Origin of the sequence: Streptomyces sp. CB01373, from assembly GCF_002803075.1 — a bacterium.
Classification (GTDB): domain Bacteria; phylum Actinomycetota; class Actinomycetes; order Streptomycetales; family Streptomycetaceae; genus Streptomyces.
In genome coordinates, this window is record NZ_NNBK01000001.1 from 57672 (window position 1) to 113808 (window position 56137).

51 protein-coding genes and 6 pseudogenes (2 of these 57 only partly in view) are annotated in these 56137 nt (G+C 72.3%); 27 read left to right on the top strand and 30 right to left on the bottom strand.

Annotated features, from left to right (window positions below):
* From cyc2 to CG719_RS00285, 4 genes are all read left to right on the top strand, one after another.
* Positions 1-122, top strand: the end of a protein-coding gene (cyc2, locus tag CG719_RS00270; protein WP_100566391.1) for a germacradienol/geosmin synthase Cyc2. Its footprint begins 2041 nt before the window's first position; only the last 122 of its 2163 coding nucleotides appear in the window; its start codon lies off the left edge, out of view; it ends in the stop codon at positions 120-122.
* A 13-nt stretch (positions 123-135) separates the two neighbouring features.
* Positions 136-690 (top strand): PDZ domain-containing protein, encoded by a 555-nt coding sequence (locus CG719_RS00275; RefSeq protein ID WP_234375356.1) that lies wholly within the window; start codon positions 136-138, stop codon positions 688-690.
* A 160-nt stretch (positions 691-850) separates the two neighbouring features.
* Positions 851-1987: an aminopeptidase P family protein gene (locus CG719_RS00280; RefSeq protein ID WP_100566393.1), complete on the top strand. Its 1137-nt coding sequence runs from the start codon at positions 851-853 to the stop codon at positions 1985-1987.
* A gap of 45 nt (positions 1988-2032) precedes the next feature.
* Positions 2033-3022 (top strand): aminoglycoside phosphotransferase family protein, encoded by a 990-nt coding sequence (locus CG719_RS00285; RefSeq protein WP_100566394.1) that lies wholly within the window; start codon positions 2033-2035, stop codon positions 3020-3022.
* A gap of 34 nt (positions 3023-3056) precedes the next feature.
* On the opposite strand, the gene treZ is transcribed toward CG719_RS00285, so the two are convergent.
* Positions 3057-4811, bottom strand: a complete 1755-nt coding sequence (treZ, locus tag CG719_RS00290; RefSeq protein WP_100566395.1) for a malto-oligosyltrehalose trehalohydrolase — start codon at positions 4809-4811, stop codon at positions 3057-3059.
* 171 nt (positions 4812-4982) lie between these two features.
* Between treZ and CG719_RS00295 the strand changes: the two genes are divergently transcribed.
* Together CG719_RS00295 and CG719_RS00300 are read left to right on the top strand one after the other, a co-directional pair.
* Positions 4983-5534 (top strand): DUF1707 and FHA domain-containing protein, encoded by a 552-nt coding sequence (locus tag CG719_RS00295; protein ID WP_100566396.1) that lies wholly within the window; start codon positions 4983-4985, stop codon positions 5532-5534.
* A 95-nt stretch (positions 5535-5629) separates the two neighbouring features.
* Positions 5630-6055 carry an SSI family serine proteinase inhibitor gene (locus CG719_RS00300; protein WP_100566397.1) on the top strand — a complete coding sequence of 142 codons (426 nt, stop codon included), beginning with the start codon at positions 5630-5632 and terminating at the stop codon, positions 6053-6055.
* A gap of 33 nt (positions 6056-6088) precedes the next feature.
* On the opposite strand, the gene CG719_RS00305 is transcribed toward CG719_RS00300, so the two are convergent.
* From CG719_RS00305 to glgX, 3 genes are all read right to left on the bottom strand, one after another.
* Positions 6089-7339, bottom strand: a complete 1251-nt coding sequence (locus CG719_RS00305; RefSeq protein WP_100566398.1) for a M14 family zinc carboxypeptidase — start codon at positions 7337-7339, stop codon at positions 6089-6091.
* A gap of 57 nt (positions 7340-7396) precedes the next feature.
* Positions 7397-9751 (bottom strand): malto-oligosyltrehalose synthase, encoded by a 2355-nt coding sequence (gene treY, locus CG719_RS00310; RefSeq protein ID WP_100566399.1) that lies wholly within the window; start codon positions 9749-9751, stop codon positions 7397-7399.
* A 401-nt stretch (positions 9752-10152) separates the two neighbouring features.
* Positions 10153-12270, bottom strand: coding sequence for a glycogen debranching protein GlgX (gene glgX / locus CG719_RS00315; protein WP_100566400.1), 2118 nt, complete (start codon positions 12268-12270; stop codon positions 10153-10155).
* A 454-nt stretch (positions 12271-12724) separates the two neighbouring features.
* Here glgX and CG719_RS00320 point away from each other — a divergent pair, with 454 nt between their 5' ends.
* The 3 genes from CG719_RS00320 to CG719_RS00335 all read left to right on the top strand — a co-directional run bounded on the left by CG719_RS00320 (position 12725) and on the right by CG719_RS00335 (position 15434).
* The gene (locus CG719_RS00320) at positions 12725-13963 is read left to right on the top strand and encodes an SAV2148 family HEPN domain-containing protein (RefSeq protein ID WP_100566401.1); all 1239 of its coding nucleotides are present in this window, start codon (positions 12725-12727) and stop codon (positions 13961-13963) included.
* A 201-nt stretch (positions 13964-14164) separates the two neighbouring features.
* Entirely contained in the window at positions 14165-14875 is a 711-nt protein-coding gene (locus CG719_RS00330; protein WP_100566402.1) for a 3'-5' exonuclease, read from the top strand.
* A 37-nt stretch (positions 14876-14912) separates the two neighbouring features.
* Entirely contained in the window at positions 14913-15434 is a 522-nt protein-coding gene (locus CG719_RS00335) for a hypothetical protein (RefSeq protein WP_159024795.1), read from the top strand.
* Positions 15435-15522: 88 nt separating this feature from the next.
* Here the strand turns inward: CG719_RS00335 and CG719_RS00340 are convergent, their stop codons facing one another.
* A complete protein-coding gene (locus tag CG719_RS00340) occupies positions 15523-16386 on the bottom strand; it encodes a phosphotransferase enzyme family protein (RefSeq protein ID WP_100566404.1) in 864 nt (287 codons plus the stop codon).
* Positions 16387-16530: 144 nt separating this feature from the next.
* Here CG719_RS00340 and mgt point away from each other — a divergent pair.
* Positions 16531-17764: pseudogene (gene mgt, locus CG719_RS00345) on the top strand (macrolide-inactivating glycosyltransferase).
* Between the two features lie 27 nt (positions 17765-17791).
* On the opposite strand, the gene CG719_RS00350 reads toward mgt, so the two are convergent.
* A complete protein-coding gene (locus CG719_RS00350; protein WP_100566406.1) occupies positions 17792-20044 on the bottom strand; it encodes an MMPL family transporter in 2253 nt (750 codons plus the stop codon).
* Between the two features lie 260 nt (positions 20045-20304).
* On the opposite strand from CG719_RS00350, the gene CG719_RS00355 reads away from it, so the two are divergent.
* Entirely contained in the window at positions 20305-20853 is a 549-nt protein-coding gene (locus CG719_RS00355) for a DUF1697 domain-containing protein (protein ID WP_100566407.1), read from the top strand.
* Positions 20854-20882: 29 nt separating this feature from the next.
* Here the strand turns inward: CG719_RS00355 and CG719_RS00360 are convergent, their stop codons facing one another.
* Complete coding sequence (locus tag CG719_RS00360; protein WP_100566747.1) at positions 20883-21710, bottom strand: aldo/keto reductase; 828 nt, start codon at positions 21708-21710, stop codon at positions 20883-20885.
* A 67-nt stretch (positions 21711-21777) separates the two neighbouring features.
* Between CG719_RS00360 and CG719_RS00365 the strand changes: the two genes are divergently transcribed.
* Both CG719_RS00365 and CG719_RS00370 read left to right on the top strand, forming a co-directional pair.
* Positions 21778-22800 carry a ketopantoate reductase family protein gene (locus tag CG719_RS00365; protein WP_100566408.1) on the top strand — a complete coding sequence of 341 codons (1023 nt, stop codon included), beginning with the start codon at positions 21778-21780 and terminating at the stop codon, positions 22798-22800.
* A gap of 96 nt (positions 22801-22896) precedes the next feature.
* The gene (locus CG719_RS00370; protein ID WP_100566409.1) at positions 22897-23529 is read left to right on the top strand and encodes a mycothiol-dependent nitroreductase Rv2466c family protein; all 633 of its coding nucleotides are present in this window, start codon (positions 22897-22899) and stop codon (positions 23527-23529) included.
* A 211-nt stretch (positions 23530-23740) separates the two neighbouring features.
* Here the strand turns inward: CG719_RS00370 and CG719_RS00375 are convergent, their stop codons facing one another.
* The 14 genes and pseudogenes from CG719_RS00375 to CG719_RS00445 all read right to left on the bottom strand — a co-directional run bounded on the left by CG719_RS00375 (position 23741) and on the right by CG719_RS00445 (position 38934).
* Positions 23741-24487, bottom strand: a complete 747-nt coding sequence (locus tag CG719_RS00375; protein WP_100566410.1) for a sirohydrochlorin chelatase — start codon at positions 24485-24487, stop codon at positions 23741-23743.
* A 6-nt stretch (positions 24488-24493) separates the two neighbouring features.
* Positions 24494-25384: an ABC transporter permease gene (locus CG719_RS00380; protein WP_100566411.1), complete on the bottom strand. Its 891-nt coding sequence runs from the start codon at positions 25382-25384 to the stop codon at positions 24494-24496.
* Entirely contained in the window at positions 25371-26150 is a 780-nt protein-coding gene (locus CG719_RS00385; RefSeq protein ID WP_100566412.1) for an ABC transporter ATP-binding protein, read from the bottom strand. Before CG719_RS00385 ends, CG719_RS00380 begins: the two co-directional genes overlap by 14 nt.
* A 35-nt stretch (positions 26151-26185) precedes the next feature.
* On the bottom strand, positions 26186-27334 hold the full coding sequence (locus tag CG719_RS00390) for an aliphatic sulfonate ABC transporter substrate-binding protein (RefSeq protein WP_100566413.1): 1149 nt from the start codon (positions 27332-27334) through the stop codon (positions 26186-26188).
* 223 nt (positions 27335-27557) lie between these two features.
* Positions 27558-28886, bottom strand: coding sequence for a sulfate adenylyltransferase subunit 1 (locus CG719_RS00400; protein WP_100566415.1), 1329 nt, complete (start codon positions 28884-28886; stop codon positions 27558-27560).
* A 2-nt stretch (positions 28887-28888) separates the two neighbouring features.
* Positions 28889-29833 carry a sulfate adenylyltransferase subunit CysD gene (cysD, locus tag CG719_RS00405; RefSeq protein ID WP_100566416.1) on the bottom strand — a complete coding sequence of 315 codons (945 nt, stop codon included), beginning with the start codon at positions 29831-29833 and terminating at the stop codon, positions 28889-28891.
* Complete coding sequence (gene cysC / locus CG719_RS00410) at positions 29830-30429, bottom strand: adenylyl-sulfate kinase (RefSeq protein WP_100566417.1); 600 nt, start codon at positions 30427-30429, stop codon at positions 29830-29832. The genes cysD and cysC overlap by 4 nt, the downstream gene beginning before the upstream one ends.
* A 2-nt stretch (positions 30430-30431) precedes the next feature.
* Positions 30432-31142 carry a phosphoadenylyl-sulfate reductase gene (locus CG719_RS00415; RefSeq protein ID WP_100566418.1) on the bottom strand — a complete coding sequence of 237 codons (711 nt, stop codon included), beginning with the start codon at positions 31140-31142 and terminating at the stop codon, positions 30432-30434.
* Positions 31139-31360 (bottom strand): hypothetical protein, encoded by a 222-nt coding sequence (locus CG719_RS00420; RefSeq protein WP_100566419.1) that lies wholly within the window; start codon positions 31358-31360, stop codon positions 31139-31141. Before CG719_RS00420 ends, CG719_RS00415 begins: the two co-directional genes overlap by 4 nt.
* A complete protein-coding gene (locus CG719_RS00425) occupies positions 31357-33048 on the bottom strand; it encodes a nitrite/sulfite reductase (RefSeq protein ID WP_100566420.1) in 1692 nt (563 codons plus the stop codon). The genes CG719_RS00420 and CG719_RS00425 overlap by 4 nt, the downstream gene beginning before the upstream one ends.
* Positions 33049-33445: 397 nt before the next feature.
* Positions 33446-34018, bottom strand: a complete 573-nt coding sequence (locus CG719_RS00430) for a GNAT family N-acetyltransferase (RefSeq protein WP_100566421.1) — start codon at positions 34016-34018, stop codon at positions 33446-33448.
* A gap of 142 nt (positions 34019-34160) precedes the next feature.
* Complete coding sequence (locus tag CG719_RS00435) at positions 34161-35498, bottom strand: hypothetical protein (RefSeq protein WP_100566422.1); 1338 nt, start codon at positions 35496-35498, stop codon at positions 34161-34163.
* 232 nt (positions 35499-35730) lie between these two features.
* A pseudogene (locus CG719_RS00440) lies at positions 35731-37034 on the bottom strand (GAF domain-containing protein).
* Positions 37035-37299: 265 nt separating this feature from the next.
* Complete coding sequence (locus tag CG719_RS00445; RefSeq protein WP_100566423.1) at positions 37300-38934, bottom strand: acyl-CoA dehydrogenase family protein; 1635 nt, start codon at positions 38932-38934, stop codon at positions 37300-37302.
* A 128-nt stretch (positions 38935-39062) separates the two neighbouring features.
* On the opposite strand from CG719_RS00445, the gene CG719_RS00450 reads away from it, so the two are divergent.
* The 4 genes from CG719_RS00450 to CG719_RS00465 all read left to right on the top strand — a co-directional run bounded on the left by CG719_RS00450 (position 39063) and on the right by CG719_RS00465 (position 43016).
* A complete protein-coding gene (locus CG719_RS00450; protein ID WP_234375357.1) occupies positions 39063-40232 on the top strand; it encodes a YihY/virulence factor BrkB family protein in 1170 nt (389 codons plus the stop codon).
* 79 nt (positions 40233-40311) lie between these two features.
* A complete protein-coding gene (locus CG719_RS00455) occupies positions 40312-40965 on the top strand; it encodes a ThuA domain-containing protein (protein WP_100566425.1) in 654 nt (217 codons plus the stop codon).
* 55 nt (positions 40966-41020) lie between these two features.
* Positions 41021-41320, top strand: a complete 300-nt coding sequence (locus CG719_RS35255; protein ID WP_159024796.1) for a PLD nuclease N-terminal domain-containing protein — start codon at positions 41021-41023, stop codon at positions 41318-41320.
* A 124-nt stretch (positions 41321-41444) separates the two neighbouring features.
* The gene (locus tag CG719_RS00465) at positions 41445-43016 is read left to right on the top strand and encodes a carboxylesterase/lipase family protein (protein ID WP_199836452.1); all 1572 of its coding nucleotides are present in this window, start codon (positions 41445-41447) and stop codon (positions 43014-43016) included.
* Between the two features lie 171 nt (positions 43017-43187).
* Here the strand turns inward: CG719_RS00465 and mmuM are convergent, their stop codons facing one another.
* Positions 43188-44114 carry a homocysteine S-methyltransferase gene (gene mmuM / locus CG719_RS00470; RefSeq protein ID WP_100566427.1) on the bottom strand — a complete coding sequence of 309 codons (927 nt, stop codon included), beginning with the start codon at positions 44112-44114 and terminating at the stop codon, positions 43188-43190.
* 141 nt (positions 44115-44255) lie between these two features.
* On the opposite strand from mmuM, the gene CG719_RS00475 reads away from it, so the two are divergent.
* From CG719_RS00475 to CG719_RS36055, 3 genes and pseudogenes are all read left to right on the top strand, one after another.
* Positions 44256-44645, top strand: a complete 390-nt coding sequence (locus CG719_RS00475; RefSeq protein ID WP_100566428.1) for a type II toxin-antitoxin system RelE/ParE family toxin — start codon at positions 44256-44258, stop codon at positions 44643-44645.
* Positions 44642-44971 (top strand): helix-turn-helix domain-containing protein, encoded by a 330-nt coding sequence (locus tag CG719_RS00480; RefSeq protein WP_100566429.1) that lies wholly within the window; start codon positions 44642-44644, stop codon positions 44969-44971. Before CG719_RS00475 ends, CG719_RS00480 begins: the two co-directional genes overlap by 4 nt.
* A 220-nt stretch (positions 44972-45191) precedes the next feature.
* Positions 45192-45328: pseudogene (locus tag CG719_RS36055) on the top strand (IS5/IS1182 family transposase); the annotation flags it as partial.
* A 113-nt stretch (positions 45329-45441) separates the two neighbouring features.
* On the opposite strand, the gene CG719_RS00490 reads toward CG719_RS36055, so the two are convergent.
* The 4 genes and pseudogenes from CG719_RS00490 to CG719_RS00500 form a co-directional block, all read right to left on the bottom strand.
* On the bottom strand, positions 45442-45975 hold the full coding sequence (locus CG719_RS00490; RefSeq protein WP_100566430.1) for an AAA family ATPase: 534 nt from the start codon (positions 45973-45975) through the stop codon (positions 45442-45444).
* Entirely contained in the window at positions 45939-46328 is a 390-nt protein-coding gene (locus CG719_RS37480; protein ID WP_442802694.1) for a hypothetical protein, read from the bottom strand. Before CG719_RS37480 ends, CG719_RS00490 begins: the two co-directional genes overlap by 37 nt.
* A gap of 47 nt (positions 46329-46375) precedes the next feature.
* Positions 46376-46561: pseudogene (locus tag CG719_RS37485) on the bottom strand (transposase); the annotation flags it as partial.
* A 328-nt stretch (positions 46562-46889) separates the two neighbouring features.
* Positions 46890-47867: a quinone oxidoreductase family protein gene (locus CG719_RS00500; RefSeq protein ID WP_100566431.1), complete on the bottom strand. Its 978-nt coding sequence runs from the start codon at positions 47865-47867 to the stop codon at positions 46890-46892.
* 92 nt (positions 47868-47959) lie between these two features.
* On the opposite strand from CG719_RS00500, the gene CG719_RS00505 reads away from it, so the two are divergent.
* The 4 genes and pseudogenes from CG719_RS00505 to CG719_RS36065 all read left to right on the top strand — a co-directional run.
* Positions 47960-48304 (top strand): ArsR/SmtB family transcription factor, encoded by a 345-nt coding sequence (locus tag CG719_RS00505; protein WP_100566749.1) that lies wholly within the window; start codon positions 47960-47962, stop codon positions 48302-48304.
* 252 nt (positions 48305-48556) lie between these two features.
* A complete protein-coding gene (locus CG719_RS36060) occupies positions 48557-48835 on the top strand; it encodes a recombinase family protein (protein WP_234375358.1) in 279 nt (92 codons plus the stop codon).
* A complete protein-coding gene (locus tag CG719_RS37490; RefSeq protein ID WP_100566432.1) occupies positions 48778-49143 on the top strand; it encodes a hypothetical protein in 366 nt (121 codons plus the stop codon). The genes CG719_RS36060 and CG719_RS37490 overlap by 58 nt, the downstream gene beginning before the upstream one ends.
* A 73-nt stretch (positions 49144-49216) precedes the next feature.
* Positions 49217-49706 (top strand): annotated as a pseudogene (locus CG719_RS36065) (IS481 family transposase); the annotation flags it as partial.
* Here CG719_RS36065 and CG719_RS00520 read toward each other — a convergent pair.
* On the bottom strand, positions 49703-50905 hold the full coding sequence (locus CG719_RS00520; protein WP_100566433.1) for an erythromycin esterase family protein: 1203 nt from the start codon (positions 50903-50905) through the stop codon (positions 49703-49705). The pseudogene CG719_RS36065 and the gene CG719_RS00520 sit on opposite strands and share 4 nt — an antisense overlap.
* Before the next feature lie 58 nt (positions 50906-50963).
* Here CG719_RS00520 and CG719_RS00525 point away from each other — a divergent pair, with 58 nt between their 5' ends.
* From CG719_RS00525 to CG719_RS00535, 3 genes and pseudogenes are all read left to right on the top strand, one after another.
* Positions 50964-51713 (top strand): TioE family transcriptional regulator, encoded by a 750-nt coding sequence (locus CG719_RS00525; protein WP_100566434.1) that lies wholly within the window; start codon positions 50964-50966, stop codon positions 51711-51713.
* Positions 51714-51787: 74 nt separating this feature from the next.
* Positions 51788-51973: pseudogene (locus CG719_RS36070) on the top strand (MFS transporter); the annotation flags it as partial.
* Positions 51974-52051: 78 nt separating this feature from the next.
* Positions 52052-52345 (top strand): hypothetical protein, encoded by a 294-nt coding sequence (locus CG719_RS00535; RefSeq protein WP_100566750.1) that lies wholly within the window; start codon positions 52052-52054, stop codon positions 52343-52345.
* 81 nt (positions 52346-52426) lie between these two features.
* Here CG719_RS00535 and CG719_RS00540 read toward each other — a convergent pair whose 3' ends face one another.
* The 3 genes from CG719_RS00540 to CG719_RS00555 form a co-directional block, all read right to left on the bottom strand.
* Complete coding sequence (locus CG719_RS00540; protein ID WP_100566435.1) at positions 52427-52864, bottom strand: hypothetical protein; 438 nt, start codon at positions 52862-52864, stop codon at positions 52427-52429.
* A gap of 1102 nt (positions 52865-53966) precedes the next feature.
* Positions 53967-55100 (bottom strand): lytic polysaccharide monooxygenase auxiliary activity family 9 protein, encoded by a 1134-nt coding sequence (locus CG719_RS00550; protein ID WP_100566436.1) that lies wholly within the window; start codon positions 55098-55100, stop codon positions 53967-53969.
* Positions 55101-55138: 38 nt separating this feature from the next.
* On the bottom strand, positions 55139-56137 hold the 3' portion of the coding sequence (locus CG719_RS00555; RefSeq protein WP_100566437.1) for a GH12 family glycosyl hydrolase domain-containing protein. The gene runs 162 nt beyond the window's last position; only the last 999 of its 1161 coding nucleotides appear in the window; its start codon lies beyond the right edge, outside the window; the stop codon is at positions 55139-55141.

A 56137-nucleotide genomic window follows, 5' to 3' on the forward strand; every position in this document is an offset into this window, starting at 1 on the left:
GGATGTCGGGCATCCTCAACTGGCACCGGAACGTCGACCGCTACAAGGCCGAGTGGCTGGGCAGCCGGGCCCACGCCTTCCTGCCGGACCGCGCGCCGGCCTCCGCCCTCCCCGTGGGCTGACCGGAGGCGGTCGATGGAGTCCAGGGAACAGACGGCGTTGCGTCCCAAGCCGATGCCCGGACAGGAGCCCGGCGGCGAGCACGGGCCGGTACGGCGGCCGCCCGCCCCGCGCCGCCGCCGTGGCCGCCGCCTGGCGGCCCTGGTGTGCGGGGGGCTCGCCGGGATCGTCCTGATCCTGTCGGGCGTCGGCCTCGCCACGGTGGCCGGCATGACCCGGCAGGCCCCCGCCGAGCCGCGGCCGCAGCCGGGTGCGCAGGCGCGCGCGGCTCCGACGTCCGCCGCCGCACCCGCGCCCGTGCCGGTGCGCCCGACCCTCGGCCTGGAGGTGGTGGACGACGACAGAGCCGGAGCCCGGGTGGTCGGCGTCCACGTCCCGGGCCCCGGCTACACGGCGGGCCTGGTCCGCGGCGACGTACTGCTCACCTTCGCCGGAACCCGCCTGGCCACGGCGACGGATCTGGCCCGCGCCGTCGCCGCCTCCGACCCGGGCCGGGCAGTCCCCCTCACGGTCCGCCACGCCACCGGCACGTACCAACAGCTGACGGTCACCCCGGGCATCGTCACCTGAAGCCGGTCACGCGGACCTGCCCCCTGCCCCGACCCGCGCCCCGCCGGCAGGAGGGCGCGACCGGGGGCGGGATTCGCAACCGGCTCGCGTCGGGGGGCGGGGGCGGGCAGGATGCTGCCCGTAGTGGTTCTCACCGTTTCAGCCGTGTACGGAGGCCCGGATGACCGGCATCGCGCTCGCGCCCTTCAGCGCCGACGACTACAGGGTCCGGCTGGAACGCGCCGCCCGGGCGGCGGCCGAGGCCGGGCTGGCCGGACTGCTGGTGGCGCCCGGGCCGGACCTGGTGTGGCTGACCGGGTACGCGCCCACCGCCGTCACCGAACGGCTCACCCTGCTCGTCCTGGCCGCCGGACGCGAAGGCGTCGAGCCTGTTCTCGTAGTGCCCACCCTGGAGGCCCCGGACGCCGCCAAGGCGTCCGGCGCGTCCGCCCTGGCCCTGCGGGACTGGACCGACGGCACCGACCCCTACGCCGTCACCGCGGCCCTCCTCGACGAGAGCGGCCGGTTCGGCATCAGCGACAACACCTGGGCCATGCACCTGCTCGCCCTGCAACAGGCGCTGCCGGGAACCTCGTACGCCTCCCTCACCGAGGCCCTGCCCATGCTGCGCGCGGTGAAGGACGCCGCCGAGGTGGAACTGCTCGCGGCAGCGGGGGCGGCCGCCGACGCCGCGTTCGAGGAGATCCGCGCGGTGCGCTTCTCCGGCCGCCGCGAATCCGAGGTCGCCGCCGACCTCGCCGGCCTGCTGCGGCGCTTCGGACACTCCCAGGTCGACTTCACCATCGTCGGCTCAGGACCCAACGGCGCCAACCCGCACCACGAGGTGGGCGACCGCGTCATCGAACGCGGTGACATGGTCGTCCTCGACTTCGGCGGCCTCAAGGACGGCTACGGCTCCGACACCACCCGCACCGTGCACGTCGGCGAGCCGACCGACGAGGAGCGGCGGGTGCACGACATCGTCCGCGAGGCCCAGGAGGCCGGCTTCCGGGCCGTCCGTCCCGGCGTCTCCTGCCAGGAGGTCGACCGCGCCGCCCGCGCGGTCATCACCCGGGCCGGATACGGCGAGTACTTCATCCACCGCACCGGCCACGGCATCGGCGTCACCACGCACGAGCCGCCGTACATGATCGAGGGTGAGGAGCAGCCCCTCGTGCCCGGCATGTGCTTCTCCGTGGAGCCCGGCATCTACCTGCCCGGCCGCTTCGGGGTGCGCATCGAGGACATCGTCACCGTGACCGAGGACGGGGGCCGCCGCCTCAACGACACGACCCGGGAGATGGTCATAGTGGACTGACCACCGGCAGTCCCCACCCCGCAACCGCAACGACACGGCGCGACGATGACCCAGGCACCGACACCCACCGCGGACACCGTCCGCAGACTGGTCCGCACCCTGCTCAAGGACGGCCAGGACACCGCCCCCGGACCCGAGATCCGGCCCGTCGCCGAGGGCGGCGAGCACTCCACCTGGTGGGTCGGCGCCCGCCATGTGCTGCGCCTGGCCCCCGACCGTGAGGCCGCTGCCCGCCAGCGCCGCGAACTGCGCCTGCGCGAAGTGGTCCGCCCGCACCTTCCGGTCGCCGTCCCCGTCAGCGTCGCGCACGGCGAGTGGGCACCCGGGCTGACGTACACGCTGGACACCCGGATCACCGGCGGCACGGCCGGCGAGCACGACGTCTCCGCCGTCGGCGAGGACGACCTGGCCGGGCTGTTCAGCGGGCTGCGCGAGGTCCCCGCCCGGCAGGCCCGGAACCTCGGCGTACCGCGCACCGCGCCGCGCTCCCTGGAGGCGCTGCGACGCATGGCCGTGCGCGCCGCCGAACGCCTCGGCGCCGCCGACGAGTTCGACCCCGCGCGGATGGCCCAGCTCGCCGCGCCCGCCGCGGCCCAGCTCGCCGCCCAGCCCGGTACCGCCGTGCTCGTCCACCACGATCTCAAGGGCGAGCACCTGGTGGTGAGCGCCGACGGCCGGGTGCGCGGGGTCCTCGACTGGACCGGTGCCGTGGTCGGCGACCCCGCCGAGGACATCGCCGGCGTCGCCGTCGCCGTCGGTTCCCCCGCCGCGGTGCGCGCCGCCACCCTCGCCGGCTACAGCGCCCGGCCCTGCCTGCGCGGCCTGTGGCTGGCCCGCTGCGACACCGTGATCCGCCTCGCCGCACGCCTCGAAGGGCGCGGCGACGCCCCGCTGCCGCTCCTCAGGGCCCAGCTGCGCCACGCCTGGGAGGCGATCCTGCTGGAGCGGGTGACGGAGTTCCGGGAGGACACCGGGGACACCGGGGACCCGGGTGACATCGGCGACACGGGGGCCACCGGGGCCACCGGGGAATAGCGGCCGTCCGGCGCGGCGTGTCGCTGTGCCGTGCTCAGTGCTGCACCAGCACCGCGCACGACTCCGCGGGCACGTGCAGGAGCCCGTCCGCTCCGGGGGCCGTGACCGGCTCCCAGGCGGCCAGCACCTCGACGGGGCGGTTGCCGAGGGGGATCTCCGCCGGCGTCCCGGCGAGGTTGAGCGCCACCAGCACGTCCCCGCGCCGGAAGGCGAACCAGCGGGCCTCCTCGTCGTAGGCCACCTTGGTGTCGGCGAGATCGGGGTCGGTGAGGTCGGGCTGCTCCTGCCGCAGGGCGGTCAGCCGGCGGTACCAGGCCAGCACGCGCGCGTGCGGCTCGCGTCCCGGCTCGGACCAGTCCAGGCAGGAGCGGTCGCGGGTCGCCGGGTCCTGCGGGTCGGGCACGTCCGCCTCCGCCCAGCCGTGCTCGGCGAACTCCCGGCGCCGGCCACGGCGCACCGCCTCCGCGAGTTCCGGGTCGGTGTGGTCGGTGAAGTACTGCCACGGCGTGCCGGCCGCCCACTCCTCGCCCATGAACAGCATCGGCGTGAACGGCGCGGTCAGCGTCAGCGTGGCCGCGCAGGCCAGCAGCCCGGGGGAGCCGGCGAGCAGCATGGACAGGCGGTCGCCCCGGGCGCGGTTGCCGATCTGGTCGTGGGTCTGGCTGTAGCCGAGCAGCCGGTGCCCGGCCACCCGGGTGCGGTCCAGCGGGCGGCCGTGGTGGCGCCCCCGGAAGCCGGAGTACGTACCGTCGTGGAAGTAGCCGCCGGTGAGCGTCTTGGCGACCGCCGCGAGCGGGGCCCGCCCGAAGTCGGCGTAGTAGCCCTGGGCCTCGCCGGTGAGCGCCGAGTGCAGCGCGTGGTGGAAGTCGTCGTTCCACTGGGCGTCGAGGCCGAGGCCGCCCTCCGCGCGCGGGGTGATGAGCCGCGGGTCGTTCAGGTCCGACTCCGCGATCAGGAACGGACGGCGGCCCAGGTCGGCGGAGAGCGCGTGCACGGCCGTCGACAGCTCCTCCAGGAAGTGGCACGCGCGCGTGTCCACGAGCGCGTGCACCGCGTCCAGGCGCAGACCGTCGATCCGGTAGTCGCGCAGCCAGGCGAGCGCGCTGCCGACCAGGAACCGGCGCACCTCGTCCGAGCCGGGCGCGTCCAGGTTGACGGCGGCGCCCCAGGGGGTGTGGTGGGTGTCGGTGAAGTAGGGCCCGAACCGCGGCAGATGGTTGCCCGACGGGCCCAGGTGGTTGTGCACCACGTCCAGGACCACGCCGAGGCCCAGCTCGTGGGCCCGGTCGACGAAGCGCTTCAGGCCCTCGGGGCCGCCGTACGGCTCGTGCACCGCCCACAGCGACACCCCGTCGTAGCCCCAGCCGTGCCGGCCGGGGAAGGGGCACACCGGCATCAACTCCACGTGGGTGACGCCCAGTTCCACCAGGTGCGGCAACCGCTCGGCGGCCGCGTCGAAGGTGCCCTCGGGCGTGTACGTGCCGATGTGCAGCTCGTACATGACCGCGCCGGGCAGCGGGCGCCCGGCCCGGTCGGCGGAGCGCCACGTGTACCGCGTGTGCTCGACGACCGCGCTCAGCCCGTCCGGTCCGTCCGGCTGCCGGAGCGAGCGCGGGTCGGGCAGCACCGGGCCGTCGTCCAGCGCGAATCCGTACCGCGAGCCGTCGCGCGCGTCGGCCTCACCCGTCCACCACCCCTCCCGCTCCGGATCGCGCTCCAACGCGCGCGTGGCGCCGTCGCACTGGAGCGTCACACGGCCGGCCTGTGGTGCCCACACCTCGAACTGCACGGACGGTTCCCCTTCGTTCGCTCACCGTGACGTCGCCGTCCATGGTGCGCCACAAGAGATCGATCCGCTTTTGAATCCCCCTTTTGCGGCGGGTGTCGCCGGTCCGCGGGCCTGGTGTGCCTCTTCGTGATGGCTGGACACGGGGGGATCGGCTGACCGACAATCAGCAGCGTGACGTCGCCCTCTGAGTCCCACGCGTTCCCCGCGCGGCTGTCCGACGCGGAGCGCGACAAGGCGCTGAAGGTGCTCCGTGACGGCGTCGCGATGGGCCGGCTGTCCCACGACACGTTCGTACGGCGGATGGAGCTGGCCCTGGCCGCCCGCCGGCCGGACGAACTCGCCGTGCTCACCTCCGACCTGCGCGCCGAGGGGCGCGTGTCCCGGCTGGTGTTCGGCACGGTCGAGGCGGTGTCCGGCTTCGGCGTACGGGTGCGGCGCGCCTGGCAGGCCGAGCGGCTGCCCAAGCTGCTGCTGCCGCACGCCGGGAGCGGTCACCCGTTGCGCATAGGGCGCGATCCGGCGTGCGGTCTGCGGCTGACCCACGAGACGGTCTCCCGGGTGCACGCCGAGCTGCGGCACCAGGGCGGGATGTGGGTGCTGCGGGACCTCGGCTCGACCAACGGCACGACCGTCAACGGGCGGCGCGTGGTCGGCGCGGCCGTCGTGCGCGCGGGGGACCAGGTGGGATTCGGGCAGGTGGCGTACCGGCTCTCCGCGAACTGAGCGGCGCACGCGGTGGGCCTCACACGCGCGTGTATGTGCTCACGATCGGGTGAGCCGGGGTGGGGCGTGCGGGCGGCCGTGCCGATACACCGGGCATGACCCACCTCACCAAGGCGGCCACGACCCGCCTGCGGCAAGGCCTGACGGCCGCGGCCGCCCTCCTGCTCGCCGGCGCCGCCCCGGCCTCGGCCACCCACCGGCCCGCCGCCCAGTCCGACTGGCTCTACCTCACGGTCGCCCACGGCGACGCCCGCGCCGGGGACGCCCGCGGTGTCCTGCTCCTGTGCGACCCGCCCCAGGGCCACGCCCACGCGGCGGACGCCTGCTCGCAGCTCCGCTCGTCCGGCGGCGACATCCACGCCATCCCGCACAAGGACGCTCTCTGCCCGATGATCTACGCCCCCGTCACGGCCCACGCCCGCGGCCAGTGGCAGGGCCGCCCGGTCGACTACACGGAGACTTTCTCCAACACCTGCGAAATGGGCGCCAGGACAGGCGACGTCTTCGACGTCGCCCCCTGACACCACGCCCCGCGCGCGGTGGGGTTCAGGGGTTCAGGCGGGTGGGGCGCCGGCCTGGTGGGCCGTGGTGAGGACTGTGTGGCTCTGGTGTTCGATCTGGTGCTCCAGGGGGACCCATCGGGCGTGGAAGCGATGGGCGAAGGACTCGCTCCAGGTGGTCACCAGGTGCTCCAGATCAGGGGCCGCGCGGTCGTCGGTCTCGCGCAGGGTGCGCAGGAGCATCGCCGCGGCCCGCAGCGGCAGCCGGCGGCCGAAGGCGTCCACGCTGCCGACGTACGCCATCGTGGTGTCCGCGGGCGGCGTGTGGAGCCAGTCCGCGGCCAGCCCCGGCACCAGGCTCAGTCCCCACTTCGCCGCCCGCAGCAGCGGCCCGTCGGCCCCGTGCAGGCGCGGCAGCGCGTCGGCGAGCACCAGCTCCACCTCCCGCGCGTCCCGCAGCAGCCGGTGCGCCAGCCGCCGTATCGCCGCCGCCGGGGCGGGATGCGGCGCGGGGTCGTCCACCAGGTCGCTCGCCCACATCGGCACCTCCACGACCGCGGTCATGCCGCCGTACCGGTGCGGATGGAACCAGGTGCTGTGCCGCGCGTCGTCCGGCATGCTCGGATACGCCGGGTCCGCGCCCGCCCCCGGCATCACCCGCACCCCGGGCCCGGACACCGGCCAGCCCGCCGCGTCCGAGGCGCCCGTCTCCACCGGTATGTGCAGCCGCGCCGCCGACTTGCCGAACGGCTCGGCGAGCCCGGGCACGTCGCGGGTCAACTGCACCCAGCTTCCGCCCAGGTCGGTGCCGTGCAGCGTCACCTGGAGGTAGGGCCGCAGCTCGTCGATCACCCCGGTCAGGGCACGCGTCTCCGGCGGCAGCCGGTCGGGCGGCAGCACGGAGGGCGACCACTCCGGCTGCTCGGGCCCGGCGGGCCGGAAGAAGCCGAGGTGGTAGTCGAGCAGACTGCGCGGGGCCGGAGTCACGTGCAGACTCGCGCCGTCCGGGTCCGCGCACAGCAGGAAGTGCCAGGAGGTGTCCGCCCGCAACCGTTCCTCGTGCAGCACACGGCGTGCGACGGCGAGGAGGGTGGAGCCGCCGGTGGGCTCGTTGGCGTGGGCGCCCGCGACCACCAGCACCGCCCGCCGGGCGTGCCCGACGGACAGCAGGTGCAGCGGTCGTCCCGCGCGTGAGTGGCCGACCTGCCTCAGTACGCACCGGTCCGGCCGGGACGCGGCCAACGCCTGGGCGGAGGTCACCAGTTCGGCAACACTGGGGTAGCGCAACTCCGGCAGGAGACTCACCCCCGACCTGTCCTCCCGGCTTCGCATTCCGCAGTACCCCACGGACGCCGGGTCCTGTCAAGCGCGCTCCAGCAGTGCGACCGGCAGCCGCTCGAAGAGTTCCGCCACGCGCACGTGCCCCTCGAACTCCCGTCCAGGGGTCAGCGTGTCGGCCCACCGGCCGGGCGGCAGCGGCAGCCGGGTGTCCCGCCAGCCGCCCTCCTCCGCCAGCCGCAGCGACAGCCGGGTCACGGCCGTGACCACCTCCCCGGAGCGCTCGAACGCCGCGCAGTGGGCCGCCACCGGCCCCTCGGCGAGCAGTGGCGCGTACGTCGCCGCCGCACCGAAGACCTCCGGCCGCCGGGAGCGCAGCCGCAGCGCCGCCCTCGTCACCGCCCCCTTGTCACCGGCGTCGGCGGGCGGGAACCGCTCCGGGCGCCGGTTGTCCGGGTCGACCAGGGCCCGGTACTCGGCCTCCGTGCCCTGATACACGTCGGGCACGCCGGGCATCGTCAGATGCACCAGGGCCGTGCCCAGGACGTTCGCCCGGATGTGCGGCTGGAGCGCGGTGCGCAGCGCGGTCACCGGCCCGGCGGGAGCCCCGCACGGCCCCTCGGCGACGAAGCGGGCCACCGCCTCCTCGTACTCGGGTCGCTGCTCGGTCCAGCTCGTGCGCAGGCCCGCCTCCCGCACATGCTTCAGCAGGGCCTGCCGCACGCGTTCCCCGTCCGCGGGGCCGAGGCCGAACACCGTCTGCCAGGCTGCCCACGCCAGTTGCCGGTCCGGCACGCCCTCGCCGCCGCCGGTCACCACGTCCAGCAGGTCGGCCCAGACCCGCGGGCACTCGGTGAGCACGGCCAGCGCCGCCCGTACGTCGGCGCTGCGCTTGGTGTCGTGCGTGGAGACCACCGTGCCGGTGGCCGGCCAGTCGTGCTGCACCCGGGCGCAGTACGAGTGGAAGTCCTCCGGGGGCACCGCCGGGTGGCCGGGGTCGCCGCCCACCTCGTTGGCCGACAGCAGCGGCACGTACCGGTAATAGGCCGTGTCCTCGACGGACTTGGCGCGCAGCGCGGAGGCGGCCTGCGCGAACCGGGTGCGGAACTCCAGGGCGCCGGGCCCGGATCCGGCCCGCCCGACGACCAGGTCGCGCACCACGTCGACGGCCTCACCCTCCTCCGGCACCGTGAAGGCGAGCCGGGCCTGCGCGGCGGCCTCCTCCGTGACCACGGACGCCGGGTCCACGGAGGTGTAGGGCCGGTAGACCCGGAGGCGGACCAGCAGTTCCCGCAGCGCGGTGCGCAGCGCCCAGGGCGCGCGGTCGCGCAGCGCGAGGTCGGGCGAGGTGGCGCACACCCGGCTCGCCACCCGGGTCAGCCGCTCCGTCTCGGCGGCCAGCTCGTGCGTGATCACCGTGTACGCCGCCCGCCGTACGGTCGCCTCCCAGTCCCCGCCCTCGTCGTCGCGCGGAGCGGCGAACCGCCGGTAGCGCTCGGCCAGCTCGTCCGCTCCGGCCGGGTCGGTGAACAGGCCGTCGACGTGCCGCAGGGCGTCGTAGCCGGTGGTGCCGGCGACCGGCCAGGAGGCCGGCAGGTGCTCGCCGTCGGAGAGGATCTTCTCGACGACCGTCCAGCGACCGCCGGTCGCCTCGTGCAGCCGGCGGAGGTAGGCGTCGGGGTCGGCGAGCCCGTCCGGGTGGTCGACGCGCAGCCCGTCGACCACGCCCTCCGCCAGCAGCTGGAGGATCTTGGCGTGGGTCGCCCGGAACACCTCCGGGTCCTCCACCCGCACCCCGATCAGCTCCGAGATGCTGAAGAAGCGCCGGTAGTTCAGCTCCGTACGGGCCAGCCGCCACCACACCGGCCGGTACCACTGCGCGTCCAGCAGTTCGGGCAGGGGCAGCCCGCCGGTGCCCTCGCGCAGCGGGAAGGCGTGGTCGTGGTAACGCAGGACGTCGCCGTCCGCCTTCAGCTCGCCGGCCTCCCGGCCGACCGGGTGGCCGAGCACGGGCAGCAGCACCTTGCCGTCCTGGGCGTCCCAGTCGATGTCGAACCAGTGCGCGTACGGCGACGAGGGTCCCTCCCGCAGCACCTCCCACAGGGCGTGGTTGTGCCGCGGGGCCATGGCCATGTGGTTCGGCACGATGTCCACGACCAGGCCGAGCCCGTGCTCCCGGGCGGTGCGCGAAAGCCCCCGCAGGCCCTTCTCACCGCCGAACTCGTCACGCACCCGCGTGGGGTCCACGACGTCGTAGCCGTGCGCGGAGCCCGGCACGGCCTGAAGGACGGGCGACAGATGCAGGTGCGAGACGCCGAGCGAGGCCAGATACGGCACGGCCCGCTCCGCGGCCGCGAACGGGAACTCGGGCTGGAGCTGGAGCCGGTAGGTGGACGTCGGCACGACGGGCTCGGGACGCTCGGATGTCTCGGGTGTCATGGAGAGCTACGTACCCGCCCGGCCGCCTTTGGTGTCACCCACCCGCCATGTGCCCGGCACCCCACCCGGCCGGGCCCCTGCTCTCGCCCGGCTGGACGAGCGCCACGGGGGCTCCCGGCCCGGGCACCGCGCCGGCGCCTCGCCCGGCAGCGCCACGGCGGCTCCGCGCCCGGCCGGGCGAGCGCCACGCCGGGCTCCCGGCCGTGGGTGCCACGCGGGGTCACAGCCCAGGGGCGCACAACGCCGCTTCTTCGTCCGGGAGGGCGGGCGCCGCACCGGCACTTCCCCCGCCCGGGGGCGCTGCGCCGGTTCCCCGCCCGGGACATTGGGCGCCCCACCAGGTGTGTCGTCCCGACCCCCGCCCCGGGGAGCGCCACCCCGGGCTTCCGGTCCAGGGAGCGTCACACCGGGCGTCGCAGGACTGTCAGGCTGCGGTCCGGGAGGGTGAGCCGGTCTCCGGCGCGCACCGTGGGGCCGGTGCCCGGTGGGACCGGGTCCGTGCGGGCGGTGTCCACCACCACCTGCCACTGGCGCCCGTGATCGACCGGCACGGCGAAGTCGAGCGGCTTCGGCGCGGCGTTGAACATCAGCAGGAAGGAGTCGTCGGTGATCCGCTCCCCGCGAGTGCCGGGCTCCGAGATCGCGTTGCCGTTGAGGAACACCGTCAGCGCGGAGGCCCGCGCCGAGTCCCAGTCCTGCTGGGTCATCTCCCGGCCCTCGGGGGTGAACCAGGCGATGTCGGACAGCGCGTCGTGCGTGCCCTCCACCGGCCGTCCGTGGAAGAAGCGGCGCCGCCGGAAGACCGGGTGGTCCCTGCGCAGCGCCGCCATCGCCCGGACGAAGTCCAGCAACTCGGCGTCCGGCTCGCCGGGCTCGGGCCAGCGCACCCAGGACAGCTCGTTGTCCTGGCAGTAGGCGTTGTTGTTGCCCCGCTGCGTGCGCGCGAACTCGTCGCCGTGACTGATCATGGGCACGCCCTGGGACAGCATCAGCGTCGCGACGAAGTTCCGCGTCTGCCGCGCCCGGAGCCGGAGCACCTCGGGGTCGTCGCTCTCACCCTCGGCGCCGCAGTTCCAGGACCGGTTGTGGTTCTCGCCGTCCCGGTTGTCCTCGCCGTTGGCCTGGTTGTGCTTGTCGTTGTACGAGACCAGATCGCGCAGGGTGAAGCCGTCGTGGCAGGTGACGAAGTTGATCGAGGCCAGGGGGCGGCGGCCGTCGTCCTGGTAGAGGTCGGAGGAGCCGGTCAGCCGGGAGGCGAACTCGGCGAGCGCGCGGGGCTCGCCGCGCCACAGGTCCCGCACGGTGTCGCGGTACTTGCCGTTCCACTCGGTCCACAGCGGCGGGAAGTTCCCCACCTGGTAGCCGCCCTCGCCGACGTCCCAGGGCTCGGCGATCAGCTTCACCTGGGAGACCACCGGGTCCTGCTGCACCAGGTCGAAGAACGACGACAGCCGGTCCACCTCGTGGAACTGCCGCGCCAGGGTCGCCGCCAGGTCGAAGCGGAAGCCGTCGACGTGCATCTCGGTGACCCAGTAGCGCAGCGAGTCCATGATCAGCTGGAGCACGTGCGGGGACCGCATGAGCAGGGAGTTCCCGGTGCCCGTGGTGTCCATGTAGTAGCGCGGGTCGTCGGTGAGCCGGTAGTAGCGCGGGTTGTCGATGCCCTTGAAGGACAGTGTCGGACCCAGGTGGTTGCCCTCGGCGGTGTGGTTGTAGACCACGTCGAGGATGACCTCGATGCCGGCCTCGTGCAGCGCCCGGACCGCCGACTTGAACTCCAGGACCTGCTGGCCGCGGTCGCCCCAGGAGGCGTAGGCGTTGTGCGGGGCGAAGAAGCCGATCGTGTTGTAGCCCCAGTAGTTGTTGAGGCCCAGGTCGACCAGGCGGTGGTCGTTCAAGAACTGGTGTACGGGCATCAGCTCGAGCGCGGTGACGCCGAGTTCGGTCAGATGGTCGATGAGCGCCGGGTGGGCGAGCCCCGCGTAGGTCCCGCGCAACTCCTCGGGCAGCCCCGGGTGCCGCATGGTGAGGCCCTTGACGTGGGCCTCGTAGATCACCGTCTCGTGGTAGCCGCGGCGCGGCAGCCGGTCGTCGCCCCAGTCGAAGTACGGGTTGACCACGACAGACGACATGGTGTGCGGCGCCGAGTCCAGGTCGTTGCGCCGGCCGGGGTCGTCGAAGTGGTAGCCGTACACCTCCTCCCCCCAGCGGATCGAGCCGCTGATCGCACGAGCGTACGGGTCGAGGAGCAGCTTCGCCGAGTTGCAGAGCAGCCCGCGCTCCGGGACGTACGGGCCGTGCACCCGGAACCCGTACCGCTGTCCCGGCATCACGCCGGGCACGTACGCGTGCCGGACGAACGCGTCGCTCTCCCGCAGTTCCACCGCCGTCTCCGAGCCGTCGTCGTGCAGCAGACACAGCTCTACTCGGTCCGCGGCCTCCGTGAAGACCGCGAAGTTGGTGCCGGCGCCGTCGTACGTGGCGCCGAGTGGGTACGCCTCTCCAGGCCAGACCTGCATGGACAAGACTCTTTCAGGTGTGGGACGCCGCGGGTGGCGGCTTGGCACCGAGTCTCCACAAAAGTCGGGGAAGCACCTGTGACGCACGTCCGTGTGCCGAACCGGTGGGGTGAACGGTGCCCGCGGGACGAGAAGGTCCAGGGGCGCGGGGTGGGCCCGAGTGGGCCGCGGGGTCCGGGTGCGCGCGTGGGTCAACGGGAGGGCCCGGTGCTCACCCGGAGGGATGGCGGACGCGGGGGCGTGCGGCACCGCCAGGGACGCGGACGGCGGCCGGTGCCGGTCACCGGCTATGAATCAGCTCACTCGGCGGGGGCTGGGCCGCCGGAACACGTAAGCACCGTGCGGAAGTTGGGAAAGGAGCTGTGCATCCGGCTGCGTCGCGCGCCGCTCCCGGAGTACCCTTCCTTGATCGTTGGGACGGGGAGTGCCCGGGGGAGCGGAAGGCGGTGCACGGGTGGGCTCGGGAGGCCTGGAGCTGCCCTCTGGTGACGAGGGTCACGAGGGGCACTCCGCAGACGTCCCCTCCGGCGCGGTGTCCCTGGCCCGGCCGATGGACGCGGGTGCCATCGGGCCGGAGCTGGACTGGGACGCGGGCGCCTGGCGCGAGGTGCGTACCCGCGCCCAGCGGGCCGGCCGCGCCTACATCTGGCTGAACCTCGTCGAACAGCGGCTGCGCGCCGTCGTGGCCGCCGTCCTGCGCCCCGTCTACGAGCCCGTCCACGGCGACGACTGGGTGGTTGCCGCCGCCGGACCGGCCGGCCAGGAGTGGGTGCAGCGGGCCGTCGCGGTACGCGAAGTCAGCCGCCGCAAGGGCTACTTGCTCGACCCGGCCGACGACAACGTGATCAGCTTCCTCACCCTGCCGCAGATGCGTGAGCTGGTGGTGCAGCACTGGCCGTGCTTCGCGCCCTACATAGACGAGCGCCGGGACGTCGAACTCGCCCTGGACGAGCTGGAGGTGGCCCGCAACGTCGTCTCCCGCAACCGGGCGCTGTCGGAGGCGGTGCTGAACCAGGCCGAGCGGGCCTCCGCGCGGCTGCTCGACATCCTCGGCACCGGCGGCGACGTGCCTTCCGCCCGTCGGCTGCCGGTCGACGCGGTCGAGGACCTGGTCGGCGACCGGTACGCGGACGTGGTCGCGGTGCACCCGGACCGGGTGCGGCTCATGCGCCAGTTCCCGGCCGAGGACATGTTCGGCGGCGCCCGCCGCCTGGACGCCATCGGCATCGGCCTGAACCTGCTCGTGCAGAACTTCTCCGGCCGGCGCCTGGTGCGGCTCGCCGAGTCCGGCTGCCGGGTGCGGCTGCTGTTCCTCAACCCGGCCTCCAGCGCGGTGAAGCGGCGCGAGCGCGAACTCGGGCTCAAGCGCGGGGAGCTGAGCCGCTCGGTGGAGATGAACATCCTGCACATGCGCCGGGTGCGCGGCCGGCTGCGCGACCCGGGCGCCTTCGAGATCCAGGTCTACGACGAGACCCCCCGCGTCACCGCCTACCTGGTGGACGGCGACGGCTCGGACGGCGTCGGGGTCGTGCAGTCCTATCTGCGGCGCAGCCGGGGCATGGAGGCCCCCGTCTTCGTCCTGCGGAACGGGAACAAGGTGGTCAAACCCGGCGAGATCGACGAAAGCGGCCTCTTCTCCGCCTATCGCGAGGAGTTCGAGCTGATGTGGGCGGATTCGCGCCCGGTGTCCTGAAACGCCCTCAGTCCCGGGGCGGTAAGCGGAACGTGGTCCTCGGTTTGTCAGTGGCGCGTGCGATCGTGGAGACCACTGGGGGAACGCACCACCGAGAAGGGGGGCCGCCATGGGCCGGCATTGGGAACTGCTGATCGGCTTCGACCTGGAGACGACCGGGACGGATCCGCGCGAGGCGCGCATCGTCACGGGGGCCGTGCGATGAGCTGGAACAGGGGGCCGTTGATGGCCTTCGACCTGGAGACCACGGGCACCGACGTCGAGACCGACCGCATCGTCACCGCGGCGGTCGTACGACTGGATCCGGACGGGGCGGTCTCGAAGGAGCGCACCTGGCTGCTCGATCCCGGGGTGGCGATACCGGAGCAGGCGTCGGCGATCCACGGAATCTCGACGGAGCGGGCTCGCAGGCACGGGGCACCGGCTGCTCCCGCGATCGAGGAGATCGCACGGGCCGTCGCCGAGGGGATGCGATCGGGGACGCCCCTGGTCGTGATGAACGCACGCTACGACCTGTCACTGCTCGACCGTGAGTGCCGGCGGTACGCGATCGAGTCGGTCGCTGAGCGGCTGGGCAAGGGGCCTTGGCCCGTCATCGATCCGTTGGTCATCGACAAGCATGTGGACAAGTACCGGAAGGGGAAGCGGGCCCTGACCGCGCTGTGCGCGCACTACGGCGTGCCACTCGACGACGCGCACGATGCGAGGGCGGACGCCGTGGCCGCCGCCCGGGTGGTACGGCGCATGGGGGAGAAGTACCCGGCCATGGGGGAGTTGGCGCCGACGGATCTCCATGACCTTCAGGTCCGTGCGGCAGCCGAGCAGGCGGCGTCGCTGCAGCGATATCTCCGGCGCACCTCGAACCCCGAGGCGACCGTCGAACCGGCCTGGCCCGTCATCCCGTACTGCTGACGGACATGTCGAGCGCAGCTGAACAGGCCAAGAAGTCATGAATCTCAGAGCAAGGGTCGCACGGCTGGTCGCCGTGGCCGGTTTCGCCGCAACGGTATCGGGTTGCGGCTATGCCGAACCGTGTGCCGGTATCGGTGTCTCCTCCTACCTCTCGGTGAGCCTCCTTCAGTCGGAGTATCCCGAATTTGTCGATGGTACATACGAGTTGTGCGCCTTCGGCCACTGCTCCACAGAGCATTTCGTCAACCGGGAGATCATGATCGCCAATCTCGATCTGCCGGACGAAATCGGTCCGGCTCATGGGACGGTGCGGCTGCGGATGATCCCGAAGGGTGCGCGCACGCCGACGGTGGACGAGTCCGCTGAAGTCACTCTGGACTCGCAGTCCGACAACTGCGGTGGCTTCGGTCACAACAGGGGCCTCGCCCTGACCAAGGCAGGGGGGCTGAGCAGCACCATTCCCACCACGGGGGAATGGGACTACAGGAAGCGGTTCTCACCGACTACTCCTCCTGCCTCCCCCAAGGCGGGTGGATCTCCGGCCGGGCTGAGCGGGTGACCGTCGGGCCGGGATCGCACTGTGCGATCCCGGCCCGACGTCTTCGGGGCGAGCGCGAGAGTCGGCCCGGGCACGGCGGCCGGGCGGGTCAGAACGGGTACCAGCGCACCGTGGTGTCGCCGTCGCGCAGGGATGCCACCCGGCGTTCGAACTCGGCCAGCGCCTTGGGGTTGGTGGGGGCGTGCTGGGCGACCCAGGCGCAGCTCGCCGTCTCGCGGGCGCCGCGCAGCACGGGACAGCCCTCCCACTCCCGTACATCCCAGCCGTAGGTCCGCGTGAAGGCGTCGTAGGCGTCGGCGGGCAGGCCGTAGCGGTCCCGGGACAGGGCCATGACCACCAGGTCGTGCTCGCGCAGGTCCGCCGAGAAGGTCTCCAGGTCGACCAGGACCGGCCCGTCCGGACCGATGTGCACATTGCGCGGCAGCGCGTCGCCGTGGATCGGGCCCGGCGGCAGGTGCGGGGTGAGCGCGGCGGCGGCCGCCGCGAAGCCGTCCCGGCGCTCCCGCAGATACGCCGCGTCGGCCGGGGAGATCGCGTCGCCCGCGAGCCGCAGCCAGCGTTCCACGCCGCCGAGCAGTTCGCGGCGCGGCAGCGCGAACTCGGGGGCGGGCAGGGCGTGGACCAGGCGCAGCAGCTCCGCCAGGTCCGCCGGCCCGGCGGGCCGTACCGGATCGGGCAGCCGGTGCCACACGGTAACCGGATGCCCCTCGACGAGGATCGCCTCCTGGGCGGCGGCCCGCACCGCGGGGACATCGGCCTCGGCCAGCCACATCGCGATCCGCAGCTCGCGCCGCGCCCGGTCCCACAGCTCCGCGTCCCGGCCCACCTTGACGACGAGGTCCCCGGCGGCGAACACCGCGTTCTCGCCCAGAGCGAGCAGCCGCGCGTCGCGCACCGGACCGGCCAACACCCCAGCCCCGCCCAGTACCTCCCGGGCCCGCGCCTCGTCCATCCTCAGCCTCCGTGTCCTCGTCCGGACCCCGGCAACCACACCGAGGCCCCGCGTTTTCGCCGGGTCAGTGTCGCATCCGCACAGGTGGGGGCAGGTGTCCGGTGCCCGGCCCGCAGCGAGCCGCCCACCGTCAGCGAAACCGCGTTGCACGAGACGTATCGTCTCGCCTAGGGTCCTGGGCATGCCCACTCGCGCCCACATCGCCATGTTCTCCGTCGCCCTCCACGGACACGTGAACCCCAGCCTCGAAGTGATCCGGGAACTCGTCGCACGCGGACACCGGGTGACGTACGCCATCCCGCCCGTCTTCGCGGAGAAGGTCGCCGAGACCGGCGCCGAGGTGAAGCCCTGGCACTCCACGCTGCCCTCGCCCGACGACGACCCCTCCGCCTGGGGATCCACGCTGCTCGACAACGTCGAACCGTTCCTGAACGACGCGATCCAGGCCCTGCCCCAGCTGATCGAGGCCTACCGGGACGAGGAGCCGGACCTCGTCCTGCACGACATCACCTCCTACCCGGCCCGCGTCCTCGCCCACCGCTGGGGCGTGCCGGCGATCTCCCTCTCCCCGAACCTCGTGGCCTGGCAGGGCTACGAGGAGGAGGTCGCCGAACCACTGTGGGCCGAGCCCCGCAAGACGGAGCGCGGCCGGGCCTACTACGCCCGCTTCGAGGCGTGGCTCGCGGAGAACGGGATCACCCTGCGCCCGGACCCGTTCGCCGGCCGCCCCGACCGCTCGCTCGTCCTGATCCCCCGCGCGCTGCAACCGCACGCCGACCGGGTCGACGAGAACGTCCACAGCTTCGTCGGCGCCTGCCAGGGCGACCGCTCGGCGCAGGGCGGCTGGGAGCGGCCCGCCGGGGCCGAGAAGGTGGTGCTCGTCTCGCTCGGCTCCGCCTTCACCAAACAGGCCGCCTTCTACCGGGAGTGCGTCGAGGCCTTCGGCGCACTGCCGGGCTGGCACACGGTGCTCCAGGTCGGCAGGCACGTGCGCCCGGACGAACTGGGCGAGGTCCCCGCGAACGTCGAAGTACGTTCCTGGGTGCCGCAGTTGGCGATCCTGCGCCAGGCCGACCTGTTCGTCACGCACGCCGGGGCCGGGGGCAGCCAGGAAGGCCTGACCACCTCGACGCCGATGATCGCCGTACCGCAGGCCGTCGACCAGTTCGGCAACGCGGACATGCTCCAGGGCCTCGGCGTGGCCCGCCACCTCCCCATGGAGGAGGCCACCGCCGGGAACCTGCGTGCCGCCGCGCTCGCCCTCGTCGACGACCCCGAGGTGGCCCGGCGGCTGATGGACGTCCGGGCCGCCATGGCCAAGGAAGGCGGCACCCGGCGGGCCGCCGACCTCATCGAGGCCGAACTGCCCGCCGGGTGAGGGCGATATGCGCTGCCCGCCGAGGGCTCACACGCCCAGCGGCTCGCCCTTGCTCGGAGCGGGCGGGGCCGGCGGGACCGCCGCCGGCTCCAGGGGCTCGTCGTGGGAGAGGTCCGGGAGGCGGTGCAGCCAGCGAGGCAGGTACCAGTTGCGTTCGCCCAGCAGGGACATCACCGAGGGCAGCAGCACCCCGCGGATGACCGTGGCGTCGATGAGCACCGCGGCCGCCAGGCCCACACCCATCTGCTTCATCGACTGCATGGACAGCGTCCCGAAGATCGCGAACACGGCGACCATGATGACCGCGGCGCTGGTGACGACACCCGCCGTGGTGACCACACCGTGCTGGATGGCGTCCTTCGTGTCGCGGCCGCGCAGCCGCGCCTCGCGGATCCGGGAGACCACGAAGACGTGGTAGTCCATCGAGAGGCCGAAAAGGATCACGAACAGGAACAGCGGCAGCCAGGTGACGATCGCGCCGACACCGTGGGCGCCCACCAGGGACGCCCCCCAGCCGTGCTGGAAGACCGCGACGAGGATGCCGTAGGCGGCGCCCACGGACAGCAGGTTCAGCACGATCGAGGTGATCGCGACGGTCAGCGAGCGGAACGACAGCAGCATCAGCAGGAAGGCGAACACCACGACGAAGACGAACACCGGCACGACGGAGCCGATGAGCTGCGCGTTGAAGTCGTGCGAGCCGGCGACCTGGCCGGTGATCGGCGCCTGGACGCCGTCGACCTTGCCCAGCGTGGCGGGCCGCACCTCGTCACGCAGCTTCTCCAGGTTCTTGCCCGCCTTGTCGAGGTCCGAGCCGCCGACCAGCGGGACGGAGACGAGGGCGACGTCGTGGTCCTCGTGCAGCCGGATGTCGACCGGGCCGCGCGAGGCGCCCGAGGTGACCGCCCGCTCCTTGAACTCGGCCAGCGCCCGCCGCACCTCGGGAGCGTTGATGTCGTCCGCCTTCACGACCACCTGGGCCGGCTGAGTACCGCCGGGGAAGGCCTCGTTGAGCCGCTGGTACGTCTGCACGATGGGCAGCGAGTCGCCGAACTCCTGGTCCAGCGTGAGCTGCGACGTCTTCATGCCCAGCGCCGGGGCCGCGACGGCGAGCAGCGCGCCCACGGCCACCGCGGCCGACACCGCCGGCCGGGCCAGCACACGCCGCAGCACGGCCGTCCAGAACCTGCTCTCCCCGTTGCCCTGCCGGCCCCGCCGCAGGAACGGCAGGCGCCCCTTCTCGACCCGCTCGCCCAGCAGCGACAGCAGCGCCGGCAGCACGGTCACCGAGCCGACCATGGCGACGGCCACCACCATCAGCGAGGCCAGGCCCATCGCCTCGAACTCGGCGACCCCGGTGAACAGCATGCCCGCCATCGCCACGCACACCGTGACGCCGGAGACGATGATCGCGCGCCCGCTGGTCGCGGCGGCGATGCGCAGCGCGGTCCCGGCGTCCCGCCCGGCCTCCCGCTCCTCGCGCTCGCGGCGCAGGTAGAACAGGCAGTAGTCGACGCCGACCGCCATGCCGACCAGCAGCATCACGGAGTTTGCGGTGTCGCTCATCGGCTGGAGGTGGCTGACGATGCCCATCAGGCCCATCGTCGCCATGATCGCGGTGATCGCGAGCGCCACGGGCAGCAGTGCGGCCACCAGCGCGCCGAAGGCGATCAGCAGGATCCCGAGGGCCACCGGCACGGCGGAGAACTCGGCCTGCTGGAAGTCGTTCCCGAAGGCGTCGGAGTACTGCTTCTGCATGCTGGCGCCGCCGATCTCCTCGATCCGCAGCGTGGACTGGTCCTTCTGGACGTTCGCGACGGCGTTGAGCACGGGCTCCACCCGCTCGCCCGCGGTGTCCGCCTCGCCGCGCAGCGAGAACTGCACCAGCGCGCTGCGGCCGTCCTCGGAGATGGTCTTCGTGTCGTACGGCGAGGTCACGTCCGTGACCAGGCCGGTCCCCTCGACGGCCGTGATCACGTCGCCGACGGCCGTCCGGAAGCCGGCGTCCGTGGCCCTGCCGGAGCCGTCCTTCGCCTGGATCAGGACGGTCTCGCTCGCCGGTTCCTTGATCCCCGCGTCCTCGATGATCTTCGCCGCGGTGTGTGTCTCGCCCTTGAGCTGGTCGCTCTCCTTGACGTCCAGCCGGCCGGCCGCCGACCCCAGTCCCATCGCCAGCACGACGAACAGCACCCAGATCCCGACAGCGGCCCATCGATGCCGGGCGCTCCAGCCGCCGGCCCGCGCGGCGAGGCCCCGCACCCGTGTCTCTGCGTTCACCATGACGGGCTTGCCCCTTCTTGAGAGGCCCTGCGGACCTCGTGCGCGGCGACGGCCCCCTGCCGTCGCCCTCCGCATCGAAGGTAGGTGCGGGGCGGTGCCCCGCTCGTCGTGCTGACCGGTGAAGTGCCGCCGCCCGGGCTCCTCCTGCCGGACCCCGTTTCCTCCGCACTGGGGAGGACGCCGACCCCTTACACGTATCCGGGCTTCTCGGGGGCGCGGATCAGGGGTGCGCGTCACGCCCGCAGCTCTATCGTGGGCGGATGACGATGTACGCCGCGCTGCTGCGCGGAATCAACGTGGGCGGCAAGAAGGTCCCGATGGCCGAGCTGCGCACCCTGGTGGCTGAGCTCGGCCACACCCGTGTGCAGACCCATCTGCAGAGCGGCCAGGCTGTTTTCGCCGCCGGTCACGGCGACGAGGAGTCGCTGGCCGCGGAGTTCACGGCGGCGCTGGAGAAGCGGTTCGGCTTCCCGGTGGACGTGATCGTGCGCGACCACGCCTATCTGCGGGCGGTCGCCGAGTCCTGCCCGTTCCCGGCCGCCGAGCTGGAGGGACGGCAGCTGCACGTGACCTACTTCTCCGCGCCCGTCGGGGCGGAGCGGTACGCGGAGATCGACCAGGAGGCATACCTGCCCGAGGAGTTCCGCCTCGGCGACCGGGCCCTCTACCTGTACGCGCCGGACGGACTCGGCCGCTCCAGGCTCGCCGAGCACCTGGCCAGGAAGCGGCTGAACAAGGACCTGATCGCGACCAGCCGGAACTGGAACACGGTGCTCAGACTCGTCGAGCTGACCGCCCCGGACGCCTGACGCGCGGGACATGACCCGCGCGGGCCCGCTCACCCGAGGGCGGACAGCCGGGACAGCTCGGCGGCGCCGAGGGACAGGCGCGCCGCGTCCAGGTTCTCCTCGAGATGGGCGAGCGTGCCCGTGCCCGGAGTCGGACAGAGCACGGGGGAGCGGTGCAGCAGCCACGCCAGCGCCACCTGTCCGGGCGTGGCGCCGTGCGCGGCGACGATCCGGGCGCACTCCGGGTCCCCGGTCAACGCGCCGTTGCCCAGCGGGAACCACGGCAGGAACGCGATCCCGCGCTCCTCGCACAGCTCCAGCAGCGGCTCGGACGCGCGGTCGGCGAGGTTGTAGCGGTTCTGGACGGAGGCGACGGAGGTCAACTCCATCGCCGAGGTGAGCTGTTCGGCGGAGACGGTGTCCAGGCCGACGTGGCGGATCTTGCCCTCCTCGCGCAACTCGTCGAGTGCGCCGAGCTGTTCGGCCATCGGCACGGCGGGGTCGAGCCGGTGGAGCTGGTACAGGTCGATCCTCTCCAGCCGCAGCCTCCGCAGGCTCGCCTCGCACATCGCCCGCAGTTGCTCCGGCCGCCCGTCCACGTGCCAGGCGCTGTCGCCGGTGCGGACCACCCCGCCCTTGGTGGCGATCACCAGGTCCTCGGGGTAGGGGCGCAGGGCCTCGGCCACCAGTTCCTCGGCGACGGACGGACCGTAGTTGTCCGCGGTGTCGATCAGGTTCACCCCGCGCTCCACCGCTCGCCGCAGCACCGCCACCGCGTCCCGGGCGTCACCGCGCGGACCCCAGTAGCCGGGGCCGGTGAGCTGCGCGGTGCCGTAACCGAGGCGCCGTACGGGCAGGTCGCCGCCGAGCGTGAACATCTGCGGGGTCACACGGTCTCCTGGGTCGTCAGGTGGGGCATACGGAGGGCTGTGGGAGGCTCGTCCCATGCGTTACATCATCATCGGGGCAGGGGCGGTCGGCGGCGCCGTCGGGGGGCGGCTGGCGCAGAGCGGGCGCGAGGTCGTACTGGTCGCGCGCGGAGCGCATCTCGCTGCGCTGCGCGAGGACGGGCTGCGGCTGGCGGTGCCGGAGGGCGAACTCACATGCCGGCTGCCCGCCGTGGACGGGCCCGAGGCGCTCGGCGAACTGCGCGCCGACGACGTGCTGGTGCTGGCCGTCAAGACCCAGGACACCGAGGCGGCGCTGGCGGCCTGGGGTCCGGCGCCGGTCGCGGGCGGCGGCACGGCCGGGCGGAGACTGCCGCTGCTGTGCGCGCAGAACGGGGTGGAGGGCCAGCGGCTCGCCCTGCGCCGCTTCCGGCACGTGTACGGCGTCTGCGTATGGCTGCCCGCGGCCCACGTAGAACCCGGCGCCGTCTCGGCCGCGGGCACCCCGCTCACCGGCATACTGCACCTGGGCCGCTACCCGGGCGGCACCGACGAAACCCTGCGGCGGATCTCCGCCGACCTGGAGTCGGCGCACTTCGAGGCGCCGGTCGTGCCGGACGTGAGCCGCTGGCAGTACGCCAAGCTGCTCGGCAACCTCGCCAACGCGATCGAGGCCGTCAGCGGCCCGCTGGACAGCGAGGCGGCGCACGCGCTGTACGGGAGGGTGCGCGCCGAGGGCGAGGCGGTGCTCGCCGCGGCCGGGATCCCCTGGGCGGGTGCCGAGGAGCAGAAGGAGGTCCGCGGCGACAAGATCACCCTGGTGCCGCTGCCCGGCGCCCCGCGCGGCGGCGGCTCCTCCTGGCAGTCCCTCGCCCGGGGCACCGGTTCCATCGAGGCCGACCACCTCAACGGGGAGATCGTGCTCCTGGGCCGGCTGCACGGCATACCGACACCGCTCAACGAACTGCTCCAGCACCTGGCCAACACCTTCGCGCGAGAGCGCCGGGCGGCGGGCTCGATGCCGGTGACGGAGCTGGTGCGGCTGGCGGACGAGGCGGAAGCGGCGGACGCTGCGGGCTGAGCGGGCTGCGGGTCAGGCGGGCCGGGCGGGCCGGGCGGGCCAAGTGGCGCATGAAAAGACCTCACGATTGGACCGGGATCCTGTGCCAATCGGCCGCTGGCGTCGACGGCATGCCCCCCCGACTCGCCGACCCGCGTCGACTTCTACTTCGACCCCGCCTGCCCCTTCGCCTGGATCACCTCCCGCCGGCTGCTCGAGGTGGAACGCGAGCGTCCGCTCGACCTCGGGTTCCACGTCATGAGCCTGTACCTGCACAACACCGGCGACGAACTGCCCGACTGGTACCGGGAACTGGTCGACAAGTCGATCGGCCCGGTGCGCGTCGCGGTGGCCGCCGCCGAGCGGCACGGCGAGAAGGTGCTGCGGGACCTCTGCACCGCCTTCGGCGTCCGCATCCACGAGCGCGGGGAGGAGGACTTCGACGCGGTCGTCGTCGGGTCCCTGGACGAGCTGGGATCGGACGGGGACCTCGCCGCGGCCGCGCACGATCCGTCGCACGACGAGGCGGTACGGCGCAGTCACGAGGCCGGTGCCGAGACGGAGACCGGCGCGTACGTGGGGACGCCCACCCTCCACGTCGACGGAACGGTGTGGTTCGGGCCGGCGCTGCGGGCCGTCCCGCGTGGCGCGGAGGCGGCCGAGCTGTTCGACGCCTTCCACGTCCTGGCAACCCGGCCGGACTTCTTCGAACTCAAGCGCACCCGCACCGGATCACTCCGCTTCGGCTGAGCCCCGGCCGAGGGTCCCTCGCGTACGGCATGGGCGGGATGATCCGCATTCGGGGACCCGTTCGCGGCAGGGCAGTGACACTTGCGCACCGCCGCACGCTGAACTGGATGTCACCACCGCTCACCGGTCAACGGCGGGTGGTGGAGGGGCCGTTCGCGGACCGGCACCACGGGGGAGTGCCGGGCCGCGGGCGGAACCCGTCCTCCGTCCGTCAGGCTCCCAGGGCCGCCGACAGCGGCAGCCGGGCGGCGTCGTAGCGCTCCAGCAGGACCCGGGCCACCTCCGGGGCGGGGCCGAGCACCCCGGCCAGTACGTCGGCGCCGGCCTCGGTCGCGCCGCGGGCGATGCGGTCGGGCAGGAAGCCGGGTGCCAGGACGTACGGGGCGACCGCGACCCTGGCGCAGCCCAGTTCGCGCAGTTCCCGCACCGCGTCCTCGGTGCGCGGCGGGGAGGCGGAGGCGAACGCAGGCCGCACGGCGCACCAGCCGGTGTGCCGCCACTCCCGCGCGATTTCTGCGATCACTGCGATCGCCTCCGGGTCCGAGGACCCCGCCGAGGCCAGTACGACCCCGGTCGAGGACTTGTCGGCGGGGTCGAGTCCCGCCTCGTACAGACGCCTCTCCAGGGCGTCCGTCAGCAGCGGTGAGGGGCCGAGGACCTCCGCCTGCCGGATCCGCAGCCGCGACGGCGCCCGGCGCAGCACCGAGGGGATGTCCGCCTTGGCGTGGAAGGCGCGGGTCAGCAGCAGCGGCAGGGCCACGACGTCGCGCACCCCGTCGGCCGCCAGGGCGTCCAGCACGCCCGGCACGGACGGCACGTTGAAGTCCAGGAACCCGGTCTCCACCCGCAGCCCGGGGCGCAGCGCCCGGACCCGGCGGACCAGGGCATGGACGGTCGCGGCATGGCGCGGATCGCGGCTGCCGTGGGCGACGACGAGGAGAACGGGCTGGTGGATCATGGGCGTTCAGCTCTTCACGAGAAGACCGCGGCCGCGCAGCACCCGCCGCTCCAGCGGACTGAAGATCAGCAGGTCGATGGCGATGCCGACGAACAGGATCAGGATGATGGCCTCGAAGACCATGGCCATGGAGCTCGCGTTGCGGCCGTTCTCCAGCAGCGCGCCCAGGCCGATGCCCAGGTCCGGCGAGGAGGCGATGATCTCCGCCGCCATCAGTGACCGCCAGGAGAACGCCCAGCCCTGCTTCAGACCGGCCAGATAGCCCGGCAGGGCGGCCGGCAGGACGATGTGCCAGGCGCCCCGGGCACCCGTCGCGCCCATCGTGCGGCCCGCCCGCAGGAACAGCGGCGGCACCTGGTCGATGCCGGACACCAGTCCGTTGGCGATGGACGGGACCGCGCCGAGCAGGATCACCGCGTACATCATCGAGTTGTCCAGGCCCAGCCAGATCACCGCCGGCGGCACCCACGCCACCGACGGCAGCGACTGGAGGCCGGACAGGATCGGGCCGAGGGCCGCGCGCACGAACTTCACCCGGGCCACCAGCAGGCCCAGCGGGGTGCCGATGGCCAGCGCGAACAGGAAGCCCAGCAGACCGCGCGAGACGGACGTCCAGATGAAGCCGAGCAGCTTGCCCTGCAACCAGGCGTCCTTGAACTCGCCGCCCACGTCGGCGGGCGAGGGCAGCCGGCTCGGGTCGTCGACCACCTTCAGCGAGATCAGCGCCTGCCAGACCACCAGGACCACCGCGACCGCCACGACCGGCGGCAGAACCTTGTTGACCAGGGTCTGGCGCAGCGGCGCACGGCCGGCCGCCGTGGTCTCCAGGGCGTCGAGACCGGCCTCGACGTCGGCCAGTTCGGCGCCCCGGGCCGTCTTCGTCTCAGTGCTGGCCATGTCGGCGGATCTCCCCACGCAGGACTTCGGTGATCTCCAGGGACAGTTCCGCCACGGGCGCGTCCTCGATGCGGCGCGGCTGCGGGATGTCCACCGTCCACTCGCGGGCCACCCGGCCCGGACGGGAGGACAGCAGGACGACGCGCTGTGCGAGCCGCACCGCCTCGCGCACGTTGTGCGTGACGAACAGCACCGACACCCCGGTCTGCTGCCAGATCCGGGTCAGCTCGTCGTGCAGGACGTCCCGGGTGATGGCGTCGAGCGCCGCGAACGGCTCGTCCATCAGCAGCAGGTTGCTCTCCTGGGCCAGCGCGCGGGCCATCGCCACCCGCTGGCGCATCCCGCCGGACAGTTCGTGGACGCGCTTGCCGTACGCGCCCTTCAGCCGGACGAGTTCGAGCAGCTCCTCGGCCCGGCCGCGCCGCTCCGGCTTCGCCACTCCGCGCAGCCTCAGGGCGAGTTCGATGTTCCTGCCGGCGGTCAGCCAGGGGAACAGGGCGTGCTCCTGGAACATCAGGGCGGGCCGGCCGTCCGTCGTGATGGACCCGGCGGTGGGCCGGTCCAGCCCCGCCACCAGGTTCAGCAGCGTGGACTTGCCGCAGCCCGAGGCCCCCAGGAGGGTGACGAACTCGCCCGGGGCGACATCGAGGCTGATGCCGTCCAGTACGAGCTGTTGCCCGCCCGGTGCCGCGAAGGACTTCGAGACGTTCTCGAGGCGGGCCGCGTGCTCTACGGTCTCGGCGGCCCTGGCAAGGGTCGTGGCCATGGTCGTCACCTCCTGGGAACTCTTCGGCTACGGATCTACTGGGCGCCGAGACCGGCGTCGTCGACGGTCGGCCGGCCCGCGGCCTTCAGCACCTTGTTCAGCGGGGCGAGGTCGTAGATGCCGGCCAGCTTCGGGCTCTGCAGCAGGCCCGCCTTGACCGCGTGCTGCGCCTCGGTGTCGAGAGTGGAGGCCAGCGGGTCGTCGGTGATCTGGATGGACTTCCACGCCGGGTCGAGGACGTTCTCGGGCAGCTCCTTGCCGGAGTCGGTCCCCAGCTGCTTGTTCGCCGCGGCCTTCGCCTCGTCCGGGTGGGCGTTGATCCACGTGTTGGTCTCCACGGAGGCCCTCAGCACCGCCTCGACGGCCTTCGGGTGCTCCTTGAGGAACTTCTGCGACACGATGATGTTCGTGATCACGAACTTCTTGTCGGGCCACAGGGAAGACTCGTCAAGGAGTACCTTGGCGCCCTCGGCGACCAGCTTCGACGCGGTCGGTTCAGGCACCCAGGCGCCGTCGATGGAGCCGGACTTGTAGGCGTCCGGGGTGATCTTGTTGTCGGTGCGGACCACGGAGACGTCGCCCTTGCCGCTCTGCGCGTCGACCTTCCAGCCCTGTTCGGCGATCCAGTTGAGGAACGCCACGTCCTGCGTGTTGCCGAGCTGCGGGGTCGCGATCTTCTTGCCCTTGACGTCCCGCAAGGACTTGATCTTCGCCGGGTCGACCACGAGCTTGACCCCGCCGGAGGCCGAACCGCCGATGATGCGCAGGCTCTTGCCGTCCGACTTGGTGTAGCCGTTGATCGCCGGGGACGGGCCGATCCAGCCGATGTCGATGGAGCCGGAGTTGAGGGCCTCGATCTCGGACGGCCCGGCGTTGAAGACCGACGGCTTGACGACCGTCGCGCCCAACTCCTTCTGGAAGAAGCCCTTCTGCACTCCGACCAGCGCGGTCGCGTGGGTCAGGTTGCCGAAGTAGCCGATCCTGACCGAGTCGAGACCGTCGGTCTTCTCGGCACCGGCGGCCACCTTCTGCCGGGCGCCGTCGTCGTCGGCCTGGGAGCCGTAGCCGCAGGCGGCGAGCGTGAGCAGGGGCAGGGCGGCGAGCACGACGAGGCCGCGGCGGAGTACGGGCCCGGGGGAGCCCCCGGCGGGGCGGAAGCGGAACGGGGGAAGGCTGGCAGGCACGGGAGGCTTTCCTCTCGCAGGCCCGGCGGTCACGGCCGGTCAGGCCGTGGCCGGGAAGTCGGCAGGTCCAGGTAAGCGGGGGTGGGGGGTGAGGGCGCGCGGGCAGTGCGCGTACGTCAGCGCGCACATCGCGCCACCCCGCCCTGTCCGCTGCCGAGGGCGCCGCTGCCGACCCGGCCGCCCTCCTTGGCGAACGTCGAGTAGAAGTCCCGGGAGTCCATGGTCAGAAGTCCCAGCCGTCCTCGTCCGCCGCGTCCTTGACCGGTGCCGGCGCGGCGAACGACTCGCCGACCATCCCCGCGGTGAGCGTGGTTCCGTCGGCCGGGTCGATCAGGATGAACGAGCCGGTGCGGCGGGAGTCGGCGTAGGAGTCGACCGGCAGCGGCTCGGCGGTGCGGATCTTGACCCGCCCGATGTCGTTGGCGACGAGCCGGCCGGGGTGCGGGTGCAGGGACAGGTCGTCCAGGGTGAGCCGGGACGGGATGTCCTTGACGATCGCCTTGACCGTGCGGGTGCCGTGCTTGAGCAGCACCCGGTGGCCGACGGTCAGCGGCTGGTCGGCGACGTGGCAGACGGTCGCCTCCACGTCCTGGGTGGTGGCGGGCGCGTCCTTGACGGGCACGATCAGGTCGCCGCGCGAGACGTCGACGTCGTCCCGGAGCAGGACCGTCACCGACTGCGCCGTCCAGGCCACGTCGACCGGCTCACCGAGCAGGTCGATGCCGGAGATCCGGCTGGTGCGGCCGGACGGCAGCACCTTCACCTCGTCGCCGACCCGGAAGCTGCCCGCGGCGATCTGGCCCGCGTAGCCCCGGTAGTCGGGGTGCTCGGCGGTCTGCGGCCGGATCACGTACTGCACGGGCAGCCGCGCGTGGCAGTGCGCCAGGTCGTGGCTGACCGGGACCGTCTCCAGGTGCTCCAGGACGGTCGGGCCGCCGTACCAGTCCATGGTCGCGGACGGCTCCACCACGTTGTCGCCGACCAGCGCCGAGATCGGGATGGCGGTGACCTCCGGGACGCCCAGTTCGGTCGCGTACGCCGTGAACTCCTCGGCGATCGCGGCGAACACGGACTCGCGGTGGTCGACCAGGTCCATCTTGTTCACGGCCAGGACCACGTGCGGCACGCGCAGCAGCGCGGCGATCGCCGCGTGCCGGCGGGTCTGCTCCACCACGCCGTTGCGGGCGTCCACCAGGATCACCGTCAGCTCGGCGGTGGACGCGCCGGTGACCATGTTCCGCGTGTACTGCACATGGCCCGGGGTGTCCGCGAGGATGAACCGGCGGCGCGGGGTGGCGAAGTAGCGGTAGGCCACGTCGATGGTGATGCCCTGCTCGCGCTCGGCGCGCAGCCCGTCCGTCAGCAGGGCGAGGTCCGGGGCCTGCTGGCCGCGGCTCGCGGAGGCGCGCTCCACGGCCTCCAGCTGGTCGGTGAGGACCGACTTGGAGTCGTGCAGCAGCCGGCCCACGAGGGTGGACTTGCCGTCGTCGACGGAGCCGGCGGTGGCGAACCGCAGCAGGGTGGTGGACGCCAGGTCCGTGGTCGTGGTCATCTCTAGAAGTACCCCTCGCGCTTGCGGTCTTCCATCGCGGCCTCGGACAGCTTGTCGTCGGCCCGGGTGGCGCCGCGCTCGGTCAGGCGCGAGGCGGCGATCTCGGTGATCACCTTCTCGATGGTGTCGGCGTCGGAGTCGACGGCGCCGGTGCACGACATGTCGCCGACGGTGCGGTAGCGCACGAGCCGCTTCTCGACCCTCTCGCCGTCCTTGGGGCCGCCCCAGTCGCCGGCGGTCAGCCACATGCCGTCGCGCGAGAAGACCTCGCGGGTGTGGGCGTAGTAGATCCCGGGCAGCTCGATGGCCTCGCGGGCGATGTACTGCCACACGTCCAGCTCGGTCCAGTTGGACAGCGGGAACACCCGGACGTGCTCGCCGGGCGCGTGCCGGCCGTTGTAGAGGTTCCACAGCTCGGGCCGCTGGCGGCGCGGGTCCCACTGGGAGAACTCGTCGCGCAGCGAGAACACCCGCTCCTTGGCGCGGGCCTTCTCCTCGTCGCGGCGGCCGCCGCCGAAGACCGCGTCGAACCGCTCGGACTGGATCCTCTCGGTCAGCGGGAGGGTCTGGAGCGGATTGCGGGTGCCGTCCGGGCGCTCCCTGAGGACGCCCCGGTCGATGTAGTCCTGCACGGACGCGACGTGCAGCCGCAGCCCGTGCCCGGCCACCGTGCGGTCGCGGTAGTCGAGGACCTCGGGGAAGTTGTGCCCGGTGTCCACGTGCAGCAGCGAGAAGGGCACCGCGGCGGGCCGGAACGCCTTCAGCGCCAGATGCAGCATGACGATGGAGTCCTTGCCCCCGGAGAACAGGATCACCGGGTTCTCGAACTCGCCTGCCACCTCGCGGAAGATGTGCACCGCCTCGGACTCCAGCGCGTCCAGGTGGGAGAGGGCGTACGGGCTGCCCGTGCCCTCGTCGCCCGCATTGGTCTTGGCGACAGTCGTCATGCCAGTCCCCTTTCGCTGAGCAGCGTGTGCACGGAATCGGCCGACTCCCGGACCGTCTGGTGCTGCGACTCGATGCGCAGGTCCGGCGAGAGGGGCTCCTCGTACGGGTCGTCGACGCCCGTCAGACCCGTCAGTTCGCCCGCGGCCTGCTTGGCGTACAGACCCTTCACATCGCGTACGGAGCACACCTCGACCGGAGTGGCGACGTGCACCTCCAGGTACGCCGTGCCGTTCTTCGCGTGCCACTCGCGCACCGCGTCGCGGCTGTCGGTGTACGGCGCGATCACCGGGACCAGCGCCTTGACCCCGTTGCGGGCGAGCAGTTCGGCGACGAAGCCGATGCGCCGCACGTTGGTGTGCCGGTCGGCGCGGCCGAAGCCGAGGCCCGCGGAGAGGAACTCGCGGATCTCGTCGCCGTCGAGCACCTCGACGCGATGGCCCTCCGCACGCAGCCGTCCGGCCAGTTCGTGCGCGATGGTGGTCTTGCCGGCGCTCGGCAGACCCGTGAGCCAGACGGTGGCTCCGGTCGTCACGTGTGTCTCCCTGTGGGTGGAAGCTTTCGCCGACAGTCTCGACAGTCTCGGCAGTTCGGTCATGGTCAGCCGTGCAGTCCGCACTCGGTCTTGGCGTTGCCCGCCCAGCGGCCGGCGCGCGCGTCCTCGCCCTCCAGCAGGCGCCGGGTGCAGGGCGCGCAGCCCACGGAGCCGTAGCCGTCCATCAGCAACGGGTTGGTGAGCACGCCGTGTTCGGCGACGTAGGCGTCCACGTCGTCCTGGGTCCAGCGGGCGATCGGGGAGACCTTGACCTTCCGCCGCTTCTCGTCCCAGCCGACGACCGGCGTGTTCGCCCGGGTCGGGGACTCGTCGCGGCGCAGCCCGGTCGCCCAGGCCGTGTAGCCCTTCAGGCCCTCCTCCAGCGGCCGCACCTTGCGCAGCCGGCAGCACAGGTCCGGATCGCGGTCGTGCAGCCTCGGGCCGTACTCCGCGTCCTGCTCGGCGACCGTCCGCTCCGGGGTGAGGGTGATGACGTGGACGTCCATCACGGCCTCGACCGCGTCGCGGGTGCCGATGGTCTCCGGGAAGTGGTAGCCGGTGTCGAGGAAGACCACGTCCACGCCCGGCATCGCACGGGAGGCGAGGTGGGCGACCACCGCGTCCTCCATGGAGGAGGTGACGCAGAACCGGCGGCCGAAGGCGCCGGCCGCCCACTGGAGGATCTCCAGCGCGGAGGCGTCCTCCAGGTCGCGGCCCGCCTGTTCGGCCAGCGACTTCAACTCGGCTTCGTTCACTGCTTCCTGAGTAGCCGTCATATCTCTTCGTCCCCTTCGTGGCCGGCGCGCCGGACGCCCCGGGCGAGCAGGCCGAGGAACTTCAGCCGGAAGGCCCGGTTGCATCCCGCGCATTCCCAGGCGCCTCCCCCAAGCTCTCGGCTTCGCTCGAGCAGGGGGGACCCCCATCCCTCCTCACTGGGACGGAGGTCCTCCTCGCCGCAGTACGGGCAGTAGAAGGGGGCGGCACGTTCGCTCATGACAGCTCCTTCTCGGACGCCCGCGCGGCCCAGGCGGCGAACCGCTCGCCGTCCTGGCGCTGCTCCTGGTAGCGGCTCAGGACCCGCTCGATGTAGTCGGGCAGCTCCGTGGCCGTCACCTTCAGTCCGCGCACCTTGCGGCCGAAGCCGGGCTCCAGGCCCAGCGCGCCGCCCAGGTGTACCTGGTAGCCCTCGACCTGCTCGCCGCGGTCGTCGACGACCAGCTGGCCCTTGAGGCCGATGTCCGCCACCTGGATACGGGCGCAGGCGTTGGGGCAGCCGTTGAGGTTGATGGTGATCGGCTCGTCGAAGTCCGGCAGGCGGCGCTCGAGTTCGTCGATCAGCGAGGCGCCGCGCGCCTTGGTCTCGACGATGGCGAGCTTGCAGAACTCGATGCCGGTGCAGGCCATGGTGCCGCGCCGGAACGTGGACGGCCGGGCGGTGAGGTCCAGGGCCTCGAGACCGGCGACCAGCGAGTCGACCTGGTCCCCCTCGACGTCGAGGATGATCATCTTCTGCTCGACGGTGGTACGGACCCGCCCCGAGCCGTGCGCCTCGGCCAGGTCGGCGATCTTCGTCAGGGTGGCGCCGTCGACGCGGCCGACCCGCGGGGCGAAACCGACGTAGTGCCGGCCGTCGTTCTGCCGGTGCACCCCGACGTGGTCGCGCCACTGCTGGACCGGCTCCTCGGGGGCGGGCCCGTCGACGAGCGGCCGCTTCAGGTACTCGTCCTCCAGCACCTGGCGGAACTTCTCCGCGCCCCAGTCGGCGACCAGGAACTTCAGCCGGGCCCGGTTGCGCAGCCGCCGGTAGCCGTAGTCGCGGAAGATCGACAGAACGCCCTCGTAGACGTCCGGGACCTCCTCCAGCGGCACCCAGGCGCCCAGCCGCACGCCCAGCTTGGGGTTGGTGGACAGACCGCCGCCGACCCACAGGTCGAAGCCGGGCCCGTGCTCGGGGTGGCGCACGCCCACGAACGCGACGTCGTTGATCTCGTGCACCACGTCGAGCAGCGGGGAGCCGGAGATGGCCGTCTTGAACTTCCGGGGCAGGTTCGAGTACGCCTTGTTGCCCAGGACGCGGCGCTGTATCTCCTCCAGCGCCGGGGTGGCGTCGATGATCTCGTCCTCGGCGATGCCGGCGACGGGGGAGCCGATCATCACGCGCGGGGTGTCGCCGCAGGCCGTGACCGTGGACAGGCCGACGGCCTCCAGGCGGTTCCAGATCTCCGGCACGTCCTCGATCCGGATCCAGTGGTACTGGATGTTCTGCCGGTCGGTGATGTCGGCGGTGCCGCGCGCGAACTCCTGCGAGACCTCGCCGATGACCCGCAGCTGCCGGGTGGTCAGCCGGCCGCCGTCGATGCGTACGCGCATCATGAAGTAGCGGTCGTCCAGCTCCTCCGGCTCCAGGATCGCGGTCTTGCCGCCGTCGATGCCGGGCTTGCGCTGGGTGTACAGGCCCCACCAGCGCATCCGGCCGCGCAGGTCGTTGGGGTCGATCGAGTCGAAACCGCGCTTGGAGTAGATGGTCTCAATACGTGTCCGCACATTGAGACCGTCGTCGTCCTTCTTGAACTGCTCGTTGCCGTTGAGCGGGGTCAGATGCCCCACGGCCCACTGTCCCTCGCCGCGGTGACGGCTCACCTTGCGGCCGGACGCGGCGGGGTTCTGCGGGGAGGCGGCCATGGTCGATACGTCCTTCGGGACAGCGGGAATGCGGCTCTGGACCTGCGCGGGTGCAGGCGCACGGGCAGACGCGCGGGCGGGCGCGTCTGTGCGCAGGGCGGGACAGCAGGTGAAGCGGTAAGAAAAGGGAAAACGGGAAAAGCCGGCGGCGCCGGGCTCGTGGCCGTCAGGCCACGGCGGGCGAGGTCAGCTCCCCGGACAGATGGCGCTGGACATGCGGCCGTGGTCGACGTGCCGTCGGCTCACCAAGGCGATTCCAGTTCCAGACATGCGGAAAGCCTGGCACGGAGATCTGGACAGCGTCCAGCATCGTCCGGCATGCGGACACCCCTGTCCCGTATTACGGGACAGGGGTGTCGTCCGGCGCATCAGCCGCCGTCATGCGCCCACTTGGAGCTCAGGCCGGGTACGCCCCCGGCCAGGGTCCCGGGGTGGCCACTTCCTGCTCCTCCTCGACCTTGGTGTCGAAGAGCTTGAAGCCTCGGCGCTGGTAGTTGTCCATCGCGTACTCGCCGTCCTTGCTGCACGTGTGCAGCCACACCCGCTTCGTCGGCGTCCACCCGGGCCGGCGGTCGGCCAGGTCCCAGGCGCGGGCGGTGCCGCAGGACAGCAGGTGGCCGCCGATCCGCCGGCCGCGGAAGGCCGCGATCAGCCCGAAGTACACGATCTCCACGACGCCCTCGTCCTGCGCCTCCAACTCGACATAGCCCGCCGGGGTGCCGCGGTCGTACGCCACCCACGTCTCGACACCCGGACGCTCCAGGTGCTCCCGCCACCGCGCGTACGACCAGCCGAGCCGGTCCGTCCAGCGGATGTCGCCGCCGACCGAGGCGTACAGGAACCGGCTGAACTCGGGGGAGGGGATCTCGGAGCGGACGACCCGTACGTCCCCCTCGGGCACTGCGGCCGGCAGGAGGTCGGTCGGGGAGGTCTGCTCCAGGGACCAGGTGGTCACGGTGATGCTCGTCATGCCGGTCAGGGAATCATCCGCGCCGCTCCGCTGTCGATCGGGGGTGCCGGGTCTCACTCGGGACGCCCCGGCGGCCCGGCGCGGCTGCCGTCCGCCAGCCCGGCGCCCGTCCGTCGGCCTCCCGCGGCGCCCGTCCGACGGCCTACCGCAGCTCCCGTTCGACCGCGGACAGCGGCAGCGCGAACAGCATCCGGCCCGACAGGGACCAGACGTCGCCGGTCTCCTGCCAGTAGGACAGGGAGCCGGTGCCGTCGCCCCAGCAGCGGTGGGTGTCCTCGGCGCCGCAGGAGGCGGCGTTCGCGCCGCGCTCGTCCTGCCGCCACAGCGTGCCGTGGGTGCCCTCGTCCGCGGGGCGGCCCAGATACCAGTCCGGCGGCGCGAACGGCCCCGGGCGGTGCGACAGGACGCCCCGGACGTCCTCCGTCTTCGTCCCGTAGGCCTCGGTCGAGGTCACCGTGGCGCCGGAGTCGGCGGCCAGCAGACCGGAGCGGCCGGGGTCCCGGCTGAAGGAGTAGCGCCACAGACGCGTGTGGTGGCCGTCCTCCGCGGGCACGGCCTGGCTCGCGACCAGGCTGGCCGGCGCGGAACTGCGGTCCAGGGAGAGGCCGTCCGGGCAGGGCGCCGCGGACAGGTCCGTGCCGGCCTCCCGGACGCAGTTGCCGTCGGCCGGGCGGTAGGAGGCGATCGCGGGCAGCACCCACCGGTAGCCGTGCGCCGACCAGCCGCCCGGTACCCGGCCCACCTCCTCGCCGCCCACCGTGGCGCGGTGGATGCGGCGCAGGTCGTAGACGTACAGCGCGTCGCGCTCGGCGCCGGAGGTGGTGACCAGCAGCTTGTCCCCGTACCAGACCATCCCCGACACCTGCGAGACGAGCCCGCGGAAGTCGCGTCCGCCGTCGACCGGGACGGCGAGCAGCACCCAGGTGTAGGTGAGGTGGCCGGGGTCGTCGGCGTCGACGAAGGCCACCCGGGCCAGACCGCGGCCGTCGTCGGCCTCGCGCGTCCAGCCGGAGAGGATCACCCGGTGGCCGCGCCACCGGCCGTCGCTCTCGGCGTCCCCCGAGGTGGTCACCGACTCCGGCCGCCACAGGGGGGTGGCGGAGTCGGCGGGGTCCCAGCAGTACGCGCGTGTGGCCGCCGGTGCGACGGGCAGCGCCTTCTTCTCCTCGGCGTCGCACTCGTCGGCGCCGCGCAGCGAGCGGTCGGCGCCGCCGAGCACCGTGCCGACACCGACCGGCCGGCCCATCGCCTTGGCGAGCCGGTCGAGGGACCGCTGGGGCACCGGCTGCTCGGTCAGCCGCAGCCGGTCGAGCTCGGCCGACGACGTGAGGGGCTTGAGGGCCCCGGGGTCGTCGGCGACCGTGGCCTGCGAGGTGCTGATCATCGTGGCGGCCGCGGTCAGCGCGAGGCCGGCCCCGGCCAGGGTGGCGCGCAGCGCCCTGCCCCGTCTGCGCCTGCGGTGTCTGCCGCGCTGCTTCATACAGCCCCCTTTTCAGGGCTCGGTCCGCCTCCGGGACGCCGGTTCCGCACACCCGGGCCAACTGCTACGGAAGGTCCGAGCGTTGACCGAGGAGCGGCTGGGGCGGCCCTGCGGCGATGCTACGGCAGTCCGGCCCGCGACAGGTCGAAGACCCTGCAAATATGCGGAAGATGCCACCGGCGGCCGAACCCTTGACCTAACGGCGGCCACCGGGGTCACTCACCCGCGCCACTCACGGCACGGTGACGGCACGCTCCCCGCGAACGGCCGGCGCCGCCCGAACCGCCGGTGCCGTCGAGTGGGGGAGGAGGTCGTCCGGGTCGCCCGGCAGGAGCAGTTCGACGGCTGTGTCCTCGCGGAAGCGGTAGGGGCGGTGTTCGAGGAACGCGCCCAGACAGCGCCGTACCCGCGACATCTCGGAGCGCACGGTCACCTTGCGGGCCGGATCGCCGAACACGGCCCCGGCGAGCTGCGAGGCGCTGCGGCCGGAGCGGTGCACGGCGAGCAGGCAGAGCAACTCGGCGTGGAGTGGGCCCAGTTCATGAGCCCAGGAGTCCCCGTCGCCCAGCACGGTCACCGAGCAGCGGCGCGGCCGGGTCAGGTCCAGCACGATCCGGGCGCCCTCGTACGGGGCTGGTTCCGCACCGGCCCGCACCAACCAGCCGTCCGCCGGCGGCTCCAGGGAGCACAGGCCGATCTCCGGCAGCCATACGGGCCCCGCCGAAGGGGACTTGGGCAGCGGGACCCGCGGCGTGTACGGCATTCCTGTCACCGCCGCCGTCCAGCCGTCGGCGTCCACCACCATCACCCGGCCGCCCAGCCGGGCCGGCACCGGCGCCGCGACGGCCCGCAGCCGCTCCAGCGAGGCCATGTGCAGCTCCCGCAGCCTCGCCTCGGCCAGTTTGGCCACCGAGCCGACCCACGCCGGCGAGGCCGGATGCATGGTCTCCAGCGGGCCGCTGACGTCGACCACGCCGAGCAGCCGCCCGTCACGGGGGTCCGTGACGGGCGCCCCGGCACAGGTCCACGAGGCGTGGGCCCGCAGGAAGTGCTCGGAGCCGAAGACCTGCACCGGCCGGCGCAGCACCACCACCGTGCCCACCCCGTTGGTGCCGGCCACGTCCTCCCGCCAGTCGGCGCCGACCTCGAAGCCCAGCCCGTCGGCCCGGCGCAGCACCCGCGCGCCGCCCTCCCGCCACAGCACCCGGCCCTCCGCGTCGGCGACCACGGCTACATGCGGGGCGGCGTCCCCGGCCGGCGGCAGCCCCTCCCACAGCGCGGACAGCGCATGCCGCAGCGGGGAGCCTCCCGCCGCCGCTTCACCTCCTCGCGGGCCAACAGCCCGCAGCGGGCGTCCTGCTCGGGGTCGAGGCCGCCGCGCAGCAGCCGCTCCCAGGACTGTCCGATCACCGGACGCGGTGCCACCCGGGCCCGCTGCCCGGCGAGCGTCGCCGCGCGGGTCTCGTCGAGCACCCGTGCCGCCTGCGCCGGATCGACGGCGACGAGCCGTGCCACGTCCACCGGCTCCTTCGCCACTGCGTCCTCCCATGAAAGAGGTCGGGGCAACCGCCTTCCCCACGGCGCCGGGGCCATGCCCCCGACGCCCTGTCCACCGTGCCGAACGGCCGTGCCGGAAGGCCGCGGTCCGCTCACGCGGACCCGCATGTTGCAACCCCTCGCAACCCTGGTGAACCGCTGTGGGTTCATTGAAGATTGTTCAACGCCGCCGCGTGCGGCGCCACGGCCTGGAACGGGCCGGGAAGCGGGGGTGGTGCCGTGTCGGCGCAGCACCACCCCCGCATCAGTGCGCGGGGCGTGCCCGTTCGACCACCGCCGCCAGGTTCAGCGTGTGCGGCAGCGTCCCGAACGTCGCCCCCCACTCGCCGCCCAGCCGTGAGGCGCAGAACGCGTCGGCGACTTCCGGCGGCGCGAACCGGACCAGCAGCGCTCCCTGGAGCACCAGCGCCAGCCGTTCGGCCAGCCGCCGGGCCCGGGCCTCCATGCCCTCCAGGTCGGCGAGTTCGGTGAGCAGCTGCTTGATCGCCGCGTCGAGACGGTGGTCGGCGCCGCGCGCCCGACCCACCTCCCGCAGATAGGCGTCGAGCGCGCCCGGCTCCCGCGTCAGTGCCCGCAGCACGTCCAGCGCCTGTACGTTGCCGGCGCCCTCCCAGACCGAGTTGAGCGGCGACTCGCGCACCAGGCGGGGCATCCCGGACTCCTCCACGTACCCGTTGCCGCCCAGGCACTCGGAGGCCTCCACCGTCAGCGGCGCGCACCGCTTGGTGACCCAGTACTTGGCGGCCGGCACCGCGATCCGCAGCAGCGCCCGCTCCTGCTCGCCCCCGTCGTCGCAGGCGGCCGCCAGACGCAGCGCGAGCGTCGTCGCCGCCTCCGACTCCAGCGCGAGGTCGGCCAGTACGTTGCGCATCAGCGGCTTGTCGACGAGCCTGCCGCCGAACGCCTCGCGGTGCTCGCAGTGGTGCACCGCCTGCGCCACCGCCTGCCGCATCAGACCCGCAGAGCCGAGCACGCAGTCAAGGCGGGTCGCCGCGACCATGTCGATGATGGTGCGCACCCCGCGCCCCTCCTCGCCGACCCGGCGCGCCCAGGTCCCGTCGAACTCGACCTCGGCGGAGGCGTTCGACCGGTTGCCCAGCTTGTCCTTGAGCCGCTGGAGCAGGAACACGTTGCGCGTGCCGTCGGGCAGCACCCGCGGCACCAGGAAGCAGGTGAGCCCGCCGGGCGCCTGCGCCAGGACCAGGAACGCGTCCGACATCGGCGCCGAGCAGAACCACTTGTGCCCGGTCAGCTCGTAGGCGCCGTCCTCGGCGAGCGGCCTGGCCGCCGTGGTGCCCGCCCGTACGTCGCTGCCGCCCTGCTTCTCGGTCATGCCCATCCCGAACAGCGCCCCGGCCTTCAGGTGCGGGGGCCGCAGTTCGCGCTCGTAGACGACGGACGTCAGCCGCGGCTCCCACTCGGCGGCCAGTTCCGGGTCGGTGCGCAGCGCGGGCACGGCCGCGTGGGTCATCGACAGCGGGCAGCAGGTGCCGGCCTCGATCTGCGTCCACATCAGGAAGGCGGCGGCCCGCCGCACATGTCCGGCCGGGCGGTTCCAGGCCGCGGTCAGCCCGGCCGAGACGCCCTTGCCGAGGAGCCGGTGCCAGGCCGGGTGGAACTCGACCTCGTCGACGCGGTGGCCATAGCGGTCGTGGGTGCGCAGCCGCGGCGGGTTCTCGTCGGCCTGCGCTCCCCACTCCTGCACCTGCGCCGATCCGGCTGCCTGCCCGAGCGCCGTCAGCTCCCCGCGCACCTCTTCGAGCAGCCCGGGCTCCACGTGCCGTCCGACCGCCTCGGCCAGGGCCCGGTCGGCGGCGAAGACGTCGTAGCCGACCAGCGGCGGCGGCTGGTTGGTCACGGTGTGCGTGCTGGATGCCATGGAACGGAACCTACCGCGCGGTACGGCCGCGGGCATCACACGGACGCCGGGCATCCTTGGGGCCCTGCCTGGTGGCCGACCCCCTGGCGGGTGAGGGTGCGGGGGACCGACGGAGATACCTTTGGGTCGTGCAGCAGTCAGCCAGCGAATCCTCCGAAAGGCCCTCCGGCCGCCTCCACCGGGCACGAGCCCTCTACCGGAACGTATCCAAACGCAGGACCGCCTGGCTGCTGCTGAAGGACACGGTCAACTCGTGCATGGAATACCGGATCCTGGGTCTGGCGGCCGAGGCGGCGTTCTTCTCCCTGCTCTCCGTGCCGCCGCTGCTGCTGAGCCTGATCGGACTGCTCTTCTACGTCGACTCCTGGACCGGCGCGCACACCATCGCGAGCCTGGAGCGCAACATCCTGGACGCCTCCCGCACGGTCCTGTCCGACCAGGGCGTCAAGGAGATCACCGAGCCGATCCTGCGGGACGTCATGAAGGGCGGCCGGCCCGACGTGATCTCCATCGGGTTCGTGTTCGCCCTGTGGTCGGGCTCGCGCGCGGTGAACGTCTTCATCGACACGATCACCGTCATGTACGGCCTCGACGGCGTGCGAGGCATTGTCAAGACCCGGCTGCTGGCCTTCGGGCTGTTCATCGTGGCCCTGCTGATCGGTTCGATCGCGCTGCCGCTGATGGTGGCAGGCCCGGACGCGGTGGTACGGATCGTGCCGTGGTCGACGACGCTCGTCCAGATCCTGTACTGGCCGGTCGTCATCGTGCTGTCCGTCGTCTTCCTGACCACGCTGTACCACGTGTCCGTGCCGGTGCGCTCCGCGTGGATCGAGGACGTGCCCGGCGCGCTGGTCGCCCTCGCCATGTGGGTGGTGTGCAGCTTCCTGCTGCGCATCTACCTCACCAGCACCGTGGAGGGCCCGACCATCTACGGCTCGCTGGCCGCGCCCGTCGCCGTGCTGCTGTGGATCGGCGTGTCCGCGTTCGCGGTGCTCGTCGGGGCGGCGGTCAACGCCGCCATCGACCGGGTCTGGCCGACCGCCGGCACGGCCTCGGCCCGCGCCGCCAACGAGCGGGTGCGCGACGCGCAGATCGCCGAGTACGTCGCCCGCGCCGCCTCGACCCGCGACAGCGAGCCCGACGACCCGGAGGACCCCGACATGCCCGCGGAGTTCCCCGAACGCTGGTCACGTTTCCTGCCCCCGGAGGACGTGACGGCCCGGCTGCGATCCCACGTGCGGTCCACACACGCGCGCAGCCCGCACAAGGACGACGAGAACGGCTCGTCGAAGGGGTGACGGGGCGGCGTCCGGTGCCGTGCGGGCCCGGGGGCGTGGGGTCGTCCGGTGCGGGGTCCGGGGCGTAGGGTCGTCCGCCATGGGCCGTCGACTTCTTGTCCACACGCGTACCGCCGACTACCGCCACGAGTCCATCCCGGACGCCGTCGCCGCGCTGCGCGCCCTCGGCGGGTTCGACGTCGAGCACACCGAGGACCCGGAGGCCCTCGCCCGGCCCCTGGAGCGGTTCGCCGCCGTCGTCTTCCTCTCCACCAGCGGCGAGGTGCTCACCCCCGAAGGCCGGGAGCGCCTCGCGGCGTACGTCGAGCGGGGCGGCGGGTTCGTCGGTGTGCACGCGGCGGCCTGCACGGAGTACGACTGGCCCCACTACGGCGAACTGCTCGGCGCCCGGTTCGCCCGGCACCCGGAGTACCAGCCGGGCCGGGTCCTGGTCGAGGACCCGGACCATCCGGCCACCCGGCACCTGCCCGCCGAGTGGGTCTTCACCGACGAGTGGTACGACTTCCGCACCAACCCGCGCGGCACCGTACGGGTCCTGGCCCGCGCCGACGAGTCGTCGTACCGCGGCGGCGGCATGGGCGCCGACCACCCCCTGGTGTGGTGCCGCGAACAGGGCCGGGGCCGCGTCTTCTACACGGCCCTCGGCCACGCCTCCGAGGCCTACGCGGACCCGGACTTCCGCGCCCATCTGCGCGGCGGCATCGAGTGGGCGGCGGGGCTCGCGGCCGGCTGAGGCGCGGCCGAGGGCCCGGCGGTCGTCGCTACGGCGCCGTGCTGTCCGTGGGGCCGTGCGCGTGCCCGTCCGCGGCGCCCTGCGCGCCGTCCTCGCCCGGCAGCAGGACCGTCGCGAGGATGCGCCGCCTGCGTCCCGGGCCGGGCGGCAGGGCCAGGCGGGGCTGGAGCACCCCCCGTGGACGGCGATCGTGCCGCTGGTGGCGCTCGTCCTCGCCGTCTACTGCATGATCGACATCTCGCGGCACCCCGACACCAGGCAGCTCTCGCCCCAGGCGTGGCTGGCCCTCTGCGCCTTCGGCAACGTGTTCGGCCTGGCCGCCTATCTCAGGTTCGGCCGCAGCGAGCACCGGTAGCGGTCCACCGGGCGGCGATGCCGGCGGCCCGCGCGCCGGAATACCAGGAGAGGGCGGGGCGCTTCCCTGATAACGCTGTCGGACATGGCGAAGGCGGCGCACGCGGCGAAGGGCTGGTGGACGCATGACGGCCGACGGAGCCGACAGACCGGACCCCGTGGTCACCACTCCCCACGGGGCGGTGCGAGGCAGGCATGAACACGGCGTGGCCGTGTTCCGCGGCATCCCGTACGCCGCGCCCCCCTTCGGCCCCCGGCGGTTCCGGCCGCCGGTGCCGCCCGAACCCTGGGACGGCGTGCGCGCCGCCGCCTCCTTCGGCCCGACCGCGCCGAAGCCCCCGTACTCCGAGGCCTTCGCCCGCTACCTGTCCGACCCGGTCGTCCCCGGCGACGACTGCCTCAACCTCAACGTATGGACACCCGACCCGGACCCCGGCGCCCGGCTCCCCGTCATGGTGTGGCTGCACGGCGGCGCGCTGACCCGCGGCTCCTCCGCCGTGCCCGTGTACGACGGGCGGGCCTTCGCCCGTGACGGCGTAGTCCTCGTGTCCGTCAACTACCGGCTCGGCGTCGAGGGCTACGGACTCTTCCCGGACGCCCCCGCCAACCCCGGCCTGCACGACCAGCTCGCCGCCCTGCGCTGGGTCCACGAGTCCATCGGAGCCTTCGGCGGCGACCCGGACCGGATCACCCTGTGCGGCCAGTCGGCCGGAGCCATCAGCATCGGCGCCCTGATCGCCGCCCCGCAGGCCCAGGGCCTGTTCCGGCGCGCGGTCCTGCAGAGCGGGCCGCCGGAGGCCGCCGACCGCGGCAGCGTACGGCGGATGGTGCGCCGCATGGCGGCGCGGCTGAAGGTGCCCGCCACCGCGGAGGCGTTCGCCGCCGTCGACCGGAACCTGCTGCTGCGCACGCAGGCCGAGGTCGGCCGGCTCAGCAGCCCCGTCCTCGGCGGCCCCGCCTTCGGCATCGTCGTGGACGGCGACCTCGTCCCGCGCGACCCGCTCCAGGCCCTGGTGGAGGGCGACGCGGCACGCGGAGCGGACCTCCTCATGGGCTGGACCAGCGACGAGTACCGGCTGTGGCTGGTCCCCGGCGGGCTGGTGGAACGCGTCGACCGGCTCGGCGCGGTCGCGCTGGCCGGCGCGATGGCCCGCTGTCGCTGCGGGCACGAGGTGGTCCGCGGCTACCGTGCGCTGCGCCCCGGCGCCGGCACCGCCGAGATCGTCGGCCAGATGGTCACCGACCACCTGCTGCGCCGCCCACTGCACCGGCTGGCCGACGCCCGCTCCGGCTCGGCGTACGTGTACGAGTTCGCCTGGCCCTCGCTGCTGCCCGGCCTCGGCGCCTGCCACGCCCTGGAACTCGGCTTCGTCTTCGACACCGGCGACACCCCGGACTCCCGCAGACTCGCGGGTGAGGGCGCCCCGCGGGAGCTGGCCGACGCCCTGCACACGGCCTGGGTCCGCTTCGCCGCCGACGGTGACCCCGGCTGGCAGCCCTGGGACGCCACCCACCCGGTCCGCGTCTTCGGTGACGGCCCCGCACACACGAGCCACGGCCCACGCGACGCCGAACTCGCCCTGTGGACGGCGCCTCCCGAGCCGCCCCCCGCTCCCGAGGGCACCCGGCCCCGCGCCGGGGAACTCCGAGCGGTCGTACGCCGCCTGCGCCGCGCGGGGGGTGTGGGCGGGCGCTGACGCCCTGACGACCCCGGTCGGGCTGTTACCGGCTCCGGGCGGGACAGCACGCGGGCCACCGCCGTGATCGCCGGATTCCATCCGGTGGGAGTCGCCGACCGGGCGGAGCGGAGTGTTACGTAGCGCGGCCGACTGGCGGCCCGTCGGCCCCGTAAGGGTGCCGTGGGACCGCTACCGGGGCGCCAGCACGCGGGCGATGTCCGCGATCGCGCCCGGCCCCACCCGGCAGCAGCCGCCGATCAGGCGGGCGCCGGCTGCCCGCCAGCGTTCGACCTGGTCCGGGGTGAAGGTGGAGCGGCCAGCCCAGGTGCGGGACTCGGCGTCCCAGGACTCACCGCTGTTGGGGTAGACCACGACCGGCTTGCCGGTGACGCGGGCGGCCGTGCGCGCCGCGGCCGCCGCGTCGCCGGGCGCGCAGCAGTTCACGCCGACCGCGATGACCTCGTCCGCGTCGGCGGCCAGGGCGAACGCCTCCTCCAGCGGCTGCCCGGCGCGCGTACGGTCACCGGCGACGGTGTACGAGAGCCAGGCCGGCACCCCGAGCCCGCGCACCGCCCGCAGCAGCGCCCGCGCCTCCTCGGTGTCGGGCACCGTCTCCAGCGCCAGCACGTCGGGCCCCGCAGAGGCCAGCACTTCCAGGCGGGGCCGGTGGAAGCGCTCCAGCTCGTCGACGGTGAGCCCGTACCGGCCCCGGTACTCGGAGCCGTCGGCGAGCATCGCCCCGTACGGTCCCGCCGACGCGGCCACCCACAACGGCCGTACCACCCCGAACGCGCGCGCCCGCCGCGCCGCCTCCCGTGCCGACTCCACGCTCAGCCGCATGAGCGCGGCCGCCCGCTCCCGCCCGATCCCCCGCCTCGCGAACCCCTCGAAGGTGGCCTGGTAGCTCGCGGTGATCGCGACGCTCGCCCCCGCCTCGAAGTACGCCAGGTGCGCCTGAGTGACCGCCTCCGGCCGCTCGGCCAGCAGCCGCGCCGACCACAGCTCGTCGCTCAGGTCGTACCCGGCCGACTCCAACTGGTTGGACATCCCGCCGTCCAGCACGACCGCCCCGCCGTCGAGCGCGTCGGCGAGGGCGGGGGAGGTGACACTGTCCATGCCACGACGCTAATCGATGGTCCGGTGTCGCGGGACGGGGGCCGGGGTGGGCTGCCGTGCATCCGTCCCGGCTCTCCAGACACCCGGGACCTGCGTGTGCATGTCTTTGCCGAGATATGAGGCCTGGGTTATATTGAGGGGGTGGCGTGGGAGATCGTCCTTCTGGAGCCCGTGGAGCAGTGGTTCCTGGGACTGTGCGAGACCGACGCGGCTACCGCGCTGCTTGTCGAGCGCGCGTTGGACCGGTTGGCAGAGGTGGGGCCAGCCTTGGGGCGCCCGCTGGTGGATACCCTGACTGGAAGCAGCCTGCCGAATCTGAAGGAGCTGCGGCCTGGTTCACGGGGTCGAAGTGAACTGCGTCTGCTGTTCGTCTTCGATCCGGACCGTGAGGCAGTCTTCTTGGTTGCAGGTGACAAAGCGGGGCGCTGGGCCCGCTGGTACCCGGAGGCGATGGCCGTGGCCGAGCAGCGCTATGCGGAATTCCGCGAGGAGAAGAAGGCTGAGCTGCAAGCGAAGGAGGAGGGCCCATGAGTCCGGCACGTCGTTGGCAGGACGTCAAGGCGGAGGCACATCGGCGTCATCCGGAGCTGACGGATCCGCAGTTGCGAGCGCGGGCGGATGCTGAGCTGGACGCTCAGATCGCCGGCTACCACTTGGCGGAGCTGCGCAAGCTGGTCGGCAAGACGCAGGCCGAGGTCGCTGCCTTGGTCGGTGTCTCCCAGTCCCGGATTTCTCAGATCGAGAACGGCAACATCGAGGCCATGGAGCTGGAGACCCTGCGAGCCTATGCGGCAGCGTTGGGCGGACGCGTCGACGTGACGGTGAGCATCGGCCCCCACGCGGTCAAGGTCGCCTGACTGCCTACGACGTCGTGCACGGTTGGCCGTGGCGCGTCGAGGGGTGCGGCGTTGTCGGTGTTCACGCTCGAAGGTTGCGGCCGAGGGTGGCGGTCTGCTGGCGGGAGAGCAGGCCAGCGATTGCTTGCCCGATGTCGCTCATGTGCTCGCGTCGGTAACGGGGCCAGAGCCCGCCAGTTTTCCATCGTCCCTCAAATCGCCCGCAGAGGCGCAAAATCCGGGCCGTGACCGTTGGCCCATGGAACGGAGGGGGGCGTGGCTGGCCGGGTTCGCCGCCTACACCGACGCTACGAGCGTAAGGCCGACCACTTCCTTGCCTTCGCTGGCATCGCCGCCTCCCTGATCTGCTACCGCAGATGGCGATGTGACCAGGGTATGGGCGATCGCGGATACGAAGTGAGGAATGCTGAGCGCGTCCGCCCTCATCACAGGCAGATCCCCTGCCGGAACGGTCCGCAGCCCGGTGGGCACTACCAGTAGGCTGCCCTGATCACGGATGCGGCGATGTCGGGGACGGAGCCCATGGTGGTATCGATGGCGAAGTCGTCGACTGCGACCCGGCTGAGGATTCCGTCCAGTTCAGCGGACCGGTCCAGGTGCCATTGCAGCGCTTCGGGCTCGCCGCGATGGCGGTGGATCAGACGCTGGTGGATGACCGGCAGTTCAGCCCGCAGCCGGCACACCATGAGATCAACGCCCACGGCATCGGCCAGTTGCTTCCGCTCATCCTGTTGCTCGATCACGCCGGCGAGTACGAGGCGCGCCACCCCTGCATCGAGGTAGTTCTCGGCGATACTCCGCAGGTTCCGCAGAAGCATGTTGAAGTTGAAACGGTCATTGGGCGGAGCGGGCCACGACTGCCTCAGCCAGTCAAGGTCGAGCACGGCATGAGGGATTGCGGCTTTGGCGAGAAGGTCGCCCACCGCCTCGGCCACGGTGGTTTTGCCCACACCGACGGTGCCGTTGATCAGGAGGGCCTGACCCTGCGGGATGTCTGTGTGCATCTCGGCATCGTACGTCGAGGCGCGCGGACCTCGGATGTTGTCATCGGGGCTTGCGTCCGGTCGTGCTCGTCGGCGCGGAGGACGGCGCGGAAGGCGGGGGCGGGCATGGCCAGGGTGACCCAGCGGGACCAGGAGGGGTAGCGGCGGACCTGGTGCTCGTCGAGTCCGGCCAGCTCCCTTCCGGCCTGGAAGGTCTCCGCGACCCGCCACCTTGATCGGGCGACTCCCACGAGCGTGGACAGGGGCACCGGTCCGGGCGAGTAGCAGCGGTAGTAGGCGAGTTCGCCGGTGGCGCGGCTGCGGCGGAACAGCAGCTGGCGGCTGCCCGGGGCTGAGCGGGAGAGGTTGACCACGGCCCAGTCGTACCAGCGCTGTCCCTTGGCTCCGGCGGAGTTCTCGCTCTGCCCGCGGTGCCCGTGTATTGGCGTTGGACTCCGACGGTGCGGGTGCCCCTCTTCAGGCCGCCGGTCTCGTCGACGACCAGGACAGCCTCGTCGTCGCGGAGGTGCTCGACGACATAGTCGCGGAGGTCATCGCGGACGGCGTCGGCGTCCTAGGAGGCCCGGCTCAGCAGATGCTGCATGCCGTACGGGGTGGCCCGGCCACTCGACGATCGTCCAGCAGTTCTTGCCGGGAGCCCGGACAGGAGTCCGAGTGCCAGCCGTGCAACCCGCCGCCGGGGTTCGACCCGCGCGAACCGACCCGCCAGACGCTCCATCAGAGTCTCGAACGCCGCCCGCCATCGGCGGGGATCTATGCAGTGGCCTGCGGCCAGTGTCTCAGCGTCAGTCCACACACCTCACGATGATCATTGGTGGCCGCCCCCATCCCGGCACCGGAGCCCAGACCAGCGTTGTTCCTGGTGGGTGACTGGAGGGATGGACCCGCCAGGTGGCCCGTGCGGGAGGCTGCGGTCAGTCGGCGATGCGCAGCAGCAGCTTGCCCATGGACGTGCGTCCGCCGATGAGCTGGTGTGCGCCGGCCGCGTCCGACAGAGGGAACTCGGCGGTGACGGGAAGGGCGACCGTTCCGTCGCGGACGGTGCGGAGGGCACGTTCGGTGAGCGCACGCAGGGCGTCGGGTGCGGACTGGGCGAGGGCCAGCACGGAGAAGCCCCCGACGGAGCGGCCCCGCGCGTACAGCTCGCCCTGCCCGGCCCGCCAGGGCTCGGCGTCGCCGGCGTTGCCGAAGGACACCAGGCGCCCGAAGACGGCCAGTGCCTCCAGGCCGCGGCGCAGCGTGTCGCCGCCCACCGGGTCCAGGACCAGGTCGACGCCCCTCCCGCCGGTGGCCCGGCGGACGTCCGTCTCGAAGGTGCCGGGCCGGAACACCTCGTCGTAGCCGTGCTTGAGCGCGTAGTCGGCCTTGGCGTCGCTGGAAGCCACCCCGTACACCGCGCCGGCGCCCGCCGCCCGGGCCAGTTGCCCGACCGCCGTGCCGATGCCTCCCGCCGCGCCGTGCACCAGCACGCTTTCCCCGGCCCGCAGCCGCCCCACCTCGTGGACCAGGGCGTGCGCGGTCGGCAGCACGGTCGGCAGCGTGGCCGCGGTCCGCAGGTCCAGCCCGTCGGGCAACGGGAAGACCCTCGCGGCCTCCGCGAGCACGACCTCGGCGTAGCCGCCGCCGTCGACGAGCGCGGCGACCTCCTGCCCCGCCCGCACACCCTCGACGCCCTCCCCGACCGCCCGGATGCGCCCGGAGACCTCCAGGCCCGGACGGTAGGGCAGCGACGCCACCCGGTACCCCTCGGCACGCGCCTTCACGTCCGCGAAGTTCACCCCTGCCCAGACGGCCTCGATGGTCACCTGGCCAGGGCCCGGCTCCGGTGTCGTGGTCTGCACGATCCGCAGCACCTCGGGACCGCCGTACTCCTGGAACTCGACGGCACGCATACGCAAACCCACCCCTCCGCAAGTGTTCGACTGCAAGCGAACACTAGCACTGTACGATGGTCATCGAACACTGGGTGAAGGAGGACATCGGAATGTCGGACCAGGCCGAAGGCGCAAGTCACCGCTCGGCGCCCGTGCACACACACCCCGACGACGTACCGCTTCTCACCGCCCTGTCCGCGCTCGCGGATCCCGTGCGCATACAGCTGGTCCGCGACCTGGCCGGCCACCCCGACTGGACGCTCAGCTGCAGCAACTTCGACGTACCGGTCGGCCGAGCCGCAAAGAGCCACCACTTCTCGGTCCTGCGCGACGCCGGCCTGGTCGAACAGCGCGACCGGGGCGCCAAACGGCTCAACCGGCTGCGCCGCGAGGAGTTCGACGCCCGCTTCCCCGGCCTCCTCGACCTGGCCCTCCGTGCCGACGGCGCCGAGTGACACCGGCCGGCTCCTCCGCGCAGCCGTCCGTCGCCGGGGCGGGGCTCAGCACCTGCTGCCGCCGGGCGCCGGTAGGCTGGTGACCTCGGCGATCGCCTCGGGGACGGCGACTTGCGCAGACTCTGGGTGGGTCAGACGGACTCCCACCGACTCCGGCCTTGGGGAAAATATGTAACGCCGTTGGCCCGAGACGTTCGCGGAAGTCGATCTCCTCGGGGGTGAGCGGGTCCCCGGGCCGACGGATGCGGACGGGTGGATTACGCGAGGTCCAGTACCGCCCAGCAAGAGCTCCAGAGCCGGCTCGGCGCGCTCCAGGAAGCCGGATGCGGTCCTGTCTTCTCGGAGAAGATCAGCACCCGGGTCAAGGCGCGGCCGGAGTTCGGCAGGGCGATGGACTTCGCTCGCACTATGAAGAAGGCCCCGCACCAGCGGGATCAGCCGCTCGCGCCCTGTGGTTCTTCTCCGGCGCCGGAATGCTCGCCGCGGATTGGATCGCTGCCCCGCCCGGGTGGCTGCGCTGCCTGGCCCTGACCTATCCGGTCCTGGCCCCGCTGCCCGGCTGGGGCGCGGTCGCCCCGCGCCTCAGACCGGCCGGCGCGCTCCGGGCCGGCGGAAGGACGCCGCCGCCCCTCCTGCTCACCCGGGCGGGTCTGGAGACGCCGCACATCGCCGCCACCGTCGAGGAGTTCGTGACCGCGGCAGAGGAGACCAAGATCCCGGTCGAGATCATCGACGTCCCGCACGGCGTCCATGGTTTCGAGATCCACAACCCAACGGACGAGTCCCGCAAGGCGGTGACCCGCGCCGTACGCACGGTACTCGCCCATCTGGGGCCCTGACGTCCCCTGGAAGCCGCCAGACCACGCATTGCCCATCGACCCCAACGGCAAAACCAACCGGGAGTTGCGGACGATCACTGCTCGACGGCCCGGCCACATGGTGCACATGGACGTGAAGAAGGCCGGCCGGATCCCCGGCGGTGGTGGCTGGCGTATCAACGGTCGCGGAAGTCGACAGGCAAAGGCAGTCGAGCGCCTCAAAGGCAAGAGCGAGCGCGGCGGCCATGTGTACCTCCATTCCGCCATCGACGGGTACTCCGGGCTCGCCTGCACGGAAGATCTCCCTGACGAGAAGGCGGCCACTGCCGTTGCCTTCCTTCACCTGACGCATTCGCTCGGGCCCTGCTCGGGCCACGCCACCAGCGGAACACCCCGTATACGCATGGACACACTGGGACGGTGGAGAGGTGCAACCGCATCCGTGCCGAGGAGTTCCTCTACGCCCGCGCCTGGGCATCCGAAGACCAGCGTCGAGAAGCGCTCGCGACAGCGCCGCTAATGGAGAACCTCCTGTGTCGCGGCTGCGCCAGGGCGTCAGTAATGTCCTGGCCTCCTACAACTAGCTCTTCGGGACGTCTTTGACGAACACGATCCCGTCGTTGTCCGCCAGGTGGGCCGGATCAAGCGGGGAGTAGCCGAACCAAGGGGACACGCGGGGCGCGGGCCGCGTATCGCCGAGGGCCGTGGCCAGCTGTGGGGCGTCGATGACGCAGCGGTCTTCCGGGAGCGCGTACAGGAGTCCTTCGACGGTGTCCGGGGGCGGGGTGTCCACTCCCTGGTGCCGGATCGTGCCGAGGGCCGTAGCCACGAAGGCGTACTCCTCGCCGAGTTGGGCGCTCACCAGCGCACCGGCGCTCCACCATTCCACCGGCCCCTGCCACATCTGCATCGTGCTCTTCTCCCGTTGGAGGTGGGAGTTGTGGGCGTAGACGAGTGCCGGTCCCCGAGCAGCGGTGGCAAGGAGGTTGTGGGCCATCATCAAAGCCCGCAGCGCGCACAGCCGCGTCATGCGGGCCGGTGAGGTGTCGGCCATCCAGTAGTGGTAGCGAAGCAGGCCAGTCGCGGTGCGCCCGTACAGCCGTGCTCGGTCCCAGTCGTCCCGCGAGTTCACTGCGAGCAGGTGGGGCGTCTGCACGTCGAGCAGCGCCACCAAATCGTCGGCAAGCAGCCGCAGCTGACCGGCCTCGGCCGACTGCCCCACGGACTGGGCCGGGTCCATCATCGCGGCGGGATTGGTCCACCGGTCGTCGGTGCCGAGCAGGTGGTCGAGTATTTCCACGGTGCACGGGAGCAGGTCCGCGTCCACCCGTGCCGCGAGGTAGCCGTGGAGTGCAGTGAGGGCCTGCCGGGGGCTCGCGGCGCCGGTGATCTCCAACGGGCCGTCGAAACCGGCGAAGCGGAGCCGCTCGGACGCGGGCCGGCCGTCGTTGTAGGCGCGCATCCAGCGCACGAGCTCGCGGTTGGCCGCGGAGGTGCCCCAGCCGTGGCTGAACCCCTGCTCCATGACCTCGTCAAGAGTGCCCGTGCCTGAGGTGACGTGGTCGTCCACGACCAGGCCCATCATGCAGTCGCTCTCGATCGCGATCGTCCGGTAGCCCTCCTGCTCGACGAGCTGCCGGAACAGCTCGTTGCGCAGGTCGAGCAGCGTGTCCTCGCCGTGGGTGGGCTCGCCCAGGGCAAGCAGCCGGGGCCGGGCCGGGAGCAGCCTCATGACGGCGGCAGCCTCGACGGCATGGGCGGTGTCCTTGATGTCAGTCGCCATGCCTTAAACGGTATCGTTGAACCTTCGGTTGAAACTTTCCCGCGATATCGTCAGTTCTATGGGGCGAAACCTTCAAAACGGCGAGCGACTCAGGCCGGTTGATCTGGCGCGCGCGCACGGCCTGTCCACACAGGCGATCAGGAACTACGAGGAGGCCGGCATCCTTCCGGCCGCCGGTCGCACACCCCACGGCTACCGCACCTACACCTCGCTGCACGCGCGGGCCCTGCGAGCGTTTCTCGCCCTGGTGCCCGGCCACGGCCACCAGACGGCAACGTCGATCATGCGGGCCGTGAACCAGGGCGCGGCCGGGGAGGCGTTCCGCCTCATCGACGAGAGCCACGCACAGCTCCTCGACGACCGGCGGACCCTCCGGGCAGTGGAGAGCGCTCTGCGCGACCTGGAGCCCACCACGGCGCCCGAGCCCGGTGTTGGGTCCGAGCCAGCCGCGGTGTCCGGGTCCGGCGGCACGTTCATCGGGCCGCTGGCAGGGAAGCTCGGAATTCGGCCCGCGACGCTGCGCAAATGGGAGCGCGCCGGGCTGGTGTGCCCGCGCCGCGACCCGCTGACCGGGTACCGCGTCTACCACGAGGCCGATGTACGGGACGCCCGGCTGGCCCACCAGCTCAGGCGCGGCGGCTACCTGCTTGAGCAGATCGCCCCGCTGATCGCCCAGGTACGGGCGGCCGGCGGGCTGGAGCCGTTGGCGACGGCACTGCGCGACTGGCACCGTCGGCTGTCCACCCGCGGGCGAGCGATGCTGACCGGGGCCGCCGAGCTGGAGGTGTACCTCCGCGAGCGCGAATGAGACTTCGGCCGCCAGCCGAAGACAACAAGGGTCACCTACGGTTCCGCTCGGCTGACCCGTCCGCAGATGTCGGCTTGTCGTTCCTGTCGGTCTGCCGGATCCGCCGGACCGAATCGCTCCCGCAGCGTTCGGAACGCCCCCCTCGGGTCTGGCGGCGTATTCACGAGGGTTTCCGTTTCGTCGCCGGCGACACCTCGCTGCGCGCCGTGTGTCTCGCCTCGACCGCCTTCCAGTTCTCCCTGGCGGCCACGATGACCGTCGCTTCCGGGCTCGCGCTGAACCCGAGTCGGCCACGTAGGCTCTCGCGAACGGACCTTGAGCAGATTGCGAGCCGTGCAGTGATACGAGACCTCTACAACGTCCGGCTGCTGCCTGCGGAGGACACCACCACACCGCTCACCGACGAGGAAGAACAGCGAGCCCGCGCCATGCTGTTCAGTGAACTCGGCAACAAGATCGCCGACCAGGGCTGGGTACGTTTCCCGGCGTACACACCGGAGGACCGCCGGCGGCTGGTCGCTGTCGCGCAGCGCCTCACCGCCTACTGGGGGCAGCAGGTGTTCGTCGAGGCGGAAGACCAGTGCCGCGTCAGGCTCTGCCTCGCCGGATACGGAGCCCTGCCGAAATCGTAGCGGCGGTGCAGACGGCGGCACGCGGCGCACTCAGAATCCGGGCCATCGTGGTGACCCGATTTCCTGGCCTGCGGCTGAGCCTTACCAGGAGAACCAGCCTGGGGTGGCGGTGTAGACGTCTGGTGTGTAGTCGCATTGGTCTGCGGGAACTGATGCGTAAGCCCGCACCGCTTCTGCCGCGACCCGTTCCCCATGGACGTCCACCCTGTCGGCCGCTGTCAGAAGAGCACTGACAATCAGCAAGCAGGCGATGGGGAACACGCGGCGGGGAGGGCTGGTCCGCGCCACCATGACTGCCCCGAATGATGACGCCAAGAACGCGCCGCCGATCAGGACGAGCGCGGTGCCCGTGAACGGGCCCAGACTCGGCACGGGATGGCATAGCCCGTACTGGCGGCCATGCCCGATCAGCGGCACTCGCTCAACGAGAGAGGCCAGCCCCAGCAGCCACCCGAGCCCGAAAACAAGGAGCGGATGCACGCTGAAGCCGGGTTTTACCTCGTTGCTCTGGTCGATCATCGTGCTTCCCTCAAGAGTGGCCGCAGTTGAGGCGCACCCTATAGGGCCTCGACCTGCGAAGATCAGGCGGCAGCTGTCGTGCCTCGGCCGAGAGTCGCCTGGGACGGATAGCTGGCGGGGATCTCGGGGAGGGGATCACATGGAAGCGAGCGCTGCACGACCTGATCCGCCGCGGCGTCGCCTCGTCCTGTACGCCGCCGGCTGGTTCCTCCTTGCTCTCTTCATGCTGGGCGGCTCTGTGGCATGGGGCGTGCTCGACTGGGCCGCCGCTCTGGGCACAGGCGCGGCAACCGGCACACTGCAGATCGATCGGTGTGAGACGAGATCTGGCTCGAGGGGTACAACGAAGCGGGTTTGCCTGGGCGTCTTCCGCTCGGAGACAGGTGAGCTTGATGAGCATGCAGACGTGCCATCCCAGAGCCAGGCCGGCAACTCCGTACCCGTGACACGAACGCTCCTCGGGGAGTACGTACAGCAGGATGGAAATTCCACAGCAGGAGCAGCAGTCCGAACACTGGTCTTCGCGACTGTGGGTGCCGGGTGCGGTGTGGCTGGCGGACGCTACGTGCGTCGCTGCTTCAAGTGTTCCGCAACGTGTGATCGCGGTTGACGGAACGGCTCTGGGCGGGAGTTTCAATGACCGGGTCAAGGTAATGGGCCGTCCACCAGTGAGGGCGGCAACTCGTCTCGGAGATCGTTTGTGCCTCAGCCGATGAAAGCGAACCACGGCGGGCGGGCGCGCTGACCGATCAGGCGCGCGTGTGCCTCGCTGAGCCCCACCGGCCTCAACCGCGCTGCCGGCTTTGTGGCCTCGGGCTGAGTCAGGACGTCTGTGTGATGGGCCACCGAACAACTTACGGAGCTGCTTTGGCGCGAGTGATCACGGCCTCGTAAGCTTCCGGCGAGTCGGGCAGTCTGTGGACCTGCTCCGGCCGGGTTCGTCCTGGGTGTCCTCCGCCTGCGCAGTGGCGGCATCCTGGTCCCCTGCGGGGTGCACGTGGCCGCCGACGTCGTCATCGGGACACTCGCGGTGCTGGTTCTGCGGTGAGGTGCGGAGGGGAGGGCGCGCCGGTGGAGTGCCGGCGCGCCCGGGGTGTGGGCGTCAGCTCGCTGTGCAGCTGATCGAGCCGATCGGATAGTTGTTGCCCGTGGATGTGGCCGTGAATCCGAAGAAGACACTGGCGTTGGTCGGTACGGTCTTGTTGTAGTCGGCGTTCTTGACCGTGATCGTGCCGTCCCCGGCCGTGGTCAGGTTGCCGTTCCAGGCACTGCTGATCTTGGTACCGGTGCCGGGCTTCCAGGTCACCGTCCAGCCGTTCAGCGGTGCCGTGCCGTGGTTCATCACCTCCACGGAGCCCTGGAAGCCGCCGCTCCAGGCGTTCTCCACGTTGTACACGGCCATGCAGGAGCCGGTCTGCGGACCGGACGGCGTCGGGGTCGGGGTCGGGGTGGGAGTCGGGGTCGGAGTGGGCGTCGGCGTGGGCGTCGGGGTCGGGGTCGGGGTCGGAGTCCCCGAGCCGGAGTTCCGGATGCCCGTCACCTCGCCGTGGCCGCCGTCGAACGCGATGTCCGAGCAGGAGAAGAAGTTCTCCTGGCTGTCCGAGCGCACCCACTGGATGAAGAGCAGCGCGTTGCCCGAACGGCCGGACGGCAGCGGGAGGTTCCAGTAGTAGTGGCCGCCGTCGGTGCCCGGCGAACCCACCTGCGGCGGGTTGCTGACCGTCTGGATCAGGTCCAGGTCGGCCCAGCGCAGCTGGGACGTGGGCGTCCAGGACGGCTTGGTCAGGTAGACCCGGAAGTCACCCGGGTGCGCTGCCCAGTTGCTGTACTGGAGCTGCATCGTGGACCCGGAGGTCAGGTGGGTCCTGGGCCAGTCGGCGCGGACGGCGTTGTAGGCGGAGAAGTCGTACGGCGAGCGGTCTCCCGCGCTGCACAGGGTGCCGTCCGGCACATAACCCGAGTTCCGGCCACCGGCGTTGGAGTCGAGCACCGCGAACCAGTTGTACAGCGGCGTGGCACCGCTCTTGTTCAGGGCGTCCCGGCACGCGGGGTTCGTCGGGTCGAGACTGCCGGTCGCCGTGCGGGCGTCCACGTAACACAGATAGGTGCGCGAACCGGGCATCATCGCCACGCCGTGCGCCTCGGCGCGGCCCTGACCGAGAAGGGTCAGGCCCAGTGCCGCGAGGAGGGTGGCGAAGGCCGCCGCCACCGACAGAAGTCTGCTGCGTCGAGCCACGTTCGGTCCTTCCTTCCTTGTGGGGGTGGTGGTGCGTCTCAGGCGGTGTTGCAGGCAGTGCCGTTGAGGGTGAAGGCACTCGGCGCGGCGAACGTGCCGCTGTAGGTGCCCTGGAAGCCGAACGTCTGGCTGCCGCCCGGCGCTATCTGCGCGTTGTGCGACAGGGCGGTCGCGGTGACGGTGCCCGAGGACGGGTTCACCGTGGCGTTCCATGCGCTGGTGACGCGCTGCCCGGAGGGCAGGGTGAAGCCGAGCTGCCAGCCGTTCACCGCCGCCGAACCGGTGTTGCGGACGGTGACGTCGGCGGTGAACCCGTCCGTCCAGACGTTCGTGGCGTACGTCACCGAACAGGCCGTCTGACCACCGGGGTTGCCGCCCCCGCCGCCACCGTTGCCGCCCCCGCCTCCGCCGCCGTTGCCACCCGTGCGGATCTCCGAGGAGAACGAGGTCACGGCGAGGCCGGTACCGTTCTGCCAGGGCTCGAAGCCGGCCTGCACGCTCGTCAGGTACCAGTTGCTGGAGGCGAGTTGACGGGAGACCGCCTGCTGGACGAAGTCCATCACGTCGAAGTTCCAGCTGCTGATCGCCGACGGGGCGACGAAGGACAGCACGTTGTTGGAACCGTTGCTGCCGGACCACACCTGCCAGGACCGCCCGGCGACCGTGGCCGTGCCGGTCTGCGAGCCCACCGGCTGGACCGGGCCGACCTTGTTGAACCAGACCATGATCTCGGTCCGGTTCACGCCGTCCTTGCGGGCCGTCGGGTCCAGCCAGATGTCGTACGCGGCGTCGTAGACCGCGTCACTGACATAGCCGTACGAGATGCTGGTGGGCGCGCTCGAGATGGTGTCAAGGCGGGCCGGGAGCGCCGTACCCGGCGAGCAGTTGGTGTAGTGGCAGCCGTTGTAGACGGACGGGTACGACTTCGGCGCGCCGTTGGTGGCCACCGAGCCGTCGGCCCGGTTGATCCGGAAGCCGGAGTCCGTCACGGTGATGCACTGGGCGGCGCTGGTGCCCCAGCGGTTGTTCTGGACCAC

Bases quoted from the DNA above. Each gene is read 5' to 3' on its own strand.
- CG719_RS00435 (WP_100566422.1), bottom strand. From the start codon at position 35,498: ATGAAGCAGCGCGGCAGACACCGCAGGCGCAGACGGGGCAGGGCGCTG.
- CG719_RS00275 (WP_234375356.1), top strand. From the start codon at position 136: ATGGAGTCCAGGGAACAGACGGCGTTGCGTCCCAAGCCGATGCCCGGA.
- CG719_RS00340 (WP_100566404.1), bottom strand. From the start codon at position 16,386: ATGGACGAGGCGCGGGCCCGGGAGGTACTGGGCGGGGCTGGGGTGTTG.
- CG719_RS00285 (WP_100566394.1), top strand. From the start codon at position 2,033: ATGACCCAGGCACCGACACCCACCGCGGACACCGTCCGCAGACTGGTC.
- treY (WP_100566399.1), bottom strand. From the start codon at position 9,751: ATGACACCCGAGACATCCGAGCGTCCCGAGCCCGTCGTGCCGACGTCC.
- CG719_RS00360 (WP_100566747.1), bottom strand. From the start codon at position 21,710: ATGTTCACGCTCGGCGGCGACCTGCCCGTACGGCGCCTCGGTTACGGC.
- mmuM (WP_100566427.1), bottom strand. From the start codon at position 44,114: ATGGACAGTGTCACCTCCCCCGCCCTCGCCGACGCGCTCGACGGCGGG.
- CG719_RS00300 (WP_100566397.1), top strand. From the start codon at position 5,630: ATGACCCACCTCACCAAGGCGGCCACGACCCGCCTGCGGCAAGGCCTG.
- CG719_RS00465 (WP_199836452.1), top strand. From the start codon at position 41,445: ATGACGGCCGACGGAGCCGACAGACCGGACCCCGTGGTCACCACTCCC.
- CG719_RS00525 (WP_100566434.1), top strand. From the start codon at position 50,964: ATGGGGCGAAACCTTCAAAACGGCGAGCGACTCAGGCCGGTTGATCTG.
- glgX (WP_100566400.1), bottom strand. From the start codon at position 12,270: ATGCAGGTCTGGCCTGGAGAGGCGTACCCACTCGGCGCCACGTACGAC.
- CG719_RS00430 (WP_100566421.1), bottom strand. From the start codon at position 34,018: ATGACGAGCATCACCGTGACCACCTGGTCCCTGGAGCAGACCTCCCCG.
- cysC (WP_100566417.1), bottom strand. From the start codon at position 30,429: ATGACCGAACTGCCGAGACTGTCGAGACTGTCGGCGAAAGCTTCCACC.
- CG719_RS00455 (WP_100566425.1), top strand. From the start codon at position 40,312: ATGGGCCGTCGACTTCTTGTCCACACGCGTACCGCCGACTACCGCCAC.
- CG719_RS37490 (WP_100566432.1), top strand. From the start codon at position 48,778: ATGCTCGCCGCGGATTGGATCGCTGCCCCGCCCGGGTGGCTGCGCTGC.
- CG719_RS00365 (WP_100566408.1), top strand. From the start codon at position 21,778: ATGCGTTACATCATCATCGGGGCAGGGGCGGTCGGCGGCGCCGTCGGG.
- CG719_RS00540 (WP_100566435.1), bottom strand. From the start codon at position 52,864: ATGATCGACCAGAGCAACGAGGTAAAACCCGGCTTCAGCGTGCATCCG.
- CG719_RS00415 (WP_100566418.1), bottom strand. From the start codon at position 31,142: ATGACGGCTACTCAGGAAGCAGTGAACGAAGCCGAGTTGAAGTCGCTG.
- CG719_RS00385 (WP_100566412.1), bottom strand. From the start codon at position 26,150: ATGGCCACGACCCTTGCCAGGGCCGCCGAGACCGTAGAGCACGCGGCC.
- CG719_RS00280 (WP_100566393.1), top strand. From the start codon at position 851: ATGACCGGCATCGCGCTCGCGCCCTTCAGCGCCGACGACTACAGGGTC.
- CG719_RS00505 (WP_100566749.1), top strand. From the start codon at position 47,960: ATGTCGGACCAGGCCGAAGGCGCAAGTCACCGCTCGGCGCCCGTGCAC.
- CG719_RS00490 (WP_100566430.1), bottom strand. From the start codon at position 45,975: ATGCACACAGACATCCCGCAGGGTCAGGCCCTCCTGATCAACGGCACC.
- cysD (WP_100566416.1), bottom strand. From the start codon at position 29,833: ATGACGACTGTCGCCAAGACCAATGCGGGCGACGAGGGCACGGGCAGC.
- CG719_RS00445 (WP_100566423.1), bottom strand. From the start codon at position 38,934: ATGGCATCCAGCACGCACACCGTGACCAACCAGCCGCCGCCGCTGGTC.
- CG719_RS00420 (WP_100566419.1), bottom strand. From the start codon at position 31,360: ATGAGCGAACGTGCCGCCCCCTTCTACTGCCCGTACTGCGGCGAGGAG.
- CG719_RS00425 (WP_100566420.1), bottom strand. From the start codon at position 33,048: ATGGCCGCCTCCCCGCAGAACCCCGCCGCGTCCGGCCGCAAGGTGAGC.
- CG719_RS00355 (WP_100566407.1), top strand. From the start codon at position 20,305: ATGACGATGTACGCCGCGCTGCTGCGCGGAATCAACGTGGGCGGCAAG.
- CG719_RS00400 (WP_100566415.1), bottom strand. From the start codon at position 28,886: ATGACCACGACCACGGACCTGGCGTCCACCACCCTGCTGCGGTTCGCC.
- CG719_RS00350 (WP_100566406.1), bottom strand. From the start codon at position 20,044: ATGGTGAACGCAGAGACACGGGTGCGGGGCCTCGCCGCGCGGGCCGGC.
- CG719_RS00335 (WP_159024795.1), top strand. From the start codon at position 14,913: ATGAATCTCAGAGCAAGGGTCGCACGGCTGGTCGCCGTGGCCGGTTTC.
- CG719_RS00380 (WP_100566411.1), bottom strand. From the start codon at position 25,384: ATGGCCAGCACTGAGACGAAGACGGCCCGGGGCGCCGAACTGGCCGAC.
- CG719_RS00500 (WP_100566431.1), bottom strand. From the start codon at position 47,867: ATGCGTGCCGTCGAGTTCCAGGAGTACGGCGGTCCCGAGGTGCTGCGG.
- CG719_RS00480 (WP_100566429.1), top strand. From the start codon at position 44,642: ATGAGTCCGGCACGTCGTTGGCAGGACGTCAAGGCGGAGGCACATCGG.
- CG719_RS00375 (WP_100566410.1), bottom strand. From the start codon at position 24,487: ATGATCCACCAGCCCGTTCTCCTCGTCGTCGCCCACGGCAGCCGCGAT.
- CG719_RS00520 (WP_100566433.1), bottom strand. From the start codon at position 50,905: ATGGCGACTGACATCAAGGACACCGCCCATGCCGTCGAGGCTGCCGCC.
- CG719_RS00330 (WP_100566402.1), top strand. From the start codon at position 14,165: ATGAGCTGGAACAGGGGGCCGTTGATGGCCTTCGACCTGGAGACCACG.